At 69.6% G+C, this 56,731-nt stretch carries 48 protein-coding genes, 1 tRNA gene and 7 pseudogenes (1 of these 56 cut by a window edge); 29 read left to right on the top strand and 27 right to left on the bottom strand.

The window, feature by feature from the left end; translation table 11 throughout:
- Both BIV23_RS02645 and BIV23_RS02640 read left to right on the top strand, forming a co-directional pair.
- Positions 1-1,937, top strand: the 3' portion of a protein-coding gene (locus BIV23_RS02645) for a TIM-barrel domain-containing protein (protein ID WP_071379049.1). 322 nt of this gene lie to the left of the window's left edge; only the last 1,937 of its 2,259 coding nucleotides appear in the window; the start codon falls outside the window, past its left edge; it ends in the stop codon at positions 1,935-1,937.
- Positions 1,938-1,959: 22 nt separating this feature from the next.
- The gene (locus BIV23_RS02640) at positions 1,960-3,990 is read left to right on the top strand and encodes a PQQ-dependent sugar dehydrogenase (protein ID WP_071379048.1); all 2,031 of its coding nucleotides are present in this window, start codon (positions 1,960-1,962) and stop codon (positions 3,988-3,990) included.
- A gap of 55 nt (positions 3,991-4,045) precedes the next feature.
- Here the strand turns inward: BIV23_RS02640 and BIV23_RS02635 are convergent, their stop codons facing one another.
- Together BIV23_RS02635 and BIV23_RS02630 are read right to left on the bottom strand one after the other, a co-directional pair.
- Positions 4,046-5,872, bottom strand: coding sequence for an AMP-dependent synthetase/ligase (locus BIV23_RS02635; protein WP_071379047.1), 1,827 nt, complete (start codon positions 5,870-5,872; stop codon positions 4,046-4,048).
- A gap of 275 nt (positions 5,873-6,147) precedes the next feature.
- Positions 6,148-7,017: a LysR substrate-binding domain-containing protein gene (locus tag BIV23_RS02630; protein WP_071379046.1), complete on the bottom strand. Its 870-nt coding sequence runs from the start codon at positions 7,015-7,017 to the stop codon at positions 6,148-6,150.
- Between the two features lie 245 nt (positions 7,018-7,262).
- Here BIV23_RS02630 and BIV23_RS02625 point away from each other — a divergent pair, with 245 nt between their 5' ends.
- A complete protein-coding gene (locus tag BIV23_RS02625; RefSeq protein WP_071379045.1) occupies positions 7,263-8,282 on the top strand; it encodes a bile acid:sodium symporter family protein in 1,020 nt (339 codons plus the stop codon).
- Here the strand turns inward: BIV23_RS02625 and BIV23_RS02620 are convergent.
- Together BIV23_RS02620 and BIV23_RS02615 are read right to left on the bottom strand one after the other, a co-directional pair.
- Entirely contained in the window at positions 8,232-10,109 is a 1,878-nt protein-coding gene (locus BIV23_RS02620) for a sialidase family protein (protein WP_071379044.1), read from the bottom strand. The genes BIV23_RS02625 and BIV23_RS02620 overlap by 51 nt on opposite strands.
- A gap of 140 nt (positions 10,110-10,249) precedes the next feature.
- Positions 10,250-11,167, bottom strand: coding sequence for a quinone oxidoreductase family protein (locus tag BIV23_RS02615; protein WP_071379043.1), 918 nt, complete (start codon positions 11,165-11,167; stop codon positions 10,250-10,252).
- A gap of 125 nt (positions 11,168-11,292) precedes the next feature.
- Between BIV23_RS02615 and BIV23_RS02610 the strand changes: the two genes are divergently transcribed.
- Both BIV23_RS02610 and BIV23_RS02605 read left to right on the top strand, forming a co-directional pair.
- Entirely contained in the window at positions 11,293-11,730 is a 438-nt protein-coding gene (locus tag BIV23_RS02610) for a MarR family winged helix-turn-helix transcriptional regulator (RefSeq protein ID WP_071379042.1), read from the top strand.
- A 19-nt stretch (positions 11,731-11,749) separates the two neighbouring features.
- Positions 11,750-12,277, top strand: a complete 528-nt coding sequence (locus tag BIV23_RS02605) for an isochorismatase family protein (protein WP_177239666.1) — start codon at positions 11,750-11,752, stop codon at positions 12,275-12,277.
- 116 nt (positions 12,278-12,393) lie between these two features.
- Here BIV23_RS02605 and BIV23_RS02600 read toward each other — a convergent pair whose 3' ends face one another.
- Entirely contained in the window at positions 12,394-13,113 is a 720-nt protein-coding gene (locus tag BIV23_RS02600; protein WP_071379040.1) for an SDR family oxidoreductase, read from the bottom strand.
- Between the two features lie 152 nt (positions 13,114-13,265).
- Here BIV23_RS02600 and BIV23_RS02595 point away from each other — a divergent pair, with 152 nt between their 5' ends.
- Positions 13,266-14,087: a LysR family transcriptional regulator gene (locus BIV23_RS02595; protein WP_071379039.1), complete on the top strand. Its 822-nt coding sequence runs from the start codon at positions 13,266-13,268 to the stop codon at positions 14,085-14,087.
- Between the two features lie 76 nt (positions 14,088-14,163).
- Here BIV23_RS02595 and fdhD read toward each other — a convergent pair whose 3' ends face one another.
- The 5 genes and pseudogenes from fdhD to BIV23_RS02570 form a co-directional block, all read right to left on the bottom strand.
- Positions 14,164-15,012: a formate dehydrogenase accessory sulfurtransferase FdhD gene (fdhD, locus tag BIV23_RS02590; RefSeq protein WP_071379038.1), complete on the bottom strand. Its 849-nt coding sequence runs from the start codon at positions 15,010-15,012 to the stop codon at positions 14,164-14,166.
- Positions 15,013-15,019: 7 nt separating this feature from the next.
- Positions 15,020-15,523 (bottom strand): annotated as a pseudogene (locus BIV23_RS02585) (2Fe-2S iron-sulfur cluster-binding protein); the annotation flags it as partial.
- Positions 15,514-16,235 (bottom strand): annotated as a pseudogene (locus BIV23_RS02580) (2-dehydropantoate 2-reductase); the annotation flags it as partial. The pseudogenes BIV23_RS02580 and BIV23_RS02585, both read right to left, overlap by 10 nt.
- Positions 16,236-16,538: 303 nt before the next feature.
- Complete coding sequence (locus BIV23_RS02575) at positions 16,539-17,183, bottom strand: IS110 family transposase (protein WP_245790311.1); 645 nt, start codon at positions 17,181-17,183, stop codon at positions 16,539-16,541.
- 356 nt (positions 17,184-17,539) lie between these two features.
- Positions 17,540-17,770 carry a hypothetical protein gene (locus BIV23_RS02570; RefSeq protein ID WP_143079039.1) on the bottom strand — a complete coding sequence of 77 codons (231 nt, stop codon included), beginning with the start codon at positions 17,768-17,770 and terminating at the stop codon, positions 17,540-17,542.
- Positions 17,771-18,301: 531 nt separating this feature from the next.
- On the opposite strand from BIV23_RS02570, the gene BIV23_RS51490 reads away from it, so the two are divergent.
- Positions 18,302-18,769, top strand: coding sequence for a DUF6083 domain-containing protein (locus BIV23_RS51490; RefSeq protein WP_342746343.1), 468 nt, complete (start codon positions 18,302-18,304; stop codon positions 18,767-18,769).
- Positions 18,770-19,816: 1,047 nt separating this feature from the next.
- A complete protein-coding gene (locus BIV23_RS02550; RefSeq protein WP_071379034.1) occupies positions 19,817-20,173 on the top strand; it encodes a hypothetical protein in 357 nt (118 codons plus the stop codon).
- Positions 20,174-20,585: 412 nt separating this feature from the next.
- Here the strand turns inward: BIV23_RS02550 and BIV23_RS53815 are convergent.
- Positions 20,586-21,645 (bottom strand): IS630 family transposase gene (locus BIV23_RS53815; RefSeq protein ID WP_425443455.1). Its coding sequence is split into 2 segments (ribosomal slippage): positions 20,586-21,194 and positions 21,196-21,645, totalling 1,059 coding nucleotides; the frame shifts between segments, so codons are not numbered across the junction.
- Positions 21,646-21,982: 337 nt separating this feature from the next.
- Here BIV23_RS53815 and BIV23_RS02535 point away from each other — a divergent pair.
- On the top strand, positions 21,983-22,222 hold the full coding sequence (locus BIV23_RS02535) for an Imm32 family immunity protein (protein WP_071379032.1): 240 nt from the start codon (positions 21,983-21,985) through the stop codon (positions 22,220-22,222).
- A gap of 471 nt (positions 22,223-22,693) precedes the next feature.
- Here BIV23_RS02535 and BIV23_RS02530 read toward each other — a convergent pair whose 3' ends face one another.
- On the bottom strand, positions 22,694-23,734 hold the full coding sequence (locus BIV23_RS02530) for a LacI family DNA-binding transcriptional regulator (RefSeq protein ID WP_071379031.1): 1,041 nt from the start codon (positions 23,732-23,734) through the stop codon (positions 22,694-22,696).
- A 391-nt stretch (positions 23,735-24,125) separates the two neighbouring features.
- Between BIV23_RS02530 and BIV23_RS02525 the strand changes: the two genes are divergently transcribed.
- The 8 genes from BIV23_RS02525 to BIV23_RS02495 all read left to right on the top strand — a co-directional run bounded on the left by BIV23_RS02525 (position 24,126) and on the right by BIV23_RS02495 (position 32,770).
- The gene (locus tag BIV23_RS02525; RefSeq protein WP_071379030.1) at positions 24,126-25,433 is read left to right on the top strand and encodes an ABC transporter substrate-binding protein; all 1,308 of its coding nucleotides are present in this window, start codon (positions 24,126-24,128) and stop codon (positions 25,431-25,433) included.
- An 11-nt stretch (positions 25,434-25,444) separates the two neighbouring features.
- A complete protein-coding gene (locus BIV23_RS02520; RefSeq protein ID WP_071379029.1) occupies positions 25,445-26,497 on the top strand; it encodes a carbohydrate ABC transporter permease in 1,053 nt (350 codons plus the stop codon).
- Positions 26,494-27,333, top strand: coding sequence for a carbohydrate ABC transporter permease (locus tag BIV23_RS02515; protein WP_071379028.1), 840 nt, complete (start codon positions 26,494-26,496; stop codon positions 27,331-27,333). Before BIV23_RS02520 ends, BIV23_RS02515 begins: the two co-directional genes overlap by 4 nt.
- A 39-nt stretch (positions 27,334-27,372) precedes the next feature.
- Complete coding sequence (locus tag BIV23_RS02510) at positions 27,373-29,013, top strand: glycoside hydrolase family 13 protein (protein ID WP_071379027.1); 1,641 nt, start codon at positions 27,373-27,375, stop codon at positions 29,011-29,013.
- 335 nt (positions 29,014-29,348) lie between these two features.
- Positions 29,349-30,686, top strand: coding sequence for an OFA family MFS transporter (locus BIV23_RS02505; protein WP_071379026.1), 1,338 nt, complete (start codon positions 29,349-29,351; stop codon positions 30,684-30,686).
- Positions 30,661-30,789, top strand: coding sequence for an MFS transporter small subunit (locus BIV23_RS53100; RefSeq protein ID WP_256255804.1), 129 nt, complete (start codon positions 30,661-30,663; stop codon positions 30,787-30,789). The genes BIV23_RS02505 and BIV23_RS53100 overlap by 26 nt, the downstream gene beginning before the upstream one ends.
- Positions 30,790-30,942: 153 nt before the next feature.
- Positions 30,943-31,890 carry a beta-ketoacyl-ACP synthase III gene (locus tag BIV23_RS02500; RefSeq protein ID WP_071379025.1) on the top strand — a complete coding sequence of 316 codons (948 nt, stop codon included), beginning with the start codon at positions 30,943-30,945 and terminating at the stop codon, positions 31,888-31,890.
- Between the two features lie 202 nt (positions 31,891-32,092).
- Complete coding sequence (locus tag BIV23_RS02495) at positions 32,093-32,770, top strand: GntR family transcriptional regulator (RefSeq protein ID WP_071379024.1); 678 nt, start codon at positions 32,093-32,095, stop codon at positions 32,768-32,770.
- A gap of 49 nt (positions 32,771-32,819) precedes the next feature.
- On the opposite strand, the gene BIV23_RS02490 is transcribed toward BIV23_RS02495, so the two are convergent.
- Positions 32,820-34,067 (bottom strand): low temperature requirement protein A, encoded by a 1,248-nt coding sequence (locus BIV23_RS02490; RefSeq protein ID WP_079172893.1) that lies wholly within the window; start codon positions 34,065-34,067, stop codon positions 32,820-32,822.
- Positions 34,068-34,179: 112 nt separating this feature from the next.
- Positions 34,180-34,578: pseudogene (locus BIV23_RS45580) on the bottom strand (MFS transporter); the annotation flags it as partial.
- Between the two features lie 5 nt (positions 34,579-34,583).
- Between BIV23_RS45580 and BIV23_RS53495 the strand changes: the two are divergent.
- Together BIV23_RS53495 and BIV23_RS02475 are read left to right on the top strand one after the other, a co-directional pair.
- A pseudogene (locus tag BIV23_RS53495) lies at positions 34,584-35,659 on the top strand (aldehyde dehydrogenase family protein); the annotation flags it as partial.
- A 176-nt stretch (positions 35,660-35,835) separates the two neighbouring features.
- Positions 35,836-35,920, top strand: a tRNA-Leu gene (locus BIV23_RS02475).
- A gap of 130 nt (positions 35,921-36,050) precedes the next feature.
- Here the strand turns inward: BIV23_RS02475 and BIV23_RS02470 are convergent.
- The 6 genes and pseudogenes from BIV23_RS02470 to BIV23_RS50115 all read right to left on the bottom strand — a co-directional run bounded on the left by BIV23_RS02470 (position 36,051) and on the right by BIV23_RS50115 (position 39,715).
- Positions 36,051-36,383, bottom strand: coding sequence for a hypothetical protein (locus BIV23_RS02470; RefSeq protein WP_071379022.1), 333 nt, complete (start codon positions 36,381-36,383; stop codon positions 36,051-36,053).
- 117 nt (positions 36,384-36,500) lie between these two features.
- Positions 36,501-37,331 carry a polyphosphate polymerase domain-containing protein gene (locus tag BIV23_RS02465; protein ID WP_071379021.1) on the bottom strand — a complete coding sequence of 277 codons (831 nt, stop codon included), beginning with the start codon at positions 37,329-37,331 and terminating at the stop codon, positions 36,501-36,503.
- A complete protein-coding gene (locus BIV23_RS02460) occupies positions 37,328-37,960 on the bottom strand; it encodes a DUF4956 domain-containing protein (protein ID WP_071379020.1) in 633 nt (210 codons plus the stop codon). The genes BIV23_RS02465 and BIV23_RS02460 overlap by 4 nt, the downstream gene beginning before the upstream one ends.
- A 476-nt stretch (positions 37,961-38,436) precedes the next feature.
- Positions 38,437-38,580: pseudogene (locus BIV23_RS51480) on the bottom strand (histidine phosphatase family protein); the annotation flags it as partial.
- A 237-nt stretch (positions 38,581-38,817) separates the two neighbouring features.
- A pseudogene (locus BIV23_RS53490) lies at positions 38,818-39,000 on the bottom strand (type II toxin-antitoxin system VapB family antitoxin); the annotation flags it as partial.
- A 31-nt stretch (positions 39,001-39,031) separates the two neighbouring features.
- Positions 39,032-39,715: a TetR/AcrR family transcriptional regulator gene (locus BIV23_RS50115; RefSeq protein WP_079172892.1), complete on the bottom strand. Its 684-nt coding sequence runs from the start codon at positions 39,713-39,715 to the stop codon at positions 39,032-39,034.
- Positions 39,716-39,868: 153 nt separating this feature from the next.
- Between BIV23_RS50115 and BIV23_RS50110 the strand changes: the two genes are divergently transcribed.
- Positions 39,869-40,792 carry an alpha/beta hydrolase family protein gene (locus BIV23_RS50110; protein WP_071379019.1) on the top strand — a complete coding sequence of 308 codons (924 nt, stop codon included), beginning with the start codon at positions 39,869-39,871 and terminating at the stop codon, positions 40,790-40,792.
- A 112-nt stretch (positions 40,793-40,904) separates the two neighbouring features.
- Here BIV23_RS50110 and BIV23_RS45570 read toward each other — a convergent pair.
- From BIV23_RS45570 to BIV23_RS02440, 3 genes and pseudogenes are all read right to left on the bottom strand, one after another.
- A pseudogene (locus BIV23_RS45570) lies at positions 40,905-41,088 on the bottom strand (transposase); the annotation flags it as partial.
- Between the two features lie 94 nt (positions 41,089-41,182).
- A complete protein-coding gene (locus tag BIV23_RS02445) occupies positions 41,183-42,256 on the bottom strand; it encodes a carbohydrate kinase family protein (protein ID WP_245790308.1) in 1,074 nt (357 codons plus the stop codon).
- Positions 42,249-43,307: a LacI family DNA-binding transcriptional regulator gene (locus tag BIV23_RS02440; RefSeq protein ID WP_071379017.1), complete on the bottom strand. Its 1,059-nt coding sequence runs from the start codon at positions 43,305-43,307 to the stop codon at positions 42,249-42,251. The genes BIV23_RS02445 and BIV23_RS02440 overlap by 8 nt, the downstream gene beginning before the upstream one ends.
- A gap of 149 nt (positions 43,308-43,456) precedes the next feature.
- Between BIV23_RS02440 and BIV23_RS02435 the strand changes: the two genes are divergently transcribed.
- From BIV23_RS02435 to BIV23_RS02420, 4 genes are all read left to right on the top strand, one after another.
- On the top strand, positions 43,457-44,581 hold the full coding sequence (locus BIV23_RS02435; RefSeq protein WP_071379016.1) for a substrate-binding domain-containing protein: 1,125 nt from the start codon (positions 43,457-43,459) through the stop codon (positions 44,579-44,581).
- Positions 44,582-44,702: 121 nt separating this feature from the next.
- Positions 44,703-45,737, top strand: a complete 1,035-nt coding sequence (locus BIV23_RS02430; RefSeq protein WP_071379015.1) for an ABC transporter permease — start codon at positions 44,703-44,705, stop codon at positions 45,735-45,737.
- Entirely contained in the window at positions 45,734-46,516 is a 783-nt protein-coding gene (locus tag BIV23_RS02425; RefSeq protein WP_079172891.1) for an ATP-binding cassette domain-containing protein, read from the top strand. The genes BIV23_RS02430 and BIV23_RS02425 overlap by 4 nt, the downstream gene beginning before the upstream one ends.
- Before the next feature lie 16 nt (positions 46,517-46,532).
- Positions 46,533-47,543 carry an aldose 1-epimerase gene (locus BIV23_RS02420; protein WP_071379013.1) on the top strand — a complete coding sequence of 337 codons (1,011 nt, stop codon included), beginning with the start codon at positions 46,533-46,535 and terminating at the stop codon, positions 47,541-47,543.
- A 541-nt stretch (positions 47,544-48,084) separates the two neighbouring features.
- On the opposite strand, the gene BIV23_RS02415 is transcribed toward BIV23_RS02420, so the two are convergent.
- Positions 48,085-48,639 (bottom strand): lytic transglycosylase domain-containing protein, encoded by a 555-nt coding sequence (locus BIV23_RS02415; protein ID WP_245790307.1) that lies wholly within the window; start codon positions 48,637-48,639, stop codon positions 48,085-48,087.
- Positions 48,640-49,595: 956 nt separating this feature from the next.
- Here BIV23_RS02415 and BIV23_RS02410 point away from each other — a divergent pair.
- The 3 genes from BIV23_RS02410 (at position 49,596) to pspAB (ending at position 52,020) form a co-directional block, all read left to right on the top strand.
- Positions 49,596-50,267: a mechanosensitive ion channel domain-containing protein gene (locus BIV23_RS02410; RefSeq protein ID WP_177239662.1), complete on the top strand. Its 672-nt coding sequence runs from the start codon at positions 49,596-49,598 to the stop codon at positions 50,265-50,267.
- 232 nt (positions 50,268-50,499) lie between these two features.
- Positions 50,500-51,414, top strand: coding sequence for a zinc metalloprotease HtpX (gene htpX, locus BIV23_RS02405; protein ID WP_071379011.1), 915 nt, complete (start codon positions 50,500-50,502; stop codon positions 51,412-51,414).
- A 36-nt stretch (positions 51,415-51,450) separates the two neighbouring features.
- Positions 51,451-52,020 carry a PspA-associated protein PspAB gene (gene pspAB / locus BIV23_RS02400; protein ID WP_071379010.1) on the top strand — a complete coding sequence of 190 codons (570 nt, stop codon included), beginning with the start codon at positions 51,451-51,453 and terminating at the stop codon, positions 52,018-52,020.
- 70 nt (positions 52,021-52,090) lie between these two features.
- Here the strand turns inward: pspAB and BIV23_RS53810 are convergent, their stop codons facing one another.
- Both BIV23_RS53810 and BIV23_RS50105 read right to left on the bottom strand, forming a co-directional pair.
- Positions 52,091-52,264, bottom strand: coding sequence for an AMP-binding protein (locus BIV23_RS53810; RefSeq protein WP_107471052.1), 174 nt, complete (start codon positions 52,262-52,264; stop codon positions 52,091-52,093).
- Positions 52,265-52,461: 197 nt separating this feature from the next.
- Entirely contained in the window at positions 52,462-52,770 is a 309-nt protein-coding gene (locus BIV23_RS50105; protein WP_071379009.1) for a DUF3759 domain-containing protein, read from the bottom strand.
- Between the two features lie 690 nt (positions 52,771-53,460).
- On the opposite strand from BIV23_RS50105, the gene BIV23_RS02390 reads away from it, so the two are divergent.
- Entirely contained in the window at positions 53,461-53,913 is a 453-nt protein-coding gene (locus BIV23_RS02390) for a hypothetical protein (protein ID WP_071379008.1), read from the top strand.
- Between the two features lie 730 nt (positions 53,914-54,643).
- On the opposite strand, the gene BIV23_RS02385 is transcribed toward BIV23_RS02390, so the two are convergent.
- Positions 54,644-55,240, bottom strand: coding sequence for a TetR/AcrR family transcriptional regulator (locus tag BIV23_RS02385; RefSeq protein ID WP_071379007.1), 597 nt, complete (start codon positions 55,238-55,240; stop codon positions 54,644-54,646).
- 66 nt (positions 55,241-55,306) lie between these two features.
- Between BIV23_RS02385 and BIV23_RS02380 the strand changes: the two genes are divergently transcribed.
- Positions 55,307-56,182, top strand: a complete 876-nt coding sequence (locus BIV23_RS02380) for an NAD(P)H-binding protein (protein ID WP_071379095.1) — start codon at positions 55,307-55,309, stop codon at positions 56,180-56,182.
- Positions 56,183-56,731 lie beyond the last annotated feature (549 nt).

Raw genomic sequence — 56,731 nt, 5'->3', positions numbered from 1 at the left:
TCCCGCACGGCATCAAGGCCGTCGCCGACCATGTGCACGCGAAGGGCCTGAAGTTCGGCTTCTACGTCACCCCCGGCATCGCCAAGAACGCCGTCCTCAAGAACACCCCCGTCGAAGGCACGCCGTACCACGCCAAGGACATCGCGGACACCTCGACGACCGAGAAGAACTACCACTGCAAGAACATGTACGCCCTCGACTACACCAGGCCGGGCGCCCAGGAGTTCGTGAACTCCTGGGCACGGCAGTTCGCCTCGTGGGGCGTCGACTACCTGAAGATCGACGGCGTGGGCAGCCAGGACATCCCCGACGTCCAGGCCTGGGACAAGGCCCTGCGCGCCACCGGCCGCCCCATCACCCTCGCCCTGTCCAACAACCTCCCCCTCGACCACGCCGGCACCTGGCGCGCCCTCGCCAACAGCTGGCGCACCCAGGGCGACGTCGAGTGCTACTGCGGCCCGGGCCCGAACGGCAGCGGCTACCCCCTCACCGACTGGACCCATGTCGCGCGCCGCTTCGACTCGGCCGCCGCCTGGCAGCCGTACGCCGGGCCCGGCGGGTGGAACGACCTCGACTCCCTGGAGATCGGCAACGGCGACCGGGCGGGACTCACCGCCGACCAGCGCCGCTCCCAGTTCACCCTGTGGTCGATGGCGGCGGCCCTGCTGCTGCTCGGCACTGACCTCACCCACCTCTACCCCGTCGACCGGGCCATGCTCACCAACGACCGGCTGATCGGCGTCGACCAGGACGGCGTCGCCGCGAAACGCGTGGTCGACAACGGCTCCCAGCAGGTCTGGAGCAAACGCGAGAGCGACGGCTCCTACGCGGTCGCCTTGTTCAACACCGCCACCTCCGGCTCCGCCACCGTCTCCGTGGACTGGTCCCGGATCGGCTTCACCGGCTCCGGCGACGTCACCGACCTGTGGTCCGGCGACCACCGCGGCACGATCGCCGGCTCATACAGCGCGACCCTGCGACCGGGGGAGACCCGCCTGATCCGGGTACGGCCCACGGCCTCGGCCCGGCCGGCGGCCGCTACCGCTGCCGCGCCCGGCATGGCCGTCGCCCCCTACGAGTACCTGGGCTGGGGGAATCCGCCCGACCCGACGACGGTGATGTCGGCGACCGGCGTGAAGTGGTTCACGCTCGCGTTCGTCCTGTCCGACGGCACCTGCAACCCGAAGTGGGACGGCAGTCGACCGTTGACCGGCGGCAGTGATCAGTCGACGGTCGACCGTATACGGTCCGCGGGCGGCGATGTCATCGTCTCCGTCGGCGGTTGGAGCGGCGCGAAGCTGGGCGAGAAGTGTACGAGCGCCGGCGCGCTGGCGACTGCATACCAAAAACTGATCACTGCATACCGTCTACACGCGATCGACATCGACATCGAGAACACCGAGTGGACGCACGCCACCGTACGCCAGCGCGTCATCGACGCCCTGAAGACGGTGAAGGCGAACACCCCCGGCCTGAAGACGGTCATCACCTTCGGCACCACCACGACCGGCCCCGATGCCACCGGCGTCGACATGATCCAGCGCGCCGCCAGGTCCGGGCTGCAGAACGACGTCTGGTGCGTCATGCCGTTCGACTTCGGAGGCGGCACCACGACCATGGGCACCCTCACCACCCGGGCCATGGACGGCCTCGAGGCCCGGGTCAAGGCCGCCTACGGGTACAGCGACGCCACCGCCTACGCCCACATCGGGCTGTCGTCCATGAACGGAAAGACCGACGACTCCGGCGAGCTCGTCCGCACCGCCGACTTCCGCACCATGCTCGCCTACGCCCAACAGCACCGCATCGCCCGCCTGACCTACTGGTCCGTCAACCGCGACCGCCCCTGCGGCCCGGGCACCGACGGCGACGCGTGCAGCGGCGTGTCGCAGCAGCCGTACGACTATCTCAAGATCTTCACCCGGTACACGGGCTGAAGGAGACAGGGGACCAACAGCCATGATCATCAGGAGAGTTCTGCCCTACGGCCTGGCCGCGGTGCTCGCGCTGCCACTGGCCGCGCTGAGCCAGGGCACCGCCCTCGCCGCCACCGACTACCAGGCCGAGGACGCCCTGATCTCCCAGGGCACCGTCGCCACCAACCACACCGGCTACACCGGAACCGGCTTCGTCGACTACACCAACGTCAAGGGCTCCTCCGTGGAGTTCACCGTCTCCGCGGCCGCGGCCGGCCCCGCCTCACTCACCCTGCGGTACGCCAACGGCACCACCACCGACCGGCCGATGGACCTCGCCGTCAACGGCACCGTCGCGGCGCCCGCCGTCTCCTTCCCGGCCACCACCGACTGGAACACCTGGGCCACCAAGACCGTGAACGTCCAGCTGAAGGCGGGCACCAACGCGATCCGCGCGAGGGCCACCACCGACCACGGCGGCCCCAATCTCGACCGCCTGAGCCTCGCGGCCGCCACCGACACCCAGCCCCCCACCCGCCCCGGGCAGCCCTCCTGCTCGGACATCGGCGAGGACCGGCTCACCCTGTCCTGGGGCGCGTCGACGGACGACACGGGCGTCGCGGCGTACGACCTCTACGAACACGGCAACAAGATCGGCGAGGCGCCGGGCACCACCACGACGCACACGCTCACCGGGCTCACCCCGGACACCACCTACGACCTCACGGTCATCGCCCGGGACGCGGCCGGCAACACCTCGCCCGCCAGCCCGGTCGTCGACTGCACGACGAAGCCCAGCTCCGACACCACACCGCCGACCGCACCCGGTACATTGCATACAGTCGGCATCACATCGAATACCGTCGACCTCGCCTGGGGCGCTTCGACCGACGACCGCGGCGTCACCGCCTACGACATCCGCAGCGGATCGACCGTCTACCAGACCGTCACCACCGGCACCTCCACCACCCTCACCGGGCTGGCCTGCAACAGTCCCTACACCCTGGACGTCGTCGCCCGCGACGCCGCCGGCAACGTCTCACCGCCGAGCAACACGGTCTCCTTCACCACCAAGGCCTGCGCCACCGACGGCGGCGTCCCGTCGTCCATCGCCACCCTCTCCACCGGCTGGACCATCCCCTGGGGCACCTACTGGATGCCCGACGGCAAGACCGCCCTCGTCACCGAGCGGGACGACTTCCGGGTCTGGAAGGTCACCAAGGACGGCACGAGGACCCAGGTCGGCACCGTCCCGAACGCCGTCACCACCAACGGCGAGGGCGGCCTGCTCGGCGTCGCCGTCGACCCCGGGTGGGCCACGAACCACTACGTCTACTTCATGCACACCGCCGCCGAGGGCAACCGCGTCGTCCGCATGACCTACGACGGCAGCACCCTCACCGGCTACACGATCCTGCTCCAGGGCATCAGGAAGAACCGCTACCACAACGGCGGCCGCCTCGCCTTCGGCCCCGACGGATACCTCTACGTCTCCACCGGCGAGGCCCAGCAGCCCGATCTCGCCCAGGACAAGAACTCCCTCAACGGCAAGATCCTGCGCATGACCACCGACGGCAAACCGGCTCCCGGCAACCCGTTCGGCAACTACGTCTACAGCTACGGCCACCGCAACCCGCAGGGCCTCGCCTTCGACCGCAACGGCCGCCTGTGGGAGGCCGAGTTCGGCAACAGTTCCAAGGACGAACTCAACCTCATCAAGCCCGGCGCGAACTACGGCTGGCCCACCTGCGAAGGCACCTGCAGCGTCCCCGGCATGACCAACCCCAAGGCCACCTGGAACGTCTCCGAGGCCTCGCCCAGCGGCATCGCCGTCGTCCGCAACGTCATCTACATGGCGTCCCTGCGCGGCGAACGCCTGTGGCGCATCCCCGTCAACGGCGACACCGAGAACGTCGGCACCCCCACCGCGTACTACGTCGGCTCCTACGGCCGGCTGCGCACGGTCACCAAGGTGCCCGGCGCCGACGAACTGTGGCTGTCCACCACCAACTGCGACAACAACGGAAACGCCCCCGACGGCTCCGACAAGATCTTCCGCGTGACGATCAAGTGACACGGCGGGAATTGACGCAGTGTCATCACTCGAAGGCGGGGTGTGTGACGCTGCGTCAGGTCCGGTAGAGGGCCTCGACCTCGTTGTCGTAGACCTTCTCGATCGCCTTCCGCTTCAGCTTCAACGACGGTGTGAGCAGGCCGTGTTCCTCGGTGAACGGCTGCGCCAGTATGCGGAAGGTACGGATCGACTCGGCCTGGGAGACGAGGGTGTTGGCGGCCACCACCGCCCGCCGCACCTCCGTCTCCAGGTCGGCGTCGCGCACCAGCTGCACCGGGGTCAGCTTCGGCTTGCCGCGCATCTGCAGCCAGTGCTCGACGGCCTCCTGGTCGAGGGTGACCAGGGCGGCGATGTACGGCCGGTCGTTGCCGACCACGATGCACTGGTTCACCAGCGGATGCTCGCGGACCCGCTCCTCCAGCACCCCGGGCGAGACACTCTTGCCCCCGGAGGTCACCAGGATCTCCTTCTTGCGGCCGGTGATGGTCAGATAGCCGTCCTCGTCCAGCGAGCCGAGGTCGCCGGTGGCCAGCCAGCCCTCGTGCAGGGTCTCGTCGGTGGCCTTGGGGTTGTTGAGGTAGCCCTGGAAGACGTTGGCGCCGTGCAGCCAGATCTCCCCGTCGTCGGCGATGTGCACGGTCATCCCGGGGATCGCCTGGCCGACCGTGCCGTAACGGGTGCGCTCGGGCGGGTTGGCGGTCGCCGCGGCCGTCGACTCGGTCAGGCCGTAGCCCTCGTAGATCTGCACGCCGGCGCCCGCGAAGAACAGCCCCAGGCGCCGGTCCATCCCCGAACCGCCGGACATCGCGTTGCGGATCCGGCCGCCCATCGCCGCGCGCACCTTGCCGTAGACGAGCTTGTCGAACAGCTGGTGCTGCATGCGCAGTCCCGCCGACGGGCCGGGCCCGGTGCCCCACGCCTTGGCCTCCACGGCCTCCGCGTACTTCACCGCGATGTCCACCGCCTTCTCGAACGGCCCCGACCTGCCCTCCTTCTCCGCCTTGCGGCGCGCGGAGTTGAACACCTTCTCGAAGATGTACGGCACCGCCAGGATGAACGTCGGCCTGAACGCGGCCAGATCGGGCAGCAGAGCGGCGGCGTGCAGCTGCGGCTGGTGCCCGAAACGGACCCTGCCGCGGATCGCGGCGACCTCCACCATCCGCCCGAAGACATGCGCGAGCGGCAGGAACAGCAGTGTGGAGGCCTCGTCGTCCCTCTTGGTGTGGAACACCGGCTGCCACCGCTGGATCATCGTGTCCGCCTCGAACATGAAGTTCCCGTGCGAGAGCACACAGCCCTTCGGGCGGCCCGTGGTGCCGGAGGTGTAGATGATCGTGGCGACCGAGTCCGGCGTGATGGCCTGCCGGTGCCGGTGCACCGTCTCGTCGTCCAGATGTGCGCCGGCGTCGTACAGCTCCTGCACACAGCCCGCGTCCAGCTGCCACAGCTGGCGCAGTTGCGGGAGGCGGTCGATGACGGTGGCGATGGTCATCGCGTGGTCCTCGTGCTCCACGATCGCCGCGGACACCTCGGCGTCGTAGAGCATCCAGAAGCACTGCTCGGCCGAGGAGGTGGGGTAGACGGGCACCACCTGGGCGCCGATCGTCCACAGCGCGAAGTCGAACAGGGTCCACTCGTAGCGCGTACGGGACATGATCGCGACGCGGTCGCCGAAACGGATGCCGCGCGCGAGCAGGCCCTTGGCGAGGGCCATGACCTCGTCACGGAACTCGGCGGCGGTCACATCGCGCCACTGCCCGTCGGGATCCTTGCGGCCGAGGGCGACATGGGCCGGGTCGCTCTGGGCATGCTCGAAGACGACGTCGGCCAGACCGCCCACCGGCGGCGCCGACGCCAACGGCGGGTTGGTGAACTCGCGCAAACCTCGCTCCCCGATCCTCGCTGTCGGTCACGCCCGTGATGCTCGGCACAGCGCGGTGAAAGCTACCCCACGGCGTCACCGGGCGGGAGGGGGTGGTTAACCGTGCAAACCTCACGTTTTCCCTGGGAGGTGACCGGAAAATACCCTCACATGGGGAAGGGCCGGACACAATACTGACGGGTCAGTAAGTTTCGGTGCCGTAATCTCCACGGAATCTGTACGGGCCGATTACCGCCCACACCATCCTGTACGCGGCATACCGCGTGCGGCTCCGGTCAGTCGCCGCGCCGCCCCAGCCGTTCGCCGCCCGCCAGGACGGCCGCGGCCAGAGCGTTCGCGGCATCCTCCGCCGCGCCGTGGCGGCGGCCGTGGACGAGGACGAAGTCGACCTTGCCGAGGCCGGGCAGTCCGGAGCGGTCCGGCAGGCGGAACAGGCCGGGCGGGATCAGCCGCCGGGAGTGGGCCATCACACCGAGGCCGGCGCGGGCGGCCGCGATGAGGCCGTTGAGGCTGCCGCTGGTGCACACGATCCGCCACGCCCGGCCCTCGCGCTCCAGGGCCTGAAGCGCACGGGCCCGGGTGATGCCGGGCGGGGGATACACGATCAGCGGGACGGGCCGGTCGGCGTCCAGACGCAGCCGCTCGGCGCCGATCCACACCAGGTCGTCGCGCCACACCAGCGCGCCACGGGGGTCCTCGGGGCGGCGCTTGGCGAGCACCAAGTCCAGCTTCCCGGCGGCCAGCTGTTCGTGCAGCGTGCCGGACAGCTCCACGGTCAGCTCGAGGTCGACCTCGGGATGGTCGTAGCGGAAGGCCTCCAGGATCTCCGGGAGCCGGGTGAGCACGAAATCCTCCGAGGCGCCGAACCGTAGCCGGCCGCGCACCCGGGTGCCGGTGAAGAACGCCGTCGCCTGCTCGTGCACCTGGAGGATCCGCCGGGCGAACCCCAGCATCGCCTCGCCGTCCTCGGTCAGCTCCACTGCATGGGTGTCCCGGGTGAACAGCTGCCGGCCGGTCGCGTCCTCCAGCCGGCGGACATGCTGGCTGACCGTGGACTGACGCAGCCCGAGCCGGCGCGCGGCCTGCGTGAAGCTCAGGGTCTGGGCCACGGCGAGGAAGGAGCGCAGCTGCGCCGGCTCGTACACGGCACCAGCCTAGCCGGATATCACAAAACATGATGACAGTCAGAGTGGTGTACGGGATTCCCGATCGGTGGAGCGCGGAGGACGATGAAGGGGGCTCCTGCGGCCCCGACGAGAAGAGAAACACGAGAAGAGAAACATCGGCGACACCTGCCGACCCGTACCGACCGACGACACCTTCAGCCCCTCCCACCCGCACACACAGAGCACATCGGAGCACCGTGACACGCCTGCGCCGGCCGAGCTGGATGCCGATCGACCCGTACATCGTCCTGCTGCTGGGGACCGTGGGCCTCGCCGCGCTCCTCCCGGCCCGGGGGACCGCCGCCGACGTCGCCTCGGGCGCGTCGACGACCGCGATCGCCTTCCTCTTCTTCCTCTACGGCGCCCGGCTGTCGACCCGGGAGGCACTGGACGGCCTGCGCCACTGGCGGCTGCACACCACGGTGCTGGTGTGCACGTTCGTGCTCTTCCCGGCGTTCGGGCTCGCCGCGCGGGCGCTGGTGCCGACGCTGCTGACGCATCCGCTCTACCAGGGCCTGCTGTTCCTGACGCTGGTGCCGTCCACGATCCAGTCGTCCATCGCGTTCACCTCGATCGCCCGGGGCAACGTGCCCGCGGCGATCTGCGCGGGCTCCTTCTCCTCCCTCGCGGGCATACTGATCACCCCGCTGCTGGCGGCGGCGCTCCTCGGCAACAGCGGCGGCGGGTTCTCCGCCGACTCACTGACGAAGATCGTGCTCCAGCTGCTGGTGCCGTTCCTCGCCGGGCAGCTGCTGCGCCGCTGGATCGGCGGCTTCATCACGCGGCACAAGAAGGTCCTCGGCCTGGTCGACCGCGGCTCCATCCTGCTCGTCGTCTACACCGCCTTCAGTGAGGGCATGACCCAGGGCATCTGGCACCAGGTCAGCCTCGCACGGCTCGGCGGCCTCCTCGTCGTGGAGGCCGCCCTGCTGGCCGCGATGCTCCTGCTGACCTGGTACGGAGGCAAGGTACTCGGCTTCGGCCGGGCGGACCGGATCGCCATCCAGTTCGCCGGGTCGAAGAAGTCCCTCGCTTCCGGGCTGCCCATGGCCGGCGTCCTGTTCGGCGCCCACGCCTCCCTCGCCGTGCTGCCGCTGATGCTCTTCCACCAGATGCAGCTGATGGTGTGCGCCGTCATCGCCAAGCGCCGCGCCCGCGATCCGCAGGAGGTTCTGGACACCGCGCCCGGGGCGTCAGCGGCCCACGTGGTCCAGGGGCAGCCACAGGACCGTGTCCTTCGCTGAGCGCAGGGCCTCCGGGTGCGACAGCTCCTGGTCGGTGAGGGCCCGGTCCCATACGTGCACCTCGTCGATGGCGCCGGTGAAGAAGGCCCGGCTGTCCATGCGCTGAGCGATGTGCACACCGAAAGGGGAGTTACGGCTGACCGATCCCGGGATGTCGGATACGGACGACTGCATACCGTCGACCGACAACATCAGCCGACCGCCGCCCCGCCGGAGCACCATGTGATGCCACTGGCCGTCGTTGTATGCGGTATTCGTGCGAACGTATGCAGTCTGCGGAGCCGCCGCGCCGTCCCGCACGGTGATCAGGCCCTGGATCCGGTTGTTCGCCGGCTCCCCGCGCAGCCACACCTGGGGCTGCGTGGTGCCGGTCCCGCCCATCCACAGCAGCGGCTGCTCACCGGTGGTGGCCGTGTACCGGAACCACAGAGATGCCGTGAAGTCCTTCGTGCCGAGCGGCAGCCGGCTGCTGTACGGCAGGCGTACGGCCGCATCGGTGCCGTTGAACTCCAGCGCGCCGCCGGACACCCCCCGCGTCTCCTTCGCGCCGCCGAGCACCGCGGCCGGGCGGGCGTGCGGGGCCAGGTCGGCGGTGACCGGATCGGGGCCGCGGCGCGGGGCGAGCCAGTTCTCGGTGAAGCGGGCGAAGCGGATCTCTTCGCGTGCGTCCACCGCGCCGCCCTCGTAGACCAGGCCGATCGTGTCCCCGGTGACGCGGACCAGGTCGGAGTAGCCGGACCAGTCCGTGGTGACGACCGTGCCGCGGTCCACGCTGTCCCAGGTGCGGCCGCCGTCGTAGGAGGAGCGGATCATCATCGTGCGGCGCCGGTCGGGGTCGGCGGGGCAGGCGAGCAGCAGGCGGTCGCCGAGCCGCAGCAGCGAGCCCTGCACCATCGGTGCGTACAGGTCCGGCAGGTCGTGGAAGGCGGCGGTGAAGCGGGAACCGCCGTCGCGGCTGACGGCCTGGGTGCGGTGGCCGAGGTCGGTGCCGTCCTGCTCCCGTCCGCTGACCAGGACGGAGCCGTCGCCGAGTTCGGCGAGGGTGAGTTCGGAGGGTTTTTGCCGGAAGGTGCCGTCCTCGGCGATGGGCCAGGTCTCCTGGGCGCCGACCCGCCAGTGGCCGCCGTGGTCGTCGCTGATGATCAGCGCCGCGTGGTTGGCCGTGATCCGGGTGCCGTCCCAGGACTCGGCGTTCACCCCGAAGACCAGCCGCCCGGCGTACCGGCCGTGTGTGAGCTGGATGCCGTGCGCCGGCCCGGTCGCGTACCAGGAGTTCCAGGCGGTGGGCAGGATCTCCGGGCTCAGGTCGCGTGGTACGGACCAGGTCAGGCCGTTGTCGTCGCTGTACTGGAGGTGCGGGGTGCGGTCGCACGGCACCGAGCAGCTGGCGCTGTCCGTGCGGCCCGTGTTGTACGTCTCCGCGAGCCAGACGCGGCCGGTGGTGCGGTCCACGATCGGCGCCGGGTTGCCGTGGGTGTCGCCGTCGCCTTTGTTGACCACCTGGAGCGGGCCCCAGGTGCGGCCGCCGTCGGTGGAGCGCTTGAGCACGATGTCGATGTCGGTGGCGTCCCCGCAGTTGGGGACCCGTCCCTCGGCGAACGCCAGCAGCGTGCCGTCGACGGCCTTGACGACCGTCGGGATGCGGAAGCAGGCGTAGCCGGGATCCTGGGAGGCCTTGAACAGGACCTGCTGGGCGAACTGGGGTGTCGTTTCCACGGGTTGGGCCTGTGCCGGATGAGGTGAGGCGAGCGGCAACAGGAGCAGCGCCGCCGACGTGCATACGAGGGCGAGTGCGGATCTGAGACGGGCGCGAAGACCTGACGGCATGGTACGACCTGCCCTTCGTCGGTCGGACATCCGGGCATCCGGGCATCCGGACATCCGATGTCCAACATGCGCACCGATGACGGTAGTTGTGGCCCCGGCGCCTCACAAGAAGCGTGCGGCGCAAGGAGTGCGCCGGGGCCTCACGGACGAAGGACGACCTTGCCGAGGTTGGCGCGCGTCTCGATCGCCTCGTGCGCCTTCGCCGCGTCCTCCAGGGCGAACTCGGCGTGCACGGCGGGCGTCACGGCGCCCTCGGTGAACAGTCGCCACAACTCGTTGCGCCACTGCTCGTACAGCTCCGGCCGGCCGCGGGCGATCAGGGCCATCTGGAAGCCGATCACGGACTTGGCGCCGACCAGCAGATCGTAGGCCCGGATCGTGCCGCCGCCCGAACTGTAGGCGACCAGGCGGCCGTGCGGGGCGAGGGCGGCGAGTGCCGGGGCGAGCAGATCACCGCCGACCGCATCCAGAATGCAATCGACCGGATCCCCCCAACTGTCGTCCGCATATTGGATACAGTCGTCCGCGCCCAGCGCCCGCACGAAGTCCGCCTTCGCCGGATCGGACACCGCGCCCACCACCCGTCCCGCGTCCCGCGCCCGCGCCAGCTGCACGGCGAGATGCCCGACGCCGCTCGCCGCAGCGGTGACGAGGACCGCCTCGCCCGCTACCGGCCGCGCCGCCTCCAGCGCCCCGAACGCCACCAGGCCGCTGCGCACCAGCGCGACCGCGTCCACGGCGCTCGCGCCGTCCGGTACCAGTGAGGTCATGGCCTCGTGCAGCACGGCGAAGTCGGCGTACCCGTGGCCGAAGCACAGCCCGGTCACCCGCTCGCCCGGCCGGAAGCGGGTCACGCCCTCACCGGCCGCCACCACCTCGCCGGCGATCTCGCCGCCCAGCGCGACGGGATCGGCGGCCTCGGTGACCTTGCGGACGATCGGCAGTGTGACGCCGACCGCCTCGCAGCGCACCAGCAGTTCCCCGGGGCCGGGATCAGGGACAGGTGCCTCCTCCAGGAAGAGCGGGCCGCCAGGGCGGTCGTAGCGAACGCGACGCATCAGCACCTCCGGGGCCGGGCGGACCCGGCTCAGCAGTTGGTGGGAACACCCACGATATCGTTGGGAACCCCAACGATATCCGATCTTCGTTGGGAAGTCCAATGAATTCCGGATAGGCTTCCGCCATGGCCGAAGCACCCCTGTCCGCGATCCGCTCCCTGCCCAGCTGGCTCCTCGGCCGGGCCGCCGCCCGGGGCCGTGCCCTGGTCGCCGAGGCCCTCGCGGCCGAGGGCATGAAGATGTGGCACCACGTGGTCCTCTCCGCCGTCCGCGACCTCGCCCCCGTCGCCCAGGCCGACCTCGGCCGCAGCGTCGGCCTCGACCCCAAGGACCTGGTCGGCGTTCTGAACGACCTCCAGAACGCAGGTCATGTCGTCCGCGCCCCCGACCCCCGGGACCGGCGCAAGAACGCCGTGTCCCTCACCGACGAGGGCGCCCGCCTCCTCGAACGCTGCGAGACGGCGGCCCGCGCGGCCAACGACGACCTGCTGGCCCCGCTCTCGGCCGCCGAACGCGATCAGTTCACGGATCTGTTGATCCGGATTTCCGGCACGGACGGCTGACGGCGGCTAACGTTCCGTCATGACCGCAGCTCCCGTGCTCGATCCGCAGCGCACCGCCCTGATCCTCATCGACCTGATGGACCGCATCGTCGCGCTGCCCCTGGAACCCCGCACCGGCACCCACGTGCTCGCCACCGCCGAAGAGCTGGCGCACACCTTCCGCGGTGCCGGAGCGCCCGTCGTGCTCGTCCGGGTCGAACGCCCCTCGGTCGCCGAACAGCCGCCCGGCAGCGACCTGGTGGCCGGACTCGCCCGCGACGGCGACCTGGAGGTGGTCAAGCACACCCTCGGCGCCTTCCAGGGCACCGGACTGCACGAGCGGCTGCGTGAACGAGGCGTCACCACGCTGGTGTTCGCGGGCATCGCCACCAACCTCGGCGTCGAGTCCACCGCCCGCGCCGCCGCGGACCTCGGATACGGCCTCGTCTTCGTGGAGGACGCCATGGCCGCCTTCACCGCCGCCGAGCACGAGGCGTCCGTCCGGCTCGACTTCCCCCGCCTCGGGACGGTCGTGACCGCCGCCGACGTCCGGCTCGCCGCCGACTGACAGCTGTCGGCTGTCCACTGCGTACTGTCGACCGCCCACTTCCGACTGTCTACCGTCTACCGTCTACCGTTTACGGTCGACTGCCCACCGACGGCCGATGGCTGACGGCTGTCGGCTCAGACCAGCGTGCCGCCGCCGTCCACGACCACCACCGACCCGGTGCTGTAGCCACCGCGCATCAGATACAGGTACGACTCCGCCACATCCGCCGGTTCGCCGACCCGTCCCACCGGCAGCGACTCGGCGGACGACCGGAACAACCCCTCCCGGACGTCGTCCGGCAACTCCCGCCACAGTTCGGTGCGCACGACCCCGGGCGAGACGGCGTTGACCCGCACCGGTGCCAACTCCACGGCCAGCGCCCGGGTCAGCGACTCCATCGCCCCGCACAGCGCCGACGCGGCACTCGAACCGGGCACCGGCCGGCGCCCCGCCGTCCCCGTCGTCAGCACCACCGATCCGCCCGGGCGGATCGAGGCGGCGGCGTGCTTCACCGCCGTGTACGCCCCCCACAGCCGTGTGTCCATGAACCGCCGGGCCCGCTCGGCCGTCGTCTCGGCCAGGCTCTCCAGCAGCAGCGCCTCACCCGCCGTGTACACCAGATGATCGAACGCGCCGACCTGCTGGAAGAAGCCGCGCACCGCGTCCTCGTCCGTCGCGTCCAGCGTCCTCCCCTCGGCGCCCTCGGGCAGCCGCTTCAACGCCGCGTCCACACTCTCCGGCCGGCGCGAGGCCACCACCACCTCGGCGCCCTCCCGCGCCGCCCCCTCGGCGACCGCGAGCCCGATGCCCGACGTGCCCCCGATGACGACCACGCGCTGTCCCTGCAGATGCATGGGAAATTCCTCTCGATGCCGATGTTCCATCCCGATCGGACGCCTCCAGCCTGTGGTCGTACGCGGGTGTACGTCCAAGACCTCTTCCGCCCGCGGCGATACCCTGAAGACATCACCGCTGGTACGTGAGCGTGCCTACGAGAGGGGTGGTCATGGACCTGGACCTGCGCAAGGTCCGTTACTTCGTCGCGGTCGCCGAACTGCTCCACTTCGGCCGCGCCGCCGAGCGACTGCACATCCCCCAACCGGTGCTGAGCCGTCAGATCAGAGCGCTGGAAAGGGACTTGGGCGTCGAGCTGTTTCTGCGCGACAGCCACGGCGTGACGTTGACCGACGCGGGGCGCCAACTTGGTGAGGAGGCACACCAGTTGCTGGCCGCGGCCGACGGCGCCCGACACCGCGTGCGCCGGGCCGCCGACGAGCCCCGCCGGTTCGTCGTCGGCTTCCGCGCCGGCATCGCCGTCACCCACGCCCTGCGTGCCTTCCGCGCCGCGCACCCGGACGTCGAGACCAGCGCCTGCCGCCTCGAATGGGACGACCAGGAACGGCTCGTCCTCGACGGCACCCTCGACATCGCCTGCGTGCGCGCTCCGCTGCGCGAGGAGGGCCTCGAACTGCGGCTCCTGTACACCGAGTCCCGTGTGGTGATGCTCCCGGCCGGACACCGCCTCGACGGAAAGCCGGAACTGTCCCTGGCCGACCTCGACGGCGAGACGTGGCTGCGCTATGCGCTTCCCGGGCCGGGCGACATACCCGTGCGCACCGTCGAGGAGAAGTTCGAGTGCGTGGCCGCCGGCAGCGGCATCACACTCGTCCCGCACTCGATCGCCGAGCAGTACTCCCGCCCGGACATCAGCTACGTACCGGTCACCGACGCCGAACCGGACCAGGTGCTGCTGGCCTGGGCGGCCGGCCGCACGTCACCCCTGATCACCGAGTTCGCCAAGGCCGCGGCGGCGTCGGGTCGCGGCTGAGGCGGGGTCCCGCGGCGCCGGGGGGGGGCGCTCCCTGCCGGCGGGGCCCCCGCCGCCGTGCCGCGGGGAGTCGGCCTCAGCCCTGGGCGGCCGCCGCTCGTAGGGCGATGCGGTCCTCGCCCGCGTACACGTTCATCGAGCTGCCCCGCAGGAAACCCACCAGGGTCAGCCCCGTCTCGGCGGCCAGGTCCACCGCCAGCGAGGACGGCGCCGACACGGCCGCCAGCACCGGGATGCCCGCCATCACCGCCTTCTGCGCCAGCTCGAACGAAGCCCGCCCGGACACGAGCAGGATCGTCCGTGACAGGGGCAGCTCGCCGTTCTGGAGCGCTCGTCCGACCAGCTTGTCCACGGCGTTGTGGCGGCCCACGTCCTCCCGTATGTCCAGCAGCTCGCCGTCCTCGGTGAACAGGGCCGCCGCGTGCAGGCCCCCGGTCCGGTCGAACACCCGCTGGGCCGCCCGCAGCCGGTCGGGGAGGCTCGCCAGCAGCTCGGGGGTGACCCGGACCGGGGGAGTGTCGGCGATCGGGAATCGCGCGGTCGTACGGACGGCGTCGAGGCTGGCCTTGCCGCACAGGCCGCACGAGGAGGAGGTGTAGACGTTCCGTTCCAGGGTGAAGTCCGGCAGCGCCACGTCCGGGGCGGTCCGCACGTCCACGACGTTGTAGGTGTTGGAACCGTCTGCAGTCGCCCCCGCGCAGTAGACGATGTTCTGTAGATCGTATGCGGTAGCCAGTACACCTTCGCTCACCAGGAACCCAGCCGCCAGCGCGAAGTCGTCGCCCGGCGTGCGCATGGTGATCGCGAGAGGCTTTCCGTTCAGCCGGATCTCCAGGGGTTCCTCGGCGACGAGTGTGTCCGGCCGGGTGGAGACCGCCCCGTCCCGGATGCGGAGCACCTTGCGTCGTTCCGTGACTCGTCCCATGTCCTGATCAGCCCCGGTTCTGTACGTGCTGGTAGCCGAAACGGCCCTTGATGCAGAGATTGCCGTGGGTCACCGGATTGTCGTGCGGTGAGGTGACCTTCACGATCTCATTGTCCTGCACATGGAGGGTGAGGGTGCAGCCCACTCCGCAGTACGCACACACCGTGGACGTATCGGTCTGCCGTGCCTCGTCCCAGGTGCCGGCCGCCCGCATGTCGAACTCGGCACGCGGCGCGAGGGCGCGGGTCGGGCACACCTCGGCGCAGTCCCTGCCGTACACACAGGCCGAGTCGGTCAGCGGTGCGTCGTGCTCGACGGCGATCCGCGCGTCGAAACCGCGCCCGGCGACCGCGATCGCGAAGCTGTTCTGCCGCTGGTCGCCGCAGGCGTCGACGCACTTGTAGCGCGGGATGCACTTGTCGTAGTCGCGTACGTACAGGTCGTTGCCGACCCTCGGCTCCTCGTTCAGCCGGGCCGCGTCCGGGCCGAAACGGTCCGGCTTCACCTCGTACTGCCGTGTCTGCCATGTCTGCCGTGTCTGTGATGTCTGTAGTGTCCCCGTGTCCCTCGTGCCGCGCTCCTCAGGGCGAGCAGGTCCGATATGGCGTGCACGGTGCGCAGCGTGGGGACCTCCACGCCGGTGACCTCCGCGAGTTCGATCACGGCCGCGAGCAGCACGTCCAGTTCCAGCGGCTTGCCGCGCCCAAGGTCCTGGAGGGTGGAGGTGCGGTGGTCGCCGACGCGTTCGGCGCCCGCGAGCCGGCGCTCGACCGACACGGCCACAGTGCAGCCCTGCGCCTCGGCGACGGACAGCGTCTCGCGCATCATCGTCTCGATCACCCGGGGGGGGTGCCGCCGTGCAGGCACATCTGCCGCATGGTGGCGCGGGCCAGGGCGCTGATCGGGTTGAAGGAGATGTTCCCGAGCAGCTTCGCCCAGATGTCGCCGCGCAGGTCCTCCTCCGCCGGGCACTTCAGTCCGCCGGTCCGCATTGCCTCGCTGAGGTCCGTGCAGCGCGCGGAGACGCTCCGGTCGGGCTCGCCGATGGAGAACCGCGTGCCCTCCAAGTGCCGTACGACTCCGGGTGAGGGGAGCTCGGTTGCCGCGTAGACCACGCAGCCGACGGCCCGCTCGGGGGCGAGGACGGCGCTGAGGGCACCGCCCCGGTCGACGCTTTCGAGGCGGCGGCCGTCGTACGGGCCGCCGTGCCGGTGGAAGCAACACCTCGGCAAATGTAGCAACTGGCACCCGACCTTCGACTGCGCTGTCTGACCCCAGATGGACACTCGGATACAAATCGGCCCGACCGGCAAGAAGCTGCCGCCTCTGACGGTCAAGAACGCAGGTCAGGCGCCCGCTTCGAGTGGTCACGCGCACTGACGTGAGCGAGGCACTCGATCGGGTGATTGAGGCCCTGGCGGGGCTGAGCGAGGAGGAGGTGGCTGCGGCGTTGGCTGTTGCGGCTGGCACTTCGAGCTCTCGTCCGTCGGCGCCGCCAGTGGCCTCTCGGACGCCGCTGCCGGGCCCTAGACAAGATCAAGACATCGTCTCCGAGGTGGAGTGGGTCTGGGGTTCATTCCAGGTCTGTACGCGACTGCCTGGCCCCGCGTGCCCCCTTTCCTGGTGGGGAGGGGGCTCGTTGCCGTTCGGTGACCCGTGAGTCCGTGGGCGGCGCTGTGGAGTACCCAAAGCAACTGAGTTCGCCTGGCGATGAGCGTGCGGATCTGGTTGATCGTCTGGGTGCGGGCTTTGATGGCCGAACGCCGGACGACCCGCAGGGATCGGATGGCCTCCACGATGCCGTCGCGGGTTTTCGGCCGGCCGTTGGCGCGGCCGGACAGGACGGCGGTCGCGGCCGCGTAGGCGTCGACGGGGTCGGACTTGCCGTTGGCCCGCCGGGCCTTGCGGTCGGGGCGGTCAACGTCGACGATGGTGACCTCGTTCGCCCGAAGGAAGCGGGCGAGCTCGGAGCCGTAGGCGCCAGTCCCTTCGACCCCGACGGCGAGCACATCACCGTGCGAGCGCATCCACTCCAACAGGCGCCGGTAGCCGTCGGGAGTCGTGGGGAACGGTGCGGTGGCAAGGCGTCGGCCGATGTAGTCGATCACCGCTGCCTGGTGGAAGTCGGTGTGGGTGTCCACGCCGCCGACCACCACGATCTGGTCTGCCATGCTGTGTCTTGCCGTCCTTCCGTGCGATGCGCGAGGGATCGCACGGGCCGGTCGGGCGGCTGGACAAGACTGTGGTGGGACCTTTGGACGAGCTCCTATGAGGTCACAGGCGCTCGACCGGCCGCGTGCAGAGCGGCGCCGCCCAGCCGGCCGACGATTCCTGGAGAGGGCAGCTCGAAGCGTCAATCGTTCGGTGGGTCAGGCCTGCCGAGCAGCGCCGCGGTGAATCCTCACAGTCGTTCGTACAGTGGCGCGCTCCATCCGGACGCCAGGAACCACGCCCGCTCCACGGTGTGGGTCGACGGCGGACGGGATGGGAGCTGGGGTGAGTGGTGGCTTGAGGAAGTGGGGGCTGGCTAGGCATTGCGGATCAGCAGCGCGAACCCGCCCAGAACGCACATGCTCATCCCGAGCCCGAACAGCCAGCCGGTCGGGCCTCCAGAACTGCGCTGACGCCGCGACAGAGCGGCCACCGCACCAGTTGTCACGATGACCAGGCCGCCTATGACGAGTAGGACCACGGCAGGCCCGGTCGAGATGGGTCCGGTGTGCTCCCCGTTTCGCGGCATCCACTGGGCAACCAGCATCCGCACCACCCCCGTTCGTTCAGTCCGGCCGCCAGCCTGATGAGCCCAGCACGATTCGCACTTTATGTGAACAGTGCCCAGGCAACCCGGAGGAGGATGAACCCAGCGGGGACGGTCGCGAATGCCGTACCGACGGACAGACATCCGTAGGCGAAGATCTTCGAGACCTTCTGGTTCTGGGCACGGAACGCGGCGAAGCAAATGAAGCAAATGATTGCCAGGCAAGGCAGGAAGATGAAGAAGATACCCAGCGCTCGCACGCTTCCTCCCCCAAGTCGCAGGCTGCGCAGTACAGCAGGAAAGTACAGCAACCACAGCAACCGTGATCGTCCGCCACCGGGCCCGGACGACCGACTGACCTGCCGAGCAGACCTCAGCGACCGTTCAGCCCGTAGTGCGCATCGAGCGGGCAGGCCGGTGGAGTCTCGGCACAGCCATCGAGGTACCACCGAGCCCGCCGGCACGTGATCGCCAAATGAGGCTAAATCGCGACCTACTAGGACCCGCCCGGATCCGCTCACACTCGAACACATGGGGGCGACACTGGATGGTGGCCAGTCCGTATGCCTTCGCTGCGGAGAGGCTGGCGGCTCCGTACGCGAGCGCGGGCGGATCGGGCTCATGGCGTGCTACTGCGAGGGCTGTTGGAACACCCTCGCCAACGAGATGGCCGAGGCCGACGGCGCCAAGGCCGCCCCCAGACCCGAGCCCGACCCCGATGACGTGACTTGGATCGAGCCGCCAGTTTGCCCCGCATGCGGCGCCTTGATTCGCATATACCCCACGACCTACGGCCGGTGGGTCAGTCTCGCCATGGCGGAACTGCCCGCCAAAGACGTCCCAGAGGCCTTCAGGTGGCGTTTGATGCCACTCCCGACCCGATCCCCCATCCCCGCCGATATCGTCGCCGTACGGGTCCGTGGAATCGATCCGCTACCAGGTGAACCCGTCGTGCCGGCGCACAGCATGATGTGCGTCCCCGCATGGGGCGAGCCGTAGACCGCATGGCAGCGGACAGGGAGTCCCGGCCGTGTCCCCCGCGTGCCTGATCGAGCGGTGAGCGGCGGGGAGCAGTGGGGAACACCGGAGAGCGGTCCGAGGAACCGCAGGTCAGCGAAGTGCCAGCTCAGGCCCGGTCCGCATGCGCGATCTTCCAGACTAGCGCTCCAGGATCCGAGCGCGGCGGCGCTTGACTGGGTCATTGAAACTTCCGGCCAAAGTCGCTACGCCGACCGCGTGCCCAACTGTCGGCCGCTTGATCGACCGCAGCGAAAGACCCTCAACGGGCCTACGTGTGGTGGTCGAGGGCGTCCAAAAGCATCAGGAATGCCCCATATCCACACATCGCCATGGCCAGCCCTCCCCACAGCTTGGGAAACGTCCGCTGGAACGTTGGAGAACCCCTCTTCCACGAGTCCGGCTTGATCCTCCCGGTGAAGACCAAGAATCCCAGCGTGAACACGACGATCAAAAACGCACTGACACCGAGTGTTGACCCCACGCGCCCCCAGCCTCCGACGAAGCGAGCCGAGCCTACGCCCAGCGAACGCCGCTCGCACCGCAGCCTCAGCACGCTCAGGCGGCTTCGGGCCGTCTCGGGGCCGCCGAAGGACGCTCAGCAAAGAACAACTGCTGACAACCACCGACAGCTAAGTCGCAGGTCGCAGCGTTGATCGCTTACGCGACCGCAGGTCAGAGACCCAGCCCTGCACTTCTTCGGCTACTGACCGCGCTGAGGTGCGAGGTCCGCCCGCGGGCTGCTCGGCCGGCGCCCCTGGACCGCCGCAGTGCAGGAGCAAAGCGCAGCGCCTCTGCACCACAACCGCACCAGATCGAGCGGGGAACAGCGGGGAACCCCGGTGAAAGCAACCGGGCCCGATCAGGCCACACGGCGGCCGATTTCCCAGATCAGCACCCGAACCAACCCCAAATGACCGCAGCTTCCCAAGCTGACTGCGCTCTCCGTGGGAGATCGTCCGTCGGCACCTGCCCTGCCTGTTTCACCGGCAAGGCCGGCCTGTCAGTGCGGTGTGAGAGCCTCCCGGCATGACCTACGACTTGGCTGTGTGGGAGGGCGAGCGCCCGGCGGACGACAAGGCGGCCGGACGCGCCTTCACGGACCTCTATGACCGTTACGTCGACACGGAGGAGGAGCATCCTCCGACCAAGCGCATAGCGGCCTACGTCGCCGCGCTCCTGGACCGGTGGTGTGACCTGACCGAGGACGAGGAGGAAACCTCCCCTTGGTCGACGGGGCCGTTGATCGGAGAGGCAAGCGGCCCGCTCGTCTACTTCCCGATGCGCTGGAGCATGGCTGAGGAAGCCTCCGCCTACGCGGCGACCCTTGCGGAATCAATGGGTCTGGTCTGCTTCGACCCCCAACAGAACCGGCTCAGGCCCTGAAGCCTGGAGCTTGGGCACGCTTCCGTCCCAGTTTCCGTCTCATTCAGCGCCGTTCACGGCAGTTCAGGCGAGACCGAGTGCGATCGCCGCGCCCACGGCCAACCGCCCCTGAACGCAGGTGAACCGCCCTATCCGAGGCGCCCAGGTGCACCATCACAGTTGGAAAGCGCGCCCGCCACGCCCACGTGAGAGAGGTTGTGCGCGGCCGGCGCTGGCAGGTCGCCTCTTGGCCATCGACGAAGCCCCCCGTCGGATAGGTCCCGGACGAATCTCCGGGCCGCCCCCGGACAGATCGGGGATGCAACCATTCCCTTCAGAGCTGGAACCCCCGGAAGCCGACCGCGCGCTTGAGACCATAGACGTAGGCACTGGCAACGTACCTGCCCATACGCGGCCGTTGAGCGGTGAGTGTCTACGGACGTTGTTGCCGTGATGTCGTCAAGGTGAGGCCGGTTTCGGCGAGACATCCGTCGATGAGGTTGCTGCGGTACTGGATCTGACGGAGGCCGTGTCGAAGCACGCTCATGAGGTGGTCGGGGTGGGTGAAGGCGGTGTTGGCCTGGCTGCTGCGTCGCAGCAGTGACCAGATGCCCTCGACGGGGTTGAGGCCGGGCGTGTGGGCCGGCAGAGAGTGGCAGGTGATCCAGTCGTGGGTGTTGATGAACTCCCACAGCCGGCGGTCTCGGTGGGCATTCAGGTTGTCCCACACGAGCACGATCGGTGCGCCGAGCTGCTGGTGGGCGGTGATGAGCAGGTTGCGGTATTCGGTCCAGGTGAAACTGCGTCTGCCGCCCCGCTTGTGGTCGACGTGCCGTTTGGGCCGGTAGATCAGGCGTGAGCGTTCACCCTGCTTGTAGCAGGCCAGAGCGGCGATGGAGAAGCGACGCTGGGAGCGCCCCCGGACCCGGATGAGGGGTGTGTGTCCGCGCCTGGCCCACGTGCGGAGGTGGGCGGCGTCATCGAGAAGCCGGCCTCGTCTTCGAAGCACAGCCAGGCCCCGAGCGCCGCCACGGCGTTTCCACCTGTGGCCATGTCTCCTTCACCCACCCGGTGACACCTTCCTCGTTGCGCTCGGTCGCGCGGCGCGCGGGGACCTGATGGCTGAAGCCGTGCCGGTGCAGCATCTGCGCGATCGCCGACAGCGTCGTGCTCTTGTGGAACCTGCGCCCGATCAGCGTCTTGATCCGCGCCAGCGTCCAGGTCTGGTCCGGCCAGCCATGTGCTACCGGCCCTCTGGCCAACTCCTGCTCGAGCACCGCGAACAGCGCCTCACTCAGCTTGGGCCCGGACGCCTGCCCCTTCGACTCCGGGGCCGGTGCTCCGCCGCGCGCCCATGCCTGCTGCCACCGCTGGGCCGACCGCACGCTGACACGTAACTGCTTGGCGATAGCGGCATTGTCGTGTTCCAGGGCGAATAACTCGGCCGCCTGCATCCGGATGTGCTCGCGAAACGCCCGTCGCTCCGCGGTCAGCCCGCCCCCTTGCGGATACCTCGTATGACCGGCCTACTGCGACAACCACAGCTTGTCGACCCCCAAGACATCACGCCAGCAAGGTCAGTAACTGCGTGACAACGCCGACGCGCAGCGGCGGACGAGCGCGGACGTCTGCGGACCGTCAACGCAGGCGGGAGACGCGACCGCCCAAAGCAGGAGCGAGCCCCCGCCCACGTTGCTTCGGGACGGAGAAGTCGTCACCCATGTCTCGCCGTACAGATCTCGCCGTCGCAGCTTGTTCTGGGTACGAGATGCTTGAGGTATGGCCCGTGAACCCAGCGCTGCTCCGTCAACGACCACTCATGTGAGTGCGATGACCGATGGAGCCACCAGAGTCTTCACGTGGGAGGAGGGCGCGCGCATCGAGGTCCGCAACCTGGGCGGAGAGATCGTTATCGAGGCAAACGCCGCCGGGCTGAAGACGCTGGCAGGCCACCTCCTCACGCTCGCCCAGGACGGCACGCCGGACGGTGCTCATCTCCACCTGGAGGAGAACAACGGGCTCGAAGAAGGCTCCGTAGGCCTGGTCTTGGAGAGGTGCGACGACGAATGACGCGTGCCAGGCAGTATGGAATCAGCCCCGGCAAGGGTCCGTGCGGCACGAGTGCGGCCGCACTCGAGCAACTGACGTAGCGACGGATGGAGATCCGGACGAAGATCCCCGTCGACGGGCCGGGCCCCGGGGACACCGACCGCTCGACTTCGGCGGCGTGGTCGGCAGCGTCCCCGGCATACAGGTCCAGACGGATCCGCGGATGTTCCCGGACCGGCGTCCGGCTGAGACCGAGTGCCGGCTGCACCCCGGCCCCTTCCGCCGGAACCGGCACCACTCAGTCGTCCTGCATCTCCTCGCGCGGGACGTATCCCGGGCATCGCTGGCCCGCGCAGCTCTCGGCGGCCCGGCCGAGGCGGGCGGCCCGGGTCTGTCGGGTTCGGGTGACGTGCTCGGCCCGGTCGAGCCGTGGCGGGCACCCCCGAGGGGGATCGGCACCTCTGACGGGTACCGGTGCTGCCGCCCGGACCGTCACCTGTGCGGCGACTCACCGCGGGCATCCTGCTCGTCCTGCGGACGAGGGGCCGGCGCGGTGGTGGTTCGCGGGATCACATGCGTGGGCAGGACGACGTGCCTCTCGTGTTCCGCCTCGGAGTCGTCGATGAGTCTCAGGGCGAGTTCGCCGGCCGCACGGCCGATGTCCGAGGGGGACTGGGCCACCGTGGACAGGTCGAACCAGTCGGCGATCGGCTGGTCGTCGAAGCCGAGGACGGAGATGCGTTCCGGCACCGCGATCTGCGTCGTGCGCAGGGTCCTGATGACCGCGACCGCGAGCTCGTCCTGTTCGGCGAAGATCGCGGTGGGCGGCTCGCGCAGGCTCAGCAGCTTTCCGACCGCCTCAGCGGTCCTTCGTTTGTCGCCGACCGGGGCGGCGACCGCCAGGTCCTCGTCGAGGGGGACGCCCGCTTCGGTGAGTGCCTGCCGGTAGCCGAGGAGCCGCTCGTTGGAGCTGAAGGAGAAGCCGCTGGCGCCCACGCTCTGGACGAAGGCGACCCGGCGGTGGCCGAGGTTGAGCAGGTGGCGGGTGCCGTGCAGGGCGCCTGCCACGTCGTCGACGTAGACGCTGGGTCGCCCGTCCACGTGCTGACTGACGTAGATGACGGGCATGCCGAGGCCGTCCAGCCGCGCGGTCTCCTCGTCGGTGAGGTCGAAGGAGAACACCAGCAACGCGTCCGCGTTGCGCCGGGCCGGGAGGCGTTCGAAGAAGGAGGTGCGCTCGGCCATGTCGGGTATCACGTACACGTTGAGTTCCATGCCCGCCGCCCGGAGCAGCGGGGCCAGGCTGGACAGGGCAGCCCCCATGAACCACGCGTTGAGCGTGGGGACGAGCACGGCCACGTTCCCGGTCCTGCCGGTGACAAGGCTTGCAGCCTGCCGTGACACGGCGAAGTTCAGCTCGCGCGCGGCCTCCTCGACGCGGGCGCGTACCTCCGGCGAGACGGTGGACAGGCCCCGCAGGGTGCGCGAGACGGTGGATGTGGAGACCCCGGCCCGTTCGGCCACGTCGGCCATCGTGGGGTGGCGCTGAGCTGGCGGCATGAGCGGACGGTAGCACAGGCGACGTCTCGTTCCCGGTCTCGGATGACAGCGCTGTCACAGCGTATGTCCAGGGTGAACGGGATAAGTGTGCACGCCATCGGTTCCGGTGCCCGCTGCGTTACCGCGACGTAACGCATTGACTTCCGGAAAACGCCCCCCTAGCGTGCAAGCGTTGTCTCGACGACGTCGAAGCATTTCGTTCAAGCCGATATTCGGTGCTTCGACCTGCGATGTTGATCCATGTGGGTCGTGACAACGCAGTCTCACAACAGAGTCATCTCAGAGCCGTCTCGGCAGCGAGCGCCCTACAGGGAAACCAGCCGCGACCTCGGTTCCGCACGACCAGGCCCCGCCAGGAGACACAGTGAAGACAAAGACGTCCAAGACCACCACCAGAGCGGTTCAGTGTTCGGCCGTGCTCGCCGTCGGCGGGCTCCTGATCACCGCCTGCGGCTCCTCCGGCGGCAGCGGCTCCGGGCAGAGCGCCACGACGTCCTTCGAAGGGCGCGGCCCCATCACGTACGTGGCCGGCAAGGACACCACCGGTACCGTCCAGCCGACGATCGACCGCTGGAACACGCTGCACCCGAAGGAGAAGGTCACCTTCATCCAGCTGCCCACGGACGCGGACGCCCAGCGTCAGCAGATGATCCAGAACGCGGAGACGAAGTCCGACGCCTACACGGTGCTCTCCCTCGACGTCGTGTGGACCTCGGAGTTCGCCGCCCACCAGTGGATCGACAAGCTGCCCGAGCAGCGGTTCCCGCTCAGCCGGATGCTCAAGCCGGTGGTGGAGACGGCCAAGTACCGCGGCGGCCTGTACGCGGCCCCGGCCAGCTCCGACGGCGGAATGCTGTACTACCGCACCGACCTGCTGAAGAAGGCCGGTATCGGCGGGCCGCCGACCACATGGGCACAGATGAAGGCCGACTGCGCGAAGGTGAAGAAGCTGCCCGAGGCCAAGGGCATGTCGTGCTACGCCGGGCAGTTGCAGAAGTACGAGGGCCTGACGGTGAACTTCTCCGAGGCCGTGAACTCGGCCGGCGGCACCGTCACCGACGCGAACGGCAGGCCGGACGTCGACACCCCGGCGGCGAAGAACGGGCTGGACTTCCTCGTCGGCTCCGTCAAGGACGGCACGATTCCCAAGGAGGCCATCACCTACCAGGAGGAGGACGGTCGCCAGGCGTTCCAGTCCGGCAAGCTGGTCTTCCTGCGCAACTGGCCCTATGCGTACGCCCTGGCCGCCAAGAGCGGCATCGCGGGCACGTACGCGGTCGCACCGCTGCCCGGCCTCGACGCGCCCGGCTCCTCCAGCCTGGGCGGCCACAACATGGCCGTGTCGTCCTACGCCAGGAACAAGGCGACGGCCCTTGACTTCATCACGTTCATGACCAGTCAGGACACCACGGCCACCTTCCTCAAGGACGCCTCCCTCGCCCCGCCGTATGCCTCCCTGTACGACGACCCGAGGCTCATCAAGCAGTACCCGTACCTGCCCGTCCTCAAGCAGTCGATCCTGCACGCCGTGCCGCGCCCGCGCGTCGTGCAGTACGGCGACGTGACCTCGGCGGTCCAGCAGGAGGCGTACGCCGCCCTGACCGGCACCAAGACCAGTGCGCAGGCGCTGAAGGACCTGCAGCAGGATCTGCAGAAGTGCACGGCTCAGTGAGGAGCGGAGCCATGGCCAAGACCGAGATCCCGCCCGAAGCCGTCGCCGCCGACGGCCGCACCGGACCCCCTCCGGCGCCGGCGCAACGCGCGCGGCGGCCCCGCCGGCGGACCAGGGCGACCGCCGGTTCGGCGCGAATGGCGGCGCTGCTGGTGTCCCCGACGCTGCTGGTGCTGTCCATCGTCGTTCTCTACCCGACGCTCATGGCGTTGAACGAGTCGCTGTACGGGCCCAAGGGCCTGGACCCGAAGACCGGATTCATCAGCTCCAGCGAGCCGTTCGTCGGGCTGAAGAACTACGCCGACATCTTCGGCGCGGCCGCAGATCGGTTCTGGAACGCCTTCTGGAACACCACCTTCTTCGCCGTCGTCACCGTCGGACTGGAGACGGTGATCGGTGTGGCCATGGCCCTGATCATGCACAGGGCGTTCCGGGGCCGCGCCCTGGTTCGGGCCGGCATCCTCGTCCCCTGGGCGGTGCCCACGGCGATCTCCGGCCTGCTGTGGCGATGGATCTTCAACAGCGACGGCATCGCCAACGCCCTGATCGGCCGTCAGATCCTGTGGACCACCGAAGGCTTCCACGCCAAGGTCGCCGTCATCGTCGCCGAGGTGTGGAAGACCGCCCCGTTCATCGGGCTGCTGGTCCTCGCCGGCCTCCAGGTGATCCCGAAGGAGGTCTACGAGGCCGCCCGCATCGACGGGTCCGGCGCCCTGCGGCAGTTCTGGCACATCACGCTGCCGCTGGTGAAGCCCGCGCTGCTGGTGGCGATGCTGTTCCGCTGCATGGACGCGCTGCGGATGTTCGACCTGCCGTACATCCTCATCGGCGCGCAGAAGAACTCCGTGGAAACCCTGTCCATGCTCGCGCAGAACGAGGCGTCCAACGTCCGCTTCGGCCCGGCCTCCGCCTACGCGGTGCTCCTCTTCCTCTACGTCTTCCTCGTCGCACTGGCCTTCGTGCGGCTGCTCGGCGCGGACCTCGTCGCGGACGGGGGCAGGGGCGCACAGAACAGCAGGCGCCGGCGGATGCCCCTCGCGCGCCGTACGGAGGTGACCGCATGACGACCACCATCACGGCGAGATGGCGCACCGGACTGCTGTACGCGGGCGTCGTCGCGGTCGTGGCCTACTGCCTGGCCCCGTTCTACTGGATGCTGGTCTCCAGCCTCCGCCGCACCTCGGACATCTTCGACACCTCGCTGCTTCCCGCTCCGGTGTCGTTCGAGAACTACCGGGCGGTCTTCGACCCCGCCCAGGGCTTCGCCCGCGCTCTGCTGAACAGCCTGGTCGTCGCCGGCATCACCACCGCGCTGGCCCTGCTGCTGGCCACGTTCACCGCCTACGCCATGGCCCGGCTGGAGTTCCGCTTCAAGCGGCTGATCCTGACCCTCATCATCGCCACCTCGATGTTCCCGGTGGTCTCGATCGTGGTCCCGCTTCTGAAGCTGTTCACCGACATCGGCTGGATCAACACCTACCAGTCCATGATCGTGCCCAGCATGTCCTTCGCACTGCCGCTGGCGGTGTGGAACCTGACCACGTTCTTCCGGCAGATGCCCGACGAACTGGAGCACGCCGCCATGGTCGACGGCTGCACCCGCGGCCAGGCGTTCCGCAAGGTCATCATCCCGCTCGCCGCGCCCGGCATCTTCACCACCGCGATCATCACGTTCATCGCCGCCTGGAACGAGTTCCTCATCGCCCTGTCGATGACCAACCGGCCGAACATGCAGACCGCACCGGTCGCCATCTCCAAGTTCACCGGCGCCACGACGTACGAGACCCCGTTCGGCAGCCAGATGGCCGCCGGCGTCCTGGTCACGATCCCGCTGGTGGTCATGGTGCTGCTCTTCCAGCGCCGCATCGTCGCCGGACTCACCGCCGGCGCGGCGAAGTAGACGCCCTCTCCCCACCGACTCCCGAGGAGCAAGACAACCGTGTCATCCACCGCCGCACCCTGGTGGCGCAGCGCCGTCATCTACCAGGTCTACATCCGCAGCTTCGCCGACGGGAACGGTGACGGCGTCGGCGACATCGCCGGCCTCCGCTCCCGTCTGCCGTACCTCAGGTCACTCGGCGTGGACGCCATCTGGATCAATCCGTGGTACAAGTCCCCGATGGCGGACCACGGTTACGACGTGGCCGACTTCCGCGAGATCGACCCGGTCTTCGGCACCGTGACCGAGGCCGAGCGGCTCATCGAGGAGGCGCACGAGCACGGGATCCGCGTCATCCCCGACATCGTGCCCAACCACACCTCCGACCGGCACGCCTGGTTCCGGGCCGCACTCGCGGCCGGACCCGGCAGCGCGGAGCGCGAGCGCTACGTCTTCCGCCCCGGCCGCGGCCCCGACGGCGCCGAGCCGCCCAACAACTGGGTCTCCTGCTTCGGCGGCCCCGCCTGGACCCGCCTGCCCGACGGCGAGTGGTACCTCCACCTGTTCGCGCCCGAACAGCCCGACCTCAACTGGCAACACCCCGAGGTGCGGGCCGAGTTCGAATCGGTCCTGCGGTTCTGGTTCGGCCGGGGCGTGGACGGGTTCCGCATCGACGTCGCCCACGGGTTGATCAAGCACCCGGAACTGCCCGATCTGCCGCCCCGTACCCGGGAAGAGGACGGCCCCCGGCAGCACGTCGACCACCCCCACTGGGACCGCGACGAGGTCCACGACATCTTCCGCGCCTGGCGCAAGGTGGCCGACGAGTTCCCCGGCGACCGCTCCTTCGTCGCCGAGGCATGGGCGGACACACCCGAGCGGCTCGCCGCCTACGTCCGCCCCGACGGCCTGCACACCGCCTTCAACTTCGACTTCCTCATGACCGACTGGAACCCCAAGGAACTGCGCGCGGTCATCGACGACACACTCGCGATGCTCGGCTCGGTCGGCGCCCCGGCCACCTGGGTCATGTCCAACCACGACGTCGTACGCCACCCCAGCCGCTACGGTCGCAAAGCTGCCAGGAAATGGCTGGCCAACGAGGTCTACCGGCCCGACGGCCCCGCGAACCTCGAACTGGGCACCCGACGCGCCCGCGCCGCCGCCCTGCTCATGCTCGCCCTGCCCGGCGGCGCCTACATCTACCAGGGCGAGGAACTCGGCCTGCCCGAGGTCGAGGACCTGCCCGAGTCCGTGCTCCAGGACCCCGTCTGGGAACGCTCCGGCCACACCGAGCGCGGTCGCGACGGCTGCCGGGTCCCCCTTCCCTGGTCCGGGCACGCTGCACCGTACGGCTTCAGCCCCGAGGGCACACAGGCCGCACCCTGGCTGCCCCAGCCCGCCGACTGGGCCGAGCGGAGCGTGACGGCACAGACCGGGGACGCGTCCTCGATGCTGGAGCTCTACCGCAGCGCCCTGCGCATACGCCGCGAGCAGCCGGCACTAGGTGACGGCACCCTCACCTGGCTCGACGCCCCCACCGCAGTCCTCGCCTTCCGCCGCGAACCCGGCTTCGTCTGCGTGGTCAACCTCTCCGCCGAGCCGTACCCACTCCCCGACCACACCCGCGTCCTGCTGACCAGCGAACCCGTCGCGGACGGTCACCTGGCCCCGGACCAGGCAGCCTGGCTCGCGGTGTAGTGCCCCCGGCCCTCCCCATGTCCACCGGGGCCTGTCCGGTCCCACTCCCCGCCGTCCGGACAGGCCCCGGCCCCTATCCGTCGAATTCACTGCCGTCGGCCCACCACACGGCCGCGTGACCACAAGCTGCCTTTCAAGGCGACCGCAACGACGCGCGGCGTCGGCCGTGGGCTTCACGTACGCACGTCGCGTGAGGGGGCCGGGCTCCTCGCCCGCCACCTACCGGTCGACGTCATGTCGACGGTCGACCGTTGGACGCATCCCGCATACCGTTCACCGCATACGGTCGACCGCACCCTTCTCAACTCCCGCCCCCGGCCCTACCGTCCGCGTGCATGAGCAGCCCCCCTCTCGCACCTCCGGGCTGGAGCCGCTGGCTCGTTCCGCCCGCCGCCCTCTCGGTCCACCTCTCCATCGGCCAGGCCTATGCCTGGAGCGTGTTCAAGCCGCCCCTCGAGTCCGCCCTGCACCTCGACGGCACCCAGAGCGCCCTGCCCTTCCAGCTCGCGATCGTGATGCTCGGGCTGTCGGCCGCGTTCGGCGGCACGCTCGTCGAGCGCAACGGGCCGCGCTGGGCGATGACGGTGGCCCTCGTCTGCTTCTCCTCCGGCTTCCTGATCTCCGCGCTCGGCGCCCAGACGAAGCAGTACTGGCTGATCGTCCTCGGCTACGGCTTCGTCGGCGGGATAGGACTCGGCATCGGCTACATCTCGCCCGTGTCCACCCTGATCAAGTGGTTCCCGGACCGGCCGGGCATGGCCACCGGCATCGCCATCATGGGCTTCGGCGGCGGCGCGCTGATCGCCTCGCCCTGGTCGGCGCAGATGCTCTCGTCCTTCGGCACGGACAACGACGGCATCGCCCTCGCGTTCCTGGTACACGGTCTGTCGTACGCCGTCTTCATGGCGCTCGGCGTCCTCCTCGTCCGGGTGCCCGGCGCGGACACCCCGGTCGCGGGCGCGAGCGGACCCGGCGACGCCGACGGTGTGCGGGTGTCGGCCCGCAGCGCGGTGCGCACGCCGCAGTTCTGGCTGTTGTGGGTCGTGCTGTGCACGAACGTGACCGCCGGCATCGGCATCCTGGAGAAGGCCGCTCCGATGATCACGGACTTCTTCGCGGACAGTTCCACCCCGGTCTCGGCTTCGGCGGCGGCCGGCTTTGTCGCGCTGCTGTCGGCGGCCAACATGGCGGGCCGGATCGGCTGGTCGTCGGCCTCCGACCGGATCGGCCGCAAGAACATCTACCGCGTCTACCTCGGTGTCGGGGCGTTGATGTACCTGCTCATCGCGTTGTTCGGGGATTCGGCGAAGCCGCTGTTCGTGCTGTGCGCCCTCGTCGTCCTCTCCTTCTACGGCGGCGGCTTCGCGACCGTACCCGCGTATCTGAAGGATCTCTTCGGGACGTACCAGGTCGGCGCCATCCACGGCAGGCTGCTCACCGCCTGGTCCACCGCGGGTGTGCTCGGGCCGCTGATCGTCAACTGGATCGCCGACCGGCAGAAGGAGGCGGGCAAGCACGGTGCGTCGCTGTACACGCTCTCGTTCGGCATCATGATCGGCCTGCTCGTCCTCGGGTTCGTCGCCAACGAACTCGTCCGTCCCGTCCATGTCCGGCACCACCATGTCCCCGCTCCGAGGGAGGCCGCGGATGACCAGCGACAGCAGCCCGCCTAGCCGCAGGGGTCTGATCGTCCTCGCCTGGCTGTGGGTGGCAGTGCCCCTGGGCTACGGGGTGTACGAGCTCGTGCAGAAGGCGACGCAGCTGTTCACGGGCTGAGGGTCCGGGACGGATGCCCGGGTGTCCGAGGGCCTGAGGGAAGCCGACAACTCGGACGCCCGAATCCTGTGGCCTCACCTGCCGTCGTACCCGTGAGTCACTGTTCAGACTGGTGGATCCCGCTACCCGCACGGCATCAAGGGGATCTCCGCCATGAACGGCTCGCGCATCGCCGCCATCGGTCACTACCAGCCCGCCAGGGTGCTCACCAACGAGGACCTGGCGGGCATGGTCGACACGAGCGACGAGTGGATCCGCAGCCGGGTCGGCATCCGGACCCGGCACATCGCAGGCGCCGACGAGCCGGTGGACGAGCTGGCCGCGCACGCCGCCGCCAAGGCCCTCGCCGCCGCAGGGCTGGCCCCCGGCGACATTGACCTGGTACTCGTCGCCACCTCCACGGCGGTCGACCGTTCCCCGAACACCGCAGCCCGGGTCGCGGCCCGGCTCGGCATCCCGCAGCCGGCGGCGATGGACGTGAACGTGGTGTGCGCCGGGTTCACCCACGCGCTGGCCACGGCGGACCACGCCGTCCGGGCCGGCGCGGCCACCCGGGCGCTGGTCATCGGTGCCGAGAAGATGTCCGACGTCACCGACTGGACCGACCGCAGCACCTGCGTCCTGGTCGGCGACGGGGCGGGGGCCGCCGTGGTCGAGGCGTGCCGGCCAGGAGAGGAGGCGGGGATCGGGCCGGTGCTGTGGGGGTCGGTGCCCGAGATGGGGCACGCGGTGCGGATCGAGGGCACGCCGCCGCGGTTCGCGCAGGAGGGGCAGAGCGTCTACCGCTGGGCCACCACCCGGCTGCCCGCCATCGCCCGCCAGGCCTGCGAAAAGGCCGGGGTCGCTCCGGAGGACCTCGCCGGGGTCGTCCTGCACCAGGCCAACCTGCGCATCATCGAACCGCTCGCCGAGAAACTCGGTGCCGTCAACGCGGTGATCGCCCGCGATGTCACCGAATCCGGCAACACCTCGGCGGCCAGCATCCCGCTCGCCCTGTCCAAGCTCGTCGAGCGGGGAGAGCTGACCGGCGGCGATCCGGTGCTGCTGTTCGGCTTCGGCGGCAACCTGTCGTACGCCGGGCAGGTCGTACGCTGCCCGTGACCGGGTGAGGTGGGATGCGACAGGCAGGCCTGTGCGCGAGCGGCCGGAAGTGTATGCAGTGAGCGGGGGACTGTATGCAGTGGGCCGGAAACTGTATGCAACAGGCCTGGATTTTGTGCATCGTAGACTGTAGACAAAAGACAATCGATACTGAGCGGCGTCCAGCGCCCACGCGCCAGACCTGCCCAGGAGGGGGACCGTGATGTTGTCGACCGGACTGCCGCAGGGGAGCGTGCCCAGGCTGGATCGCCCCGGCCCGCTGCGCGAGCGCGTCTACGAGGCCCTGCTGGAGCTGATCACCACCCGCGTCCTGCAGCCCGGCCAACATCTGGTCGAAAACGAGCTGGCCGGACATCTCGGGGTCTCCCGGCAGCCGGTCCGCGAGGCGTTGCAACGGCTCAACACGGAGGGCTGGGTCGATCTGCGGCCCGCGCAGGGCGCGTTCGTGCACGAGCCGACCGAGGAGGAGGCCGACCAACTGCTCACGGTCCGCACCCTGCTGGAGGCGGAGGCGGCCCGGCTGGCGGCCCTGAACTCCGACGCGAAGGGCGTCGAGGCCCTCTTCGAGATCGTGAAGGAGGGCCGGACGGCGGTCGCCAAGAACGACGTGACCCGTGCCGTGGCGCTGAACGCGGCCTTCCACGCCAAGGTCATGGAGCTGGCCGGCAACGTGGTCCTCGCCGAGCTCGCCGCACAGGTCGACCGCCGGGTCCGCTGGTACTACACCCCCGTCGCCAAGATGCGCGGCGGCACCTCCTGGTCCGAGCACTCCGACCTCGTCTTCGCCATCAAGGAGCGCGACGAGCAGAAGGCAGGCCGGCTGATGCGCGAGCACACCGAGCACACCCGGCACTCGTACCACCACCGCAACGAGTCCTGAAGCGGCCACCGTAGCTCCCTGCGCCCGCCTCCCCCGCGCTCGACGAGCGTCATCCCCCTGCGCCTGCCGTATCCCGAGACCGGCTGGTGCCCGCGGTCCGGGCGCACCAGCGGGCCTCGATCGCCAGCATGGCGACCAACACGGCCACCAGCAGCAGGAGTTCGCCGTAGGCGGGCATGCGGACGCCGACTGCTGCCGTGGCCAGGGCCAGCGGGGCGGTGGCGGCGCGGTGGCGGACGGGACGCAGTCCGAGGGTCGTCCGGAACGCGGCGTCGCCCGCGAGGAACAGCGCCACCCCGCCCGCGAGTGCCAACGCGGGCCCCCAGTGCGGGTGTTGGGTGAGATACCCGAGGGTGGTCTTGATGCCCGCCGAGAGACAGGCGATGCCCAGCAGCATCGGCAGGAAGGCGTAGTAGTAGGCGTTCATCGCCAGCCGCCAGCGGGCGGGCGGCGGGGTCGCCCGGAACGCGGCCTCGGCGGCCTCCTCGTCGCGCACGAAGTACGTCCACCACAGCGCGGCCGACAGCGCGAGCGCCAGGAAGGCACCCGTCAACAGGCCCGGGGTGAGCGGGAGATCACCGATGCCGACCCCGATGGAGATGACGGACTCGCCGAACGCGATGATCAGCAACAGGCCGTGCCGCTCCACGAAGTGCGCCGGATCCAGGGCCCCGAGCTGCTCGCGCAGCACCGCCGTACCGCGTCCGTCCCTGCGACCCGGCCCGCGCTCGGCGACGAACGGCGTCACGAACTGCAAGGCGATCGCGAGCAGCCACAACCCGTCCGCCGCGACTCCGTCGACCAGCCCGGCGGCGGTCACCGACAGAGCCGCGAGCGCGTTGGTGACGCCGTACCAGATGGAGTCCCAGCCATGGCTGCGCGTGTACAGGACGGTGTGGACGACGACCACGAGCAGGAAGCCTGCACCGAAGACCACACCGGTGTCCTGGAACACCCGCGGGATGGCGAGCGCGCACACCAGGAACGCGGCCATGCCGCACATGAGAAGCAGCCGCCGCGACGGCCGGTCGGGCGGCACCTGGTTGGTGAGGTAGGCGTAGGCGCCGTACATCCAGAACAGAACGACCAGGATCAGTGCCACCCGGCCGGCCGTGGCGAACGACAGGTCGTGCGCGAGCAGCACGGTCAGCTGGGTGAGCGTGAAGACGAAGACCAGGTCGAAGAAGAGTTCCAGGGTGGTGACGCGGCGCCCGGTCTCCCCGGCCTCCCCGGTGCCCTCGGCCCGCCCGTTCTCCTCGGGCTGCCCGGCCGTCGTGGCCGACGGCGTGGTGTGCATGCGGTGTTCCCCCTCCGGTGATCGGTGTGCAGATCGTAGAGGGGGAGCCACCACGGGTATTGCTCAGGCGCGGACATCGCTCAGGCGGGTACCGCTCAGGCACGGGTACCGCTCAGGACGCCGGCTGGACCTCCGGTGCGGTGACGGCCGCCGTCCTGCCGTCCCGGCCCGGCTGGCGCAGCAGCAGCGCGATCGCCGCCGCCATCATGGAGACACCGCCGGCCAGCGCGTAGGCGCCGTTGCAGCCCCAGGCGTCGACCACCATGGAGCCCAGGCCGCCGCAGAACAGGCCGCTGACCAGCTTGCCGCTGTACACCAGCCCGTAGTTGGTGGCGTTGTAGTTCTCCCCGAAGTAGTCCGGGGTGAGGGCGGCGAACAGCGGGTAGAAGGCGCCGCCGCCGAAGCCGGAGAGGAACGCGAAGAACAGGAAGAGCCACCCGTTCCTGATGCCACCGGCCCAGATGACACCGAACTGGGCCAGCCCCAGGACGACGATGCCGAAGACGAGGGTCCGCGCTGGACGGGCCGGTCTCCGACATCGCCAGCTGCAACCACCCGATGAGCGTGCTCGTGCACGCCGTCCTCGTACAGGCCGTGGCCGGAAACGCCGTGATCGCCAAGACCCCGACCGAGGGCGGCGTGGCCTGCCTCGCCCTCGCCTCGGCGCTGGCCGCCCGCGAGGGGGTGCCCCTCACCCTGCTCGGCGGCAGCGCCGGGAGCTGAGCCAGGCACTGGTGCGGGCGCCGGACATCGGCTGTGTGTCCTTCGTCGGCGGCCGCGACACCGGTGCCGTCGTCGCCACCGTCGTCGCCGACCTCGGCGAACGGCACATCCTGGTACAGGAGGGCCTGAACACCTGAGGCATCTGGGACTTCTCCGGCTGGGACCGGCTCGCCGCCGTGATCCCCAAGCTCTTCGACCATGGAAAACGGCGCTGTACCGCTTACCCGCGCTTCGTCGTCCAGCGCTCCCTCTTCGACGCGTTCCTCGCCGCCTACCTCCCGGCGGTCCGAGCCGTGCGCGTCGTCACCCCCTCGCCGTCGCGGCCCCCGCCGACCCGCTCCCGGACCTCGACTTCGGCCCCCTGATCCACGCGGCCAAGGCCAAAGAACTCACCGACCAGGTCGCGGAGGCCGTGGACCGAGGCGCCGTACCGCGGACGCCCCGACCCGGCGCGCTTCCTGCCCGGACAGGACACGACGGCGTGCGTCCACCCGATGGCTCTCCTCAATCCGCCACCCTCCTCCCCACTGCACCACGCGGAACCCTTCGGGCCGGTGGACACGATCGTCCTCGTCGACACCGAGGCCGAGCTGCTGGCCGCCATGAACGCGTCCAACGGGGCGCTGGTCGCCGCCCTCGCCACGGACGACCGGACCCTCTACGACCGGCTCGCCCCGCAGATCCGCGCCTTCAGGACCGGGCACGGAGTGCCCCGCTCCCGGGGCGACCGCGACGAACTGTTCGGCGGCTTCGGCGCCTCCTGGCGCGGCTCCTTCGTCGGCGGCGACCTCCTGGTGTGCGCCGTCACCCAGGGTCCGGCGGGGGAGCGGCCGCCCGGGAACTTCCCGGAGTACCAGCTCATGCCCTGATTCATCGCACCATGTACACGGAATGTCGCGTTCTGTATACCGTCGACGATCTCGGCGGCCCGGCGCCCCGGGCCGCCATCCAGGGCACGGATACGCAGGTGAAAGGCACTCCGAAACCTTGGTATTGTTGTCCATGTCGCCGCGGGGAACACCCCCGGAAAGGCGGCAGACACCTAGTCCGGGTGGCGGAATGGCAGACGCGCTAGCTTGAGGTGCTAGTGCCCTTTATCGGGCGTGGGGGTTCAAGTCCCCCCTCGGACACAGAGTTGCCCCACGATGCCCTGTTCTTGGGCAGGGGGTATTGGCACCCGCTTTCGGCTCCCGGCCGGGGCGGGTGTTCGTCGTTTCGGTTCGGCTTCTCTGCCTTCGCCGGATTTTCGCTGGGCTTTGGTCAGCTGATGGTGATCTTTTCTGCCTGGGGTGTGTTCGCGGTCAGGGTCCTGGCCGCTGGGTCGTAGGTCAGGATGATCTCCTCGCTGCGGAGGTGGGCGATCGCCTGGGCGGGTGTGGGTTGCACCGCGTCACGGCTCACGCACGCCGACCCGGGAGGATCCAGACGGCTGGTGAGGCGGAGGCGCAGGGCTGGCAGATGTGGCAGAACGTGGTCTTCGCGGACGTAGGTGTTGGGGATGCGGCCGGGGTCGGGGCGGGTGGTGCTGGTGTGACCGTGGCGGCAGTGGTAGCCGGCTGCCGGGGCCAGCCATGTCACACCGGGCGCGCCCACGAGTGAAGATCCGCGCGACAGGGGCCTGGTGTCCGGCCGGGAGGACGCACATCGCCTCCCGGTCGCAGGGCTGTCCCGGCGGCGGGCCCGTCATGCCACCGGGCCTTCACCGGCCGTTCAACACTCCGGCTCCGGGGCCACCTCACCGAAAGCACGGCGGGAGGCGCGGCGCCAACGGCCGGCGGGGAGCGCGGGTCGCAGTGCGGCGTAGGCGCTGCAGTACTTGGTGAAGACGGCGGGGCGTATCCCGTGGGCGTGCAACAGGCGGTCCGCCTCGGTGAGATGCCCGGTGGTCTTGGTCTCGACGAGAACGAGGTCGTCCGTGCACCGCACGGTGCGCCCAGTGCGCATGTCGTCGCAGACCAGTGCCGCGTCGCAGGTGATGCGCTCGCCGTCGGCCACGAAGGTGGCGCGAATGTAGTCGGTGCACAAGGACGGTTCGAGGGCTGCCGGGGCGCCGATGCCGTACGCGGTGCGCAGGGTGTCGGCGAGGAACCCCCGGCAGTCGGGGTCGAGCGGGGTGGCCGCTCCGGTCAACGGAAGGCGGCGTTTGACGGTGTCGCCGCGCGGCCCCTTGAGCTTGATCTCGAACTGCCGCTCACCCGTGTCCGTGTAGACCCGTTCCCGGATCTTGAAGCGGAGCCGGCGGCCCTGCCGGTGGTCGTGGAAGGAGCGGAGCTCGGGGGTGTCGTAGTAGACGGAGTGGTAGCGGAAGGCGCGTCGGCCGTCTATGGCGAGGGCGCGGAAGGGGCCGCCGGGCCGGTGCGGGTCGGTGAGCCGGCCGACGATGCGTAGGAAGGTGTCCGCGGGCACCAGGTAGCTGTGGTCGAAACGCGCGAGGAGAGCGGCCCGTTCGTTGAGCTCGTCGAGCGAGATCGGGCCGGCGCCGTGAGCGGCGTCGCCGATGGCGCGGACCGCAGCGGCGGAGCGGACCGATGCGGTGGTCATGCGCCTTCCCAGGTGGGTGTGGTCCGGTGGGCGGGTCCGGCGGCGGGCACGTGGCCCCGGCCGGCCGGGGCCGCTGTGCTCTCGCGGTAGCGGACGTCGACGACGGTGAGGTCCCGGACGAAGTCGACTTCCATGACCGTCCAGTGGAGGGGCTCACCCAGGCGCCGTGCGAGGTCGGCGCGGAGCGCGGCCGGGTCCTCGTGGACGGTGTCGAGAGTGACGACGGCGCGCCGGGTGTCGGCCAGGAGGCGGGGGCTGTCGGCCGCCCAGACGATGAGGAGCAGGGTGGCGCACAGCCCGCCGGTGAGCGCGAACGGCAGCCTCGGCAGTCCGCAGAGCAGGCCGAGGACAAGGGTGGTGAAGTAGTAGGCGACTTCTTCGTGCTGCACGGCGTCGGAGCGGAGTCGCACGATCGAGAGCACGCCGAAGAGGCCGAAGCCCAGGGCCGCCCCGCCACTGCGCACCTCGGCGAGGGCGGTGACGACGGTGAAGAGGCCGGTGTTCAGGGCGAGATAGGCCGGCACGAGGTCGCGCCGACGATGGCGCGGATAGTAGATGGCGAAGGTCAGCACGCCGACGGCGGCGAGGTCGAGCCCGAGGTGGGCAGCGAGATGCCGTAACGACTCCATGACTGCACTCCCTGTGAGTACCGAGGCCGGAAGGCCCCGAAAGACCGGAACGAGAGACAGACGGTAGGTGAACGCGTGGCGAACATGTATTCGCTTGTGGAGAAACGATGCGCCTCCTTGATGGCCTTCGGCCTCAACTGACCGGAAGCGCACACCTCCTGTCGCGATCGCCCCTCTTGCCGACCGCCCTTGACGCTCCACTGCCGGGCAGGGGAAGCCAACGAAGGTGCAGTGTCTCGTCGCCGGACTCGCAACCCGCAGCCCCTCACGCGACGCTTGGCCCATCGGTCGGCGGCCGGGGAATCAGCGTCAACGGCTGCGCGGAAAGCCTCAGTGGTCCTTGGCCGGAACGACGGCAGGCTCGGCGGACAGTCGCCGATGGGCTCAACCGTGTTCGCCGGCGTCACCGGAGGCGAAGCCGCTGCCGCGACGTCGGCCGACGCAGGTCGTTCTCGAGGTGCCCGTCGCCTCTTGCTCTACGTCGCTACGGTGTCTCCCCGCGCCGGGGCGACGAGGGGCCTGCCGAGCCGTAGGTTCCAGCGTCCGGCTCGTCCGCTGAGTTCCGTCGCCGTCAACGGCGCCACGTCGAGCCTCCAGAAGGCAGTCTCCGGCAAGCCCAGTACCGGGGAGGGCCGTTCGAGGCAGCCTGAGCTGTGCCGGGAGTCCGTTCCTACGCCCGCCGCAAGCCGATGAGGGGCAGTTCCGCGACGGCCGGCCTGATCGCCATTGGCAACCTCGACGCACGCATTGCGAGCCCTACCGGCCAGGCGATACGGGGAAGCCTGACCGGTGACATGGGGTGAGTTGGTGGAGCTGACCGCCCTGCGCGGGCGCGTGCTGGGCCGTATCGACGAGGCCTTGGCCTCAAAGAGGTCCAGGTCGAAGACACCCTCGGCTGTCGCGGCCCGCAGACGGGCAAGCACCGGAGCTCGCCGCCGGATCTCCAGCACTTCGCGCAGGGCGGTGCTGGCGGTTTCCTTCTTGGTACTGGTACCAAGCGCCTTGGCCACGTCAGCGACCAGCTGGTCGTCGAGATGGATGCGGAGCGAGTGGTGCGTGCTTCGGTCGGCGTCACGGAGCGAGGGCCTTCAGGCACAGCACCTCCACTGCCTGTCTCACTCCCTCGATCGTGTGCCCCGGCGGCGGGTCGAGCAGTGCCCCATGCAGTTGCGCCTCCACCTCCTGCACCAGAAGGATCGCCGTGAGGTCCGGATCGGAGCCGCCCACGCCCAGTCGGCGCAGGTGGAACTCGACCTCGGCGGCGATCCTCCGTTGCACCTCGCGCAGTTGGGCGGCGGCCTCCGTCGGGCGCGGGGCCTGGTCGTACAACAGTCGGTGCATCCGGGGACGGGCCAGGTGCAACTCGGCCAGGACCCGGACCAGCGTGTGGACACATGCGGGAAGAGAAGCCAGATCTTGGCGCAACTCCGCTGCGACATCGGCGAGTTCGGCCTGCAAGTGCCGTACGTGCTGTTCTCCGACGGCGTACAGCAGCGCATCCTTGTTAGGGAAGTACTGGTAGAGGGATCCGATGGACACCCCGGCGCGCTCAGTGATCCGGTTCGTCGTCGTCCTGGTATAGCCGTCGCGTTCGAAAAGCTGAGCAGCGGCCTCCACGATGGCTTCGTAGGTCTCCTGAGACCGCTCCTGACGTGGCCTTTTGCGGGGTGTGGCAGGTGGGGGCACGCGCCGTCCAATGCGAGTTGTCCAGACCGGGGAACGCGCCCAGTCCAGAGCGGTGATCACCTTCGACATCGCTCCCTCGGAGCTCTTCGACGAACGCGCCCGCCGGTTCGCCGCCTGGGGCATTCCCGCCCGGGCCGGTATCACCGACATGTGGGGAACCGGCCAGCGCGGCTGGGTGCCGGTCTGGGCGCGACTTGCCCAGGAGGCGGAGGACGCCGGGGAGTGGTTGCGCGCGGCGCAGATCTGGGGCGCGGCCGCTTCCCGGCCCTGGCCGCACCCGAACGGCACGAGGCGTACGAGCATCAGCGCGCCGCCTACGCACGCGCGACCGTCGGCCATCGCCTCCCGGTGCGCTTCGCGCGCGGGACCGTGGAGTTGTCGGCGGACGGAGGCAGGGTCTCCCTCCCCGTGCACCTCATGGCCCGCCGTCGTCGGCGCCGCCCCGGCGTGCTGGTGCCATCGGGTGGGGTCGACACCTGGAAGGTCGAGTTGCACCGCATGGCCGCGGCGACGGCGCTGGCGACGGGGCTGCTGGTGGTGTCCGTGGACATGCCCGGCACGGGCGAGGCGCCGGGCCTTCTGACCGCGGACGGCGACCGCCTTCTGTCCGCGCTCGTCGGTGAGATACGAGGCTGGCGCTCGGGCGAGCCCGTGGCCTACCTGGGCCTGAGCTTCGGCGGCCACTGGGCGGTCAAACTGGCTCTGCGGGGCGTGGTCGACGCGGCGGTGGACATCGGCGGGCCGACCGGCGCGGGCGAGCCCGAGGAGCCGATCGAGGTACTTTCCCTCCCGTACGGCATGCCGGGCGTCCTGGGCAACGCCCTCGGCCTGGCCGCCCTTCCGGAGCCGGGCGCGATCGACGGCATGCTGGCCGCGTTCTCCCTGCGCCGCCAGGGGCTGCTGGACCTTCCTGCGGACGACGCGGACGCCTGCGTACCACTGCCGGCCGCGAACGGCGCGGACGACCAGTACATCCCACGGGGCGACACCACTCGCCTGGCCTCCCTCCCGAACACCACGGTGTGGATCGTGCCGGGCGCCACCCACTGCGCGGCCGAGCACATCCGCCCGCTGCCGGCAGCAACCTGGGCCTGGCTGCTGACCCGCCCGCCCTTCCGCCGTCACCTGGCGGTGCCCACTACCTGATCGCGCCGCTGAGCGGCTCATCGCAGGACGAGCCCGCTCACCTGGATCGGGGCTGGCCGTTTCCGGCTCGGACCGGGCGCCCTGCTACTTCGACGAGGGCTTCCCGCATTGGGCCGTTGCGGGAGTCAGCGTTCTGCCCGTAGCCCGCGTCGGCCACCACCGGCGGCACCAGCCCCCGCCCGGCCATCTCATCGAAGGTGTCCAGGGCCAGGCGCCACTTCTCCCTGGTGCCCGACCTCCTGCGGCATCCCCGTCTTCTGCCGCCGTCCGGCATCGTGCGCCCACTCCTCGGGCACGTGACCTCAGGGCCACCTCGACGAGGTGCCGCTCCGTCGCACACGTTCCTCACCCGATGCAATGCCCCGCCGGGGATCCTGCGCCGCGTGACCGTCAGCTCTTCACGGACTGCACCGGCTGTGGAGTCGGACTGCCCGTCCCCACCAGGCCGGTGCCATCGGGGAACGTCAGATCCGTCACCTCCAGGGGCGCCTGGGCAGGCAGGCGGGGGCGGGGCAGGGCGGTGGGCGGATCGGCGCCCAGGCGCTCGCAGGTCAGCGCGGAGACGAGGACCGCGTCGTCCACCGCGATCGCCAGTACGTCCGGGTCGGCCGTGGCCAGTGCCTGTGGGGTGTGCAGTCCGTGGCGGAGCAGCGCGCCGATCAGTCCGGCGGTGAAGGAGTCGCCCGCGCCGACGGTGTCCACCACCGCTGCCTTCCGGCCGGCCCGGCTCATGCTTCCTGCTCCGGCCCGGAATACGTGGGCACCGTCGGGGCCGTCGGTGATGACGACGAGGAGTGCGCCGAGTTCCAGCCATTGGGCGGCGATCTGCTCGACGGGGATCTCGGGGTAGAGCCACTCGACGTCCTCACGGCTGGCCTTGACCAGGTGGGCGATGCCGACGCTGCGTTCCACGGCCTGCCTCCCGCGTTCCGGATCGCCCAGGAGGGCGCCACGGACGTTGGGGTCGTAGCTGATCAGCGCCGTACCGCCGGTGCGCAGGCGCTGAACGGCGGAGTGGATGTGCTCGGCGGACGGCGGCGTCCAGGAGGCGACCGAACCGAAGTGCACTACGGCGGTGTCCTGCGGGGTGCGGGCGGTCTCCGCGTCGGTCCACTGCCAGTCCGCGGTGCCGTCCAGGTAGAAGTCGTAACTCGCCCGGCCTTCCGGATCCGTGGAGACCACGGCGAGCGTCGTGGGTTCGGTGGCGACCGGGGCATAGGACAGGTCGATGCCCTCGGCCTCGGCCTGGGTTCGCAGCATGCGGCCGAAGGCGTTGTCGGCCATGCGGGCCATGAGCGCGGTGCGGTATCCGAGCCGGGCCAGGCCGATGGCGACGTTGAACGGGCTGCCGCCGGGCCTGGCGCGGTAGTCCCCGGGCACGTCGAGCTGGACCAGATCGATGAGGGCTTCGCCGATCACGGTCACGGCGGGGAGCGGTGCGGCGGCGGTTACGGCTTCAGTCATGGCAGGGCCCTTCGGCTGGGATCTCGCCGGAGCCCCGCTCGATCAGCCGGGTCGGCACGGTGACGGTGCGGGTGGGCGACTCGTCGCCGTCCAGCCTGTGGAAGAGCATCTCGGCGGCTGTCCTGCCCACCTGCTCGACGTCCTGGGCGATGACGGAGATGCCCGGGCTGAGGATGTCGGCCAGGGGGAAGTCGTCGAAGCCCACCTGGGCGACGGTGTCCTGCAGGCCCATGGCGCGCAGCGCGCGGACAGCGCCGATGGTCACGAAGTTCTGGCTGGTGAACAGCGCCGTCGGCGGATCGGGCAGCGACAGGACCTGCTCGGTCGCGGCGATGGCCGCCTCCTCGCTGGACCCGACGTGGCGCACGATCTCGTCGTCGTACGCGATGTGTGCGACTTCCAGGGCGTGCCGGTAGCCGTCGAAGCGCTGGGCGGCGGTGGGGATGGACGCGCGGTCGCCGAGGTAGGCGATGCGTCGGTGGCCGGCTTTCAGCAGGTGGTTGACGGCGGTGAGGGCGCCCTGCCGGTTCTCGGAGACGACGGCGTCCGCATCCAGGAGGCCGGCCTCGCGGTCGACGAAGACCATGCGGGTGCCGGTGTGCTGCTCGTTGATGAGGTAGCTCTGGTCCCGCCCCGCGGGGACGATCACCAGCCCGTCGACCCGGCGGTCGATGAGCGCCTGGGCCAACTCCCGTTCGCGGGACGGGTCTTCGTCGAGGCTGCCGACGAGCACCAGCACTCCGCGTTTGCGGGCCACGTTCTCCACGGTGCGGGTCAGGACGGCGGAGAAGGGGTTGGCCGCGTCCTCGACGAGCATGCCGATGGTGGCGGTGCGGCCGTCGCCGCGTCGCAGGCTGCTGGCCGTGAGGTTGGGGCGGTAGCCCAGTTTGTCGGCGGCTTCCCGGACCCTGGTGACGATCGCCGGATCGACGGTGGGGACGCCGTTGAACACGCGCGAGACGGTCTTGATGGCCACTCCGGCCAGTGCCGCGACCTCACGCATGGTGGGGCGGCTGCGGGTGGACCTGGGCGCGGCCTCGCCCTGAGTCATCGTTGTCTCCAACCGGTTGTGCGTTACCTACTCGTTGCCCGCGCATGTCTATCAGCGTCTTGACGGGCTCGTCCATACGGGCCCAGTATCTCGCCCAGTCAACGTTGTCTCAGCGTCGGCCAAGGGACGGCTCCGAAAGGGATCAAGCGATGAACATCTCCTCCAGCCAGGTGTCGGGCCGCCGCGGTCGGCGTACCGGAGTGGCTGCGATCGGCGTCAGCATCTGCCTCGGCGCCACGCTCGCGGCCTGCGGTTCCTCGAACGGAAGCTCCTCTTCGTCCGCGTCGGGCGGCGGCAAGGTGGGGGTCTCGCTGATCCTGAAGACGCTCACCAATCCCTACTTCGTGAGCATGGAGAAGGATGCCAAGACCCAGGCGGCCAAGGACAACGTGAGTCTCACGGTGGCGGCGGGCAACACCGACGGCGACACTCAGACCCAGATCACCGCCATCGACAACGCCATATCGCGGGGCGACAAGGGCATCCTGATCACCACCAACGGCGACGCCGTGAACGCCGCCCTGAACCGGGCCAAGCAGGCCGGCCTGTTCGTGATCGCCCTGGACACCGCGCCCAACCCGGCCGGCGTCGCGAACATCACCTACGCCACCGACAACGAGCAGGCGGGCAAGCTCGACGGGCAGTACGCCGCGGCCGCCCTGAACGGCAAGCCGGCGGTGATCGCCATGCTCGACCTGTTCAACAACCAGGTCGTCTCCGTGGACATCAACCGCGACCACGGCTTCCTGGAGGGCATGGGCATCGACCCGGGCAGCAAGACCGAGAACGGCAAGGAAGCCAAGTCCGGCAAGTACACCGGCGGCAAGGGCGGCAGCTACACGATCGCCTGCCACCAGCCCACCCAGGGCGCCATCGACGGCGGCCGCACCGCGATGGAGAACTGCCTGTCGGCGAACCCGAACATCAACGTCGTCTACGCGATCAACGAACCCGCCGGCGAGGGCGCGTACAACGCGCTGAAGGCGGCCGGCAAGGAGAAGAACGTCGCGATCTACGCGATCGACGGCAGCTGCGCCGGCCTGAAGAACCTCACCAGCGGCGAGTTCGCGGCGGACGCGGTGCAGTACCCGGGCAAGATGGCGTCCCTCGGCGTCGACTCGATCGCCAAGCTGGCCCGCGGCGGCAGCAAGCCCAGTGTGACCGGCGGCAAGTCCTTCTACGACACCGGCACCGCCCTCGCCGCCGCCAAGCCCCTCGGCGGCCTGACCGTCCAGACCCCGTCGCAGGCCGCCTCTGCCTGCTGGGGCAACTGACCCGGTCCGATCCCGGTGCGCCGCCGGCGGATACACACCGGCGGCGCACCCGCACCGCACCGCATGAGTTCCATGAGCCCCATGAAGGCCCACACGAGGGAAAGAACCGGAAGGACCCCCTGTGACCACCCACGTGGACCCTCAAGCCACACCGGCACCGGCGGAGGAGCTCCTCAACCGGCCCGCCACCCTCACCCAGCGCATCCACTCGGTGCTGCACCGCCAGCCGGCCCTCAGCCCGGCGATCGTCCTGGTGCTCGCCGCTGTGGTCTTCTCCCTGGTCAACGACCGCTTCTACGCGCTGCAGAACCTCTCGCTCGTCATCCAGCAGGTAGCCGTGATCGGCTCGCTGGCCGTTGGGCAGACGGTCATCATCCTCACCGCCGGCATCGACCTGTCCATCGGCGCGATCATGGTGCTCGCCTCGCTGCTGATGTCGAAGCTCGTCGCGGACAACCACTGGCCGGGCGTCATGGCCCTGCTCGCCGGGGCGGCCGTCGCCATCGCCGCGCAGGCCCTCAACGGACTGCTGGTCACCAAGATCAAGCTGCCGCCGTTCATCGTCACCCTCGGCACACTGAGCATCTTCACCGCGATCACCCTCATCTACGCCAAGGGCCAGACCATCGCCCTGCAGCCGGGCAACATCCTGATGTGGACCGCCAACACGGTCTCACTGGGGCAGCTGAACCTGACCAACGGCGTCCTGATCATGATCGCCCTGTACGCGGTGATCGGCTACGCCCTGCGCTACACCGCCTGGGGCCGGCACCTGTACGCCGTGGGCGACGACGTCGAGGCGGCCCGCCTGGCCGGCATCTCCGTCAACCGGGTGCTGCTCAGCGCCTACATGGTCGGCGGTTTCGCCATCGCCGTGGGCGCCTGGATCCTGGTCGGCCGGGTCGGCGGCGGTGACCCCAACAGCGGTCTCAACGCCAACCTGCAGTCCATCACCGCGGTCGTCATCGGCGGCACCAGCCTGTTCGGCGGACGCGGAGTGGTGCTCGGCTCGCTGATCGGTGCCCTCATCGTCCAGGTCTTCGTCAACGGCCTGGCGCTGGCCGGCATCGACCCCAACTACCAAGTCCTCGCAGTCGGCATCCTGGTGATCGCGGCTGTCTCCGTCGACCAGTGGATCCGGAGTGTGAAGTCGTGACCACCGCCACCGCCCCCGTCCTCGAGGCCAAGGGCCTGGTCAAGCTCTTCGGCAAGGTCGTCGGCCTGAACGACGTCGACCTCACCCTCCACCCCGGCGAGGTCCTCGCCGTCATCGGCGACAACGGCGCCGGCAAGTCCACGCTGATCAAGTGCCTGTCCGGAGCCCTCGTCCCCGACCAGGGCAGCCTCTTCGTGGGCGGCAGGGAGGTCCACTTCAAACGGCCTCAGGACGCCCGCGAAGCGGGCATCGAGACGGTCTACCAGACCCTGGCCGTCGCCCCCGCGCTGGACATCGCCAGCAACCTGTTCCTCGCCCGGGAGATCCGCCGCAAGGGCGTGCTCGGTTCGGTGTTCCGCATGCTCGACACCAGCGAGATGAAGCGTCAGGCCGCCGACCACATCAAGCGGCTCGGTATCGGCACGCTGCAGAACATCAACCAGGCCGTGGAGACCCTCTCGGGCGGCCAGCGGCAGTGCGTGGCCGTCGCCCGCACGGCAGCCTTCGGCGGCCGCGTGGTGATCCTCGACGAGCCCACCGCCGCCCTAGGCGTCCGCGAGACCGGCCAGGTCCTCAAACTCGTCCGCGACCTGCGCGACCAGGGCCTCGGCATCATCCTCATCAGCCACAACATGCCCAACGTGTTCGAGGTCGCCGACCGCATCCACATCCAGCGACTCGGAGGCTGCGCGGGCGTGATCACCCCACAGTCGCACTCCATGGAGGACGCCGTGGCCATCATGACGGGCGCGAAGAGGCTCGCCCCCGAAACGACCTGAGAGGAACACCAGGGGAATGACCGCCGAGTACCGGATCGCCGAGGACCGCCTCGGCGGCGAACCCACCCTTGCCATCTCCGCGCCGGACGACACCGTCCGCGCCGTCCTCGCCCTGCGCGGAGCAACCCTGCTGAGCTGGCAGGTCAGGCGCGAAGAGACCGGGCCGCTGAAGGAGCTGACGGACGGCTACCGCGACGAAAAGGAACTCCTCTCCCAGGACGGCGTACGAGCCGGCCTGATGGCCCCCTTCACCAACCGCGTCGCCGACGGCCGCTACCGCTACGACGGCCACGGCCACGACCTGCTGCCCGGCCACCATGGCGACCGCACGATCTACCACGGCTTCGCCCGCGAGACACCCTTCGAACTCGTCCACTCCACCACGACGGCCGACTCCGCCCGCCTCCTGCTCCACACCACGAGCATCAGACCGGGCCGATACCCCGGCTACCCGTTCGCCCTCGACCTCGAAGCCGAATTCACCATTACCGACCGCGAGCTGAGTATCCTGATCCGGGCGACGAACGTGGGGGACACCACCGCCCCCTACGCGATGGGCTGGCACCCCTACTTCGCTCTGTCGCACCCCATCGATGACCTGGTCCTGCATGTCCCCGCGCACACCCTGATCCGCACCGACGCATCCCTCATCCCACTGCCCGGCGATGCCGCCCTGCTTCCACTGGACGACTGCCCCGACATGGACTTCCGGGCACCGAAGCGACTCGGCGACGCGGTCATCGACGCCTGCTACGCGGACCTGGCCCCTGGCCCTGACGGACGGATCGAGACAGTACTCACCGATCCGGCGACCGGCGAGGAACTGCTGGTGTGGCAGTACGGCGGCTACATGCATGTCTTCACCGGAGACACGCTGGCCCGAGACCGGCGCGCCTCCATCGCCCTTGAACCCGTCGAGACGATGACCAACGCCTTCAACCGCCCCGAACACGTCGCTGCACTTGCCCTGGAACCCGGTCAGCGCCGCGAGTTCGGCTTCGGTGTCGCGTACGCCCCAGGAACCTGACAACGGATGTGCCGACACCTGCACAGAGTGTCGGCCCGGAAACCATGCCCCGGACGGAAAGCGAGCTCGAGGAAGGTGTTGCGAACGTCGGGGCGGATGTCAGAAGAGGCCGCGAGCAGGCTGGGGCTTGCCGGTCCGGATGGTCAAGGAGGGGGCGGTCCCCCCGCCGGGCGGGCACACGCTGAGGCTGGCGGCACAACTGATCCCGGGGCGAGGTGACAGCACACGACCGACACCGAGACGACACGCGCGCACGCCCCCGGGGTACCTCGTGCACCCGGACGGCCCAGGCTCCCTGAGCGGCGGTGATCGCGGATGCGGCGGCAGTCGCCGCGTTCCGGGCGCGTGGCGGTCGGGGATCGCGGTCGCCGGGTCCGCCGGCAGCGTGCCCAGGAATCGCTTACGGGAGGCCGCGACCAGGAGCCGACGGCACAGCCGTCGCCAGGCGTCGAGCCCGGCCAGCAGAACCGGTCGTCCGCCCGGGTTCTCGTGACGATGCCGGGTCCGGGGCCGTTGATCATCTGACTCGGAGCAGGGGGCTTCAGTCGCCCGGAGGGTTGGGCGACGCGCTGATCTGCTTGGCGTAGGTCTGGGTGTACTTCGGGATCAGCGTCTCGATCCGGTTGACGTAGTTCTGCGTCTCGGGGATCTGTGGGATGCCCTGGGCCTTGAGTACCGCGTTGGGGCCGGCGTTGTACGCGGCGAGTGCGAGCTGGGTGGGGTCGCCGGGGACGCCCTTGACCTCCTTGAACAGGTGGCACATGTAGGCGCCCTGGGCCGGGATGGCGTCTTGTGGGTTCCACACGTCGGCCCGGCCGTCGCCGGTGTAGTCCTTCCCCCACTCCGCCCAGGTCGATGGCTGGAACTGCGCGATGCCCTGGGCTTTGCCGGAGTCCGCCTTCGGATTCCAGTGGCTCTCCGCGTCGAGTTGCGCGGCCAGCATCGGAACGCTCAGCTCCGGGCAGGTCTTGGTGGCTGACTGAACGGTCGCCAGATACTGACCGGGAATGGTGGGCAGTGCGGGCGGTCGGGTCAGCCACCAGACGGCACCGAGGGCAGCGGCGATGACGAGTACGGCTGCGAGGGCCAGACCCACCAGACACCCTCTGCGGCCGGAGCGCCTGGTTTCTGTCTCCGCCGGAGAAAATCGGTACGTCGTGGCGGGCGACGACACCCCCCAGCCGAGATGTGCGGGCTGCTGACCTTGCCGCCACACCTCGCCGCTGTCGGTCGCTCCGGCTTGCTGATCTTGCACGTGCCCAGTCCGTCCGGTCGGTCGTCGGGTGCTCTGTCGATGACGGGTAGGACGCAAAGGGCGTCACGTTAGTTGCAAGATCACGCAAATGAACAGGTGTGTGGGGATTGCCACACGAGGGAACCCGCCTCGGCCGCCGCCGCGATACCTGCACCAGCGCCGCAGATCTGAGGGCTCCGGCCCGGACGGCCCTCAAGACACCTTTGGCGGACGCTGTCCGGATCACCTGTGCGACGTGAGGCTGCGCAGAGGTGCTTCACCGGCTTGCCGGACCAGGCGCCGCCCGGCCGGACAGCAGCAGCGAGGCACACACGCTGCAGGACAGCACCCGTTCCCGGCCCTGGCAACGCCCGCGGATGCGGTGAGGAGGCCGTGGCCGAACGGCAGCCGCACTCCGGGCGATCGGTAGGGGCTGATGCGGAAACCTACGAAGATGAGCACGACACGCGCCGGGGGACAAGCGCCCCATTCTTCCTCAGCGTCGGCCTCTGCCTGCTTGCCGGGTCGCCGGGTGTCGAGCCTGGGCACCCAGGCCGAGGGCCGCGTCGTCCTCAGAGTGCCGAGCGTCCTGGCGGACATTCGGCCCCTGCGCCGTAGACCCGGGCCGCCTCGCACACCACGTCTGTATGCAGACCACCGACGAGTGGACGCCGGGGCACGAAGGAGGTCCACCGGGGCACCCCCTGTCTACGGGGTACCCCCGTGTACCTGCTGTGCGGTAGGCCGCCGTCTCCAAGAGGGCGTACCGGGTGTGAAGTAACGTGCCCCGCGACATGCTCGAACGCAGAGGGGCGGAGATGAAGCGCAGCCACGAACGCGCTGGTGGGGCCATGATCGGGCACGGCCTGCAGTGGCGTGGGGTGATTCGCACCAGGAGGGCCGTCGCCACCACGTCTCTCGCCGTTGGCGGACTGGTTGTGTCGCTCAACTTCGGCGGCCTGCTGGGCAGCCCGCACACCCACGATTCGGTGACGTCCCGGGTGGTCGCCGGCATCAGCGCGTGCGTCTTCCTGGTGGGCGCGCTGATCGCGGTGCGTGGGGCCACGGACGATCTGGTGAAGCTTCTGACCGGGCGGATCAGCGACAGCCGGTCGGCCGCGCTGCGGGTCATCTGCCTGCTGTGCGGCTATGCCCTGGTCATCCTCGGCGCCCTCAGCCTGATCCGAGTGCCGTGGGAAAAGCTCCTGCTGGGCGGCGCGCTGACTGGAGTGATCCTCGGGATCGCCGCGCAGCCGGTCCTCGGCAATATCTGCGCTGGTCTGGTACTGCTCGTCTCGCACCCCTTCGCGATCGGAGAGCGGATCAGCATTCAGTCCGGACCCCTCGGAGGCCGGATCGAGGGCGAGGTGACGGACATGACCCTGTTGTTCGTCCAACTCCATACGGAGGACGGTCAGGTGCTGCTGCCCAACAACGCTGTGCTCGGCGCGGCCATCGGCCCACCCGCTCGCGAGGCTGTCGCGCAGTGACAGCTCACGGGAGGCCGTAGTCGGCCGACCGCTTTAGGTGGGTTCTCTCCGATCGCGCTCCGGCGGTTATACAGGGGCGGCTATACAGGAAAGGGCACCCCTGCTGCCGCAGCTGCCCTCCAGCACATCCGAGATCCTCACGTCGGCCACGCCGCATGGGAACTTCCGGGGCTTGTCGAACGTCACCACAGTGGGATCCAGCGGGGGTCCGAACAGAAGTGGAGCATGGGCGATGAGCGGGACGAGATTCGCGCCGGACCGGGGCCTGACCAGCCGCATGGTGGCCACGATGTTCATGATCGGCTTGCTCTACGTGGTCTTTGTCGGGGCGCTGTTCGTGCTGCTACGCGGTGCCTGGCCGCTGGTGGCCGTCATCGCGGGTGGCATTTTCATCGCGCAGTTCTGGTTCAGCGACAAGATCGCCACGTTCAGCATGGGCGCCCGTGAGGTCACCGAGCAGGAGTACCCGGAACTGCACGGCGCGGTCGATCGTCTCTGTGCCCTGGCCGACATGCCCAAGCCCCGGGTCGCCGTCGCCGACAGCGACGTCCCGAACGCATTCGCGACCGGCCGCAATGCGAACAATGCTGTGATCTGTGCCACCACCGGCCTGCTGCGCCGTCTGGAGCCGGAGGAACTGGAGGGCGTGCTCGCGCACGAGCTCTCGCACGTTGCGCACAAGGACGTCGCCGTGATGACGATCGCCGGATTCCTCGGCGTGATGGCCGGCTTCCTTACACGGATGGGCCTTCAGTTTGGTCTGTGGGGCGGGTTCGGTGACCGCCGCGACGACCGTGACGACGAGGGCCTGGCCCTGCTGGTGGTCATCGCGGTCAGCGCCGTCGTCTACGCGGTCAGCTTCCTGCTGACGCGCCTGCTGTCGCGCTACCGCGAGCTGTCCGCCGACCGCTCGGCGGCGCTGCTCACCGGCCGCCCCTCCGCGCTGGCCTCGGCGCTCACCAAGGTCACCGGCGCGATGGGCGCGATCCCGACGCGCGACCTGCGCCAGGCCGAGCCGTTCAACGCCTTCTACTTCGCCCCGGCTTTCTCCGCGCGGCAGAGCGCGGGCAACCTGCTCTCCACCCACCCGACGCTGGAGCAGCGACTCGACCAGCTCGGCCGCATCTCCGCCGAGCTGGGCCGCTGACGCCCGACGCCCTGACCAGGAAGGAACAGCTCCGCCATGGGCTTTCTCGACGCGCTGCTCGGCCGCACCAAGCCCGTCAGACCCGACCTCGACCAGCTCTTCGGCCTGCCCTCCGCCGCGATCACCCTCCAGGCTGCAGCCGGCTTCACTCCGACCGGCCTCGGCTCGGTGTGCTTCGCTGCCGCAGAGGGTGGCGCCTTCGCCCAGGTCCAGCAGGACGTTCAGGCGCTGCTCAACGCCGACCAGGGCACGCCGGTCGAGATCAGCCGCGACAGCTACGGCTACACCTGGCTGCTCTCCCGACAGTCGCCGGACGACATCGTCTCCCTTGTCAACGACCTGCACGCGGTGAACACCGCCCTGCAGGACAACGGCTTCGGCCCGCAACTGCTGTGCTCTCTGGTCGCTTTCGCCAACCCGGAGGGCCGCAGGCTCGCGCTCGTGTACTTGTACAAGCGGGGAACCTTCTACCCCTTCTCGCCACTGCCAGGTGAAAAACGCGACAACGCGATGGAGCTCCAGGTGAAGACGGTGATCGGCAACGACCTGCGGGTCGAACAGGATCTCGGCCGCTGGTTCCCGCTCTGGAGTGCGCCGGGGCTGTGACATCCCGCGCCCAGGGCCGCGTGGGTCTGGCGCCGTGGAAACGGCTGGCGCTCCGCGCCTGATGCGCTGGTCAAGTCCGGCCCGGTGCCACACTACTGTCCGAGCCGAGGCCGAGACCACGCAGCCGGTGGGCGATCTGGTTGGCCCGGGTGTCCAGTTCGGTACAGGTCAGCCACTGCTCTCCGCATTCGAGGGCGACGGCGTGCGGGGTCCGGTCGCAGGAGTCCTCGAAGAAGCGATTCAGGCTGCCTACTGCCGGGCAGGTGCCGTCCCGGTCCGGGGCGACGGCGACGCGTCGGTGTCAACGGTCATGTGGTGTCCCCTGGAATGCAGTTCCGAAGCATGCCAGCGGCGCCAGGTTTCACCTGTGCCTCACAACATGGGGAGGTTGACGGTGGCCCCCTCCGGTGAGGGAGAACCGGAGGGGGCGAGCCGATGCGGTCAGGCGGTGGCGAACTCCGGGGCGATGCGCGCCGCTGCGGCCGCCGCGTGGCGCTTGACCTGCTGTTCGTCAAGGTGGTCCAGGCCGAGGTCGGTCATGAGCCGTTCGGCCTGTTGGCGCGCCAGCGCCTCCAGGGTGTTGGTCAGGCTCTGGTTGTCGATCGGCTGCCCGGACTCCTTCAGCTTCCGGGTAGCCTCCCAGGCAGCCGCGTGGCCGGCCTGCTCCTCGGTGACGTTGCGGTCCAGGCCGGTGCCGCCGTAGATGACGGTGTGAGCGTCCTTGTACTGCCTGATGCTGTGCTGAGACACGGTTTCTCCTTGTCTGGGGCCCGACCGGTCTCTTGCCTGCCGGACGGGCACCACACCAGAAGAACCCGGCGCGGCCGACCCTCGCCCGGCAAACACCCCCGAACGGGTGGCCTCCAGCGACCGGCACGCACTGCGGCACAGGTGCGGTCCGGGCAGGCTTATTGCCCTGACCGATCTCCGCCGAAGGGATGACGCGTTCGCTTGGACGAGTTCCCTTGCGGCGGTGGCCGCCTGGCAGGGTTCAACGTTGGTCCAGGCGTGGATGCTGTGAGCGACCGGGCAACCGACGCGCGCTTCGCCGAACGAGTTGGCTGCGTCACCACATGGACGACTGAGCGGCTCAAGTCCTGCGCCACGCTGTCACAGAGGGGTGCGGACGGCACGAACGGCGGGACTTCGATCCGGGCTGCATGATCAAGAGGTCGGCCATCCCAGCAACTCCACGACGGTTACTCTATGTAACGTAATTACGCCATTTCAGTGATGCGTGGTAAACGTGAGATAGCCGCGGGTGGTGGGAGATTGCGTCGCCGACCTGCGGCTTTATGGGAAGCGACGGGCGTTTCAACGGCTGACGTACTCGCTTCGACATGCCGGTCCTCCGTGCTTGGGCCAGCCTGGTTTCGCGAGCCGCCCGAATGGCTGACTCGCTCCCAGGGGGGAACTCAAGACGAAGCCAGGAGACCCACAATGAGCGAGACCCGAAGCCGCCACGCCCGTGCGCTCGCCGCCGGTGCTCTGTCCGCCGCCCTGCTGTCGACCGGTACGGCCGGTGCCGTCGCCGCGACCGGGACGCCGACCCCCAAGCCCTCCGTGACCCGCACCGGCATGCCGAGCATGAAGCCGTCGCGGATGCCGACCGCGATGGGTTCGATCACCGTCTCGGCCAACCGCAAGGCCGTCAAGGTGGGCAACACCGTGGTGTTCACGGGCCGGGTCAGGGGCATCAAGGCCGGTTCCGCGCTGGTGCTCCAGCGCATGCGCAACGGCAAGTGGACCACGTTGAGGACCACGGCGGCCGTCAACAAGAACGGCACTTACACGATCAGGCGGACATTCACCAACAAGGGTACGGAGCAGGTGCGGGTGGCGACCAAGTCCGGCACCTTCCACTCCTCGCCCGTCACCGTGAAGGTCAGCTGACGTGAGCTGATGCGGGTCCGCAGCCGATCACGGCGCGTTCGGCCCCGAAGCGGGGCTGGGCAGGGTTGACCTTGTCCAGCCCCGCTGTCGCGTCATCCGAAACGAGCATGTCCTGCCGCGGTCCGGGAGCGGATCCGGGTGGGGGTCACACAGAAAGGAAGTCACAGCACTGCCTACCGGAGCGGCGCGCAAGGACCGGCGTTGAGGTGGACGATGACAAGCTGCCGGAGGGCTCCACGGGCGGGGCGCCCGCTTCCGCCGGGCGAGGCGGCCGTGGGGGTGACGTCTTTCAGCGGGAGCGCTGCGGGACACTGGGCAGGCGGTGGAGCGGACGACGCGGCCCGCTTCGATGCCGACGCGTCGGACTTCTCGTCGGTGCCATGAGCGGTGGACTCGAACGGTTCGCCCGTCGGGCGGCTGGTGTCCGGCGCCGGCGCAGCCGCCTGGGACGCGGCGATTGCCTGAGCTACGGGTTCCTCACGAGCATCGGGTTGCTCGAACGCCGGGGCCGGGGCGGTGTGGATGGCGTGCCACAGGCCGGGGCGGCGATCGGGGCCGTTCTTGATGCCCCGGTTGCGGTGGGCAAGACTTCGCCTCTCGAGGTTGTCGGTGGCCAGGTCACATTCCCCACGGCCACCTGACGGAGAGTCACCTGGCCGCAGCTCCGTCACCTTCCGTGACCACGGGATCGGGGTCAAAATCGGAGGGAAACCAGGGCCTGCTCCGCCTGTCACTGCAGTTGGTTGAATGCCTCGTCGGCGTCGGCCACGGCCTCGGGGTGAACGTCGCCGGCGCTTCGACCGTCAGCGATCTTCTGCCAGTTGGCCCGAGCGAGCACCCGCTGTATCGCGAGCACCTGAGCGGCTTGCACGTGTGCCTGGATGCCTTCGCCGAGGGCGTCCGCCAGGGCCTCTTCGTCCTCGAGCTGGTACCGCGTGAGTCGTCCCGCCAGGCTCGGTGTGGAGAACACCAGCCGATGGAACGCCACCACCTGCGGGTGGTCGTTGAGGCCGGTGACGGGGTCGTAGCGGTCGAGGGCGGCCCGGAAGTGCCGGCGCAGCGCTGTCACCGGCTCGATGCCGGACTCGCGGCCACGTACGACGCGGGCCGCCTCGCCCTGATGGTCCGCGAACCGGTGCAGTACCAGGTCTTCCTTGGTGGGGAAGTACCGGAAAAGGGTCGGCTTGGAGATCTCGGCGGCCGCGGCGATCTCATTGACCGAGACGCGGTCGAAGCCGTGCTCCAGGAACAGCGATACGGCCGCGTCGGCGATGGCGTCGCGTGTCCGCTCCTTCTTGCGGGCCCGCAGACCCGTCGGCTCGCTCATCTGACCACCATAACATCCATCATTACCAGGTTGCTTTTTTAACCGAGTAACGTTTTCATGGGTGGCATGAGCCAGACAGACAGTTCCTCCGTGCTCGTGACCGGGGCGACGGGCCGGATCGGCCGCGCCGTCATCGGCCAACTCCTCGACGCGGGCGTGCCGGTCCGCGCCCTCACCCGTCGTCCGGAGGCGGCTGCGACACTGCCGGCGAACGTGGAGGTCTTCACCGGCGACCTCACCGCGCCCGACTCGCTCGAACCGGCATTGAAAGGCGCCGGAGCGGTCCTCCTCGTCTGGACCGCTCCGCCCCAGACCGCCGCCCAAGTCGTGGCGCACCTGGCAGCCCACGTGCGGCGGGTCGTCTTCCTCTCCTCCCCGCACCAGACACCACACCCCTTCTTCCAGCAGCCCAATCCCATGGCGGACCTGCACGCCGGCATCGAGCGACTCATCGCGGCCACCGGACTCGAGTCAACGATCATCCGGCCGGGGATGCTCGCATCGAACTCACTGGCCTGGTGGGCGCCCGCGATCCGCGCGGGCGAAGTCGTCCGTTGGCCGTACGGCGCCGCCCAGACGGCACCCGTCGACGACCGCGACGTCGCAGCCGTCGCAGCACAGACGCTCCATCAGGACGGATACACAGGGGACTACGTCCTGACAGGACCCGAATCGCTGACCCAGGCCGCGCAGGTGGGCCTCATCGGCGACGCCCTGGGGCGCAGGATCGCATTCGAGGAAATGACGCCAGACGAGTTCCGCAACCTGTCGCAGGGCACGGCGCCCCACTCGGTCATCGACATGCTGCTCGCCGCGTGGGGCGCGGCGGTCGGACAGCCCGCCTACGTCACCACGGCGGTGCGCGACATCCTCGGGACTGCGCCGCGAACGTTTCGCCAGTGGGCCGCCGACCACGCCAGCGCGTTCACGAAGGATTCGTAACCTCGTCGGCGCGACCTGCGTCCCGGACCTCCGCCTCGGCGGCATGCCGGGCGCGTGGGCACGGGAAGCTCGTACCGACAGGAAGCGACACGCCCCGAACCAGCAACCGAGCCCCCGCAGTTGGCGTCAGGGTCTGTGACAGAACTTCCCCGTGTGCCACTTCAACTGGCCGTCAGTGGGGGCCGGTAACTGGCCGTGCTCGGGGAAAAAAATCTTGGCCGCTGACAGCTCAAGCAGCCGGAGGCGTCACGGAACTGCAGCCGGGCCCTCTCGGTTGGCCATTGAGTACTTCGGTTGGCTGCTCTGCGTGACGTAGTTGACCGGGCAGGAAGACGTTGTCGGGCTCCGCTCGCGTTGAGTGAGAGGGGCCTGGCGCCTGGGACGTTGCGAGGGTCAGATGGTGGTCGCCTTGGTGATGTCAGGGGCGCCTTCATCGCCGATGTCCGGGAATCGCTCCGGCCGACCATAATGCCCGGAGTGGCCACCTGAGCCGCTCCGACCTGCCGGTGCGCGGTCGACGCGGACGGCCCCGTCGGCGACCGGACGCCG

Origin of the sequence: Streptomyces monashensis (assembly GCF_001866665.1) — a bacterium.
GTDB classification, from domain to species: domain Bacteria; phylum Actinomycetota; class Actinomycetes; order Streptomycetales; family Streptomycetaceae; genus Streptomyces; species Streptomyces monashensis.
Note: the sequence above shows the minus strand (reverse complement) of the source record. Positions and strands in the feature narration are given on the sequence as shown.

Bases quoted from the DNA above. Each gene is read 5' to 3' on its own strand.
- BIV23_RS02595 (WP_071379039.1), top strand. From the start codon at position 13,266: ATGGACCTGGACCTGCGCAAGGTCCGTTACTTCGTCGCGGTCGCCGAA.
- BIV23_RS02610 (WP_071379042.1), top strand. From the start codon at position 11,293: ATGGCCGAAGCACCCCTGTCCGCGATCCGCTCCCTGCCCAGCTGGCTC.
- BIV23_RS02495 (WP_071379024.1), top strand. From the start codon at position 32,093: ATGTTGTCGACCGGACTGCCGCAGGGGAGCGTGCCCAGGCTGGATCGC.
- BIV23_RS53100 (WP_256255804.1), top strand. From the start codon at position 30,661: ATGACCAGCGACAGCAGCCCGCCTAGCCGCAGGGGTCTGATCGTCCTC.
- BIV23_RS02435 (WP_071379016.1), top strand. From the start codon at position 43,457: ATGAACATCTCCTCCAGCCAGGTGTCGGGCCGCCGCGGTCGGCGTACC.
- BIV23_RS02440 (WP_071379017.1), bottom strand. From the start codon at position 43,307: ATGACTCAGGGCGAGGCCGCGCCCAGGTCCACCCGCAGCCGCCCCACC.
- BIV23_RS50115 (WP_079172892.1), bottom strand. From the start codon at position 39,715: ATGTCGAAGGTGATCACCGCTCTGGACTGGGCGCGTTCCCCGGTCTGG.
- BIV23_RS02600 (WP_071379040.1), bottom strand. From the start codon at position 13,113: ATGCATCTGCAGGGACAGCGCGTGGTCGTCATCGGGGGCACGTCGGGC.
- BIV23_RS02385 (WP_071379007.1), bottom strand. From the start codon at position 55,240: ATGAGCGAGCCGACGGGTCTGCGGGCCCGCAAGAAGGAGCGGACACGC.
- BIV23_RS02625 (WP_071379045.1), top strand. From the start codon at position 7,263: ATGCCGATCGACCCGTACATCGTCCTGCTGCTGGGGACCGTGGGCCTC.
- htpX (WP_071379011.1), top strand. From the start codon at position 50,500: ATGAGCGGGACGAGATTCGCGCCGGACCGGGGCCTGACCAGCCGCATG.
- BIV23_RS02445 (WP_245790308.1), bottom strand. From the start codon at position 42,256: ATGACTGAAGCCGTAACCGCCGCCGCACCGCTCCCCGCCGTGACCGTG.
- BIV23_RS51490 (WP_342746343.1), top strand. From the start codon at position 18,302: ATGGGGGCGACACTGGATGGTGGCCAGTCCGTATGCCTTCGCTGCGGA.
- pspAB (WP_071379010.1), top strand. From the start codon at position 51,451: ATGGGCTTTCTCGACGCGCTGCTCGGCCGCACCAAGCCCGTCAGACCC.
- BIV23_RS02410 (WP_177239662.1), top strand. From the start codon at position 49,596: ATGAAGCGCAGCCACGAACGCGCTGGTGGGGCCATGATCGGGCACGGC.
- BIV23_RS02615 (WP_071379043.1), bottom strand. From the start codon at position 11,167: ATGCGTCGCGTTCGCTACGACCGCCCTGGCGGCCCGCTCTTCCTGGAG.
- BIV23_RS02605 (WP_177239666.1), top strand. From the start codon at position 11,750: ATGACCGCAGCTCCCGTGCTCGATCCGCAGCGCACCGCCCTGATCCTC.
- BIV23_RS02505 (WP_071379026.1), top strand. From the start codon at position 29,349: ATGAGCAGCCCCCCTCTCGCACCTCCGGGCTGGAGCCGCTGGCTCGTT.
- fdhD (WP_071379038.1), bottom strand. From the start codon at position 15,012: ATGGGACGAGTCACGGAACGACGCAAGGTGCTCCGCATCCGGGACGGG.
- BIV23_RS02575 (WP_245790311.1), bottom strand. From the start codon at position 17,183: ATGGCAGACCAGATCGTGGTGGTCGGCGGCGTGGACACCCACACCGAC.
- BIV23_RS02640 (WP_071379048.1), top strand. From the start codon at position 1,960: ATGATCATCAGGAGAGTTCTGCCCTACGGCCTGGCCGCGGTGCTCGCG.
- BIV23_RS02620 (WP_071379044.1), bottom strand. From the start codon at position 10,109: ATGCCGTCAGGTCTTCGCGCCCGTCTCAGATCCGCACTCGCCCTCGTA.
- BIV23_RS02530 (WP_071379031.1), bottom strand. From the start codon at position 23,734: ATGGCCGACGTGGCCGAACGGGCCGGGGTCTCCACATCCACCGTCTCG.
- BIV23_RS02500 (WP_071379025.1), top strand. From the start codon at position 30,943: ATGAACGGCTCGCGCATCGCCGCCATCGGTCACTACCAGCCCGCCAGG.
- BIV23_RS02380 (WP_071379095.1), top strand. From the start codon at position 55,307: ATGAGCCAGACAGACAGTTCCTCCGTGCTCGTGACCGGGGCGACGGGC.
- BIV23_RS02390 (WP_071379008.1), top strand. From the start codon at position 53,461: ATGAGCGAGACCCGAAGCCGCCACGCCCGTGCGCTCGCCGCCGGTGCT.
- BIV23_RS02465 (WP_071379021.1), bottom strand. From the start codon at position 37,331: ATGACCACCGCATCGGTCCGCTCCGCCGCTGCGGTCCGCGCCATCGGC.
- BIV23_RS02535 (WP_071379032.1), top strand. From the start codon at position 21,983: ATGACCGATGGAGCCACCAGAGTCTTCACGTGGGAGGAGGGCGCGCGC.
- BIV23_RS02550 (WP_071379034.1), top strand. From the start codon at position 19,817: ATGACCTACGACTTGGCTGTGTGGGAGGGCGAGCGCCCGGCGGACGAC.
- BIV23_RS02490 (WP_079172893.1), bottom strand. From the start codon at position 34,067: ATGCACACCACGCCGTCGGCCACGACGGCCGGGCAGCCCGAGGAGAAC.
- BIV23_RS02520 (WP_071379029.1), top strand. From the start codon at position 25,445: ATGGCCAAGACCGAGATCCCGCCCGAAGCCGTCGCCGCCGACGGCCGC.
- BIV23_RS02515 (WP_071379028.1), top strand. From the start codon at position 26,494: ATGACGACCACCATCACGGCGAGATGGCGCACCGGACTGCTGTACGCG.
- BIV23_RS02570 (WP_143079039.1), bottom strand. From the start codon at position 17,770: ATGCTGGTTGCCCAGTGGATGCCGCGAAACGGGGAGCACACCGGACCC.
- BIV23_RS02460 (WP_071379020.1), bottom strand. From the start codon at position 37,960: ATGGAGTCGTTACGGCATCTCGCTGCCCACCTCGGGCTCGACCTCGCC.
- BIV23_RS02420 (WP_071379013.1), top strand. From the start codon at position 46,533: ATGACCGCCGAGTACCGGATCGCCGAGGACCGCCTCGGCGGCGAACCC.